Raw genomic sequence first — 56,465 nt, forward strand, 5'->3', positions numbered from 1 at the left:
GGACCCGCTCCGCGTGTCCGCACCCGGGCTTCGCCCGGGTGGGCCCGGCGCTCCGCGCCCGGGCCGGGCCGCTCCGCTTCGCTCCGGCGGCCCGTGAGGCTGATGCACGGTCAACCGGTTGAACAGGGAAAATGGCTGATCTCAAGACAGGCTGACTAGGGGGAGGGGTGTCCTCAGGGGGCGTGCGGGTCGGCTTCACTCTCGCCAGATTGGCCAGTCCAATGATCTGGGCCGACATTTCAGCCCGGGGCGGGAGTAGGATGCGCGCTGCCCCCGGAGGATGAACAACGGTGACCAGTGTATCAGTTGCAACCTGTCAGGAAACCTTGCCGAACGAGGGGTCCGTCTCCGGCACTTCCGGGATTTCCCCGGTTTTTTCTCCGCTGACTTATAGGCTGGCGAAACCGCTCGCACGTTGGTTGTTATTCCCGCCTTTTCTGGCCTCTCGCCCCGGCCGGTGAATGTATCAGAAATGCACCGTCAGAAGTTCTTGTCAGATCCCGGGTCCGTTCCTGGCGGAGGATCAGGAGCCAGAGGAGTTAAGGCGCTGGAGGCGATCATGCGGGGCCTGACGCTTCATTCGGGACAGAGTGCTCCAGCGGGGCTGCGCGTGGCCCGAAAGATAAGTCCTTTCTGTGCTACGTCTCGTCGGCAGGTGCCTCTTCGGGCGAGCTTTCTTCGGGGTTTTGCTTCCGATTTCTGCGCCTACGTATAAGCCCCTTCGTAATTGCCCAAGTCGCGTAGGCTCCGACGGCGGTTGCTCCCATTGCTGCAGCGCCCGCAGCAGCGGCGACTCCGAAAAGGAACACCTTGTCTCCTGAGACGCCCTCAGTCGGTGGAGGAGCGGGAGTCCATTGAGACGAAGGATAGGTGAGACTGTACCCCCACCTCGGGGCTTGGTAGCTCTGTTCTACCTGCCTAATCTGCGCCTGCGATGAACGGGTCTCGGGTTCATCGTCAGGTTTGGCGCCCGAAAGGTTTTTGAGTGCTTCATCGATAGATGCGTGGGAACTCTCCCAGCTCTCTTGCGCACGGGCGTATGCCTCTGCGGCCTTATATTGTGTCTCGGCGAACCTTTCGGGATTTTCTCGTGCTTCGCGTTCCCATGCTGCTCGCAACCTGTCGTTCTTCGGACCGGTAAATACGGGTCCACGAGGGGTTTGGTAGTGGGGCCTACCGGAGTTCCGTATTAGGTAGTAGGTACTGTCTCTAGCTGCGCGGGCTGCCATTTCGGGAGTGTGGTCCCAACTCATATCGAGCTCCAGATACTCTCGACCTGTTGAGAATCATGTCCGGCTGGATCCACCCCGGACGCCAATGGCTCTGTTTCTACGGTACCCCCAGGCAAGTGATCCGGGAGCGCCGCTCAGCCGGTTTCTGACCGCTTAGGTTTGTGCTCATCCCTCGGCCCTCGTCCGAACAGCGTGCGCAGCAGCGTGGCGTTCTTGAGAGTCTGGGCAACCTGGATGTGGTTCTCGGTGGCTGCGGCGATTTGCTGGACGGCTTCGACTTCGGCGGCCTTGGCTTCCTTCTGCTGGCAGAAATGGCAGAGCTTCGTACCGTCGGAGGCGTAGCGGGGGATCTTGTACTTGTCGGCGGTGCGGTGGCATCCGGGGCAGGCGGTGGCGAGGAGTTCGCGTTCCTGGCGGCGGCGTTCGGCGGCGACCTGGTCGGCCTGCTCCTGGGCGCGCTGGGCTGCCCGGTGCTTGGCGTAGGCCGCGGGCCCGTCGTGGTCGTCGAGGGCGGCGTGGAGGGGCTGGAGGGGGCCTTCGCGGCCGGCGCGGCGCCAGATTGGGGAGAGCGGGCCGCGTTCGATCAGCAGCTCCAGGCTGGTGAACAGGATCGGGATCGCTTCGCTGCGGTCGTAGAAGCCGTCGCCGAGGTGCCGGCCCTGCCAGTGGCGGCGGGTCATCTCGGTGAGAGCCTGGACGCGTTGGCGCAGGGCGCGCTCGCCGAGGTGGCCGAGGACGATGGCGATGGGCGGGTAGCCGGGGCGGCCGGTGTCGGCGTAGGTGCGGCGCCAGTGCTGTTCGCGCTGCTCGGGGCGGTTGCCCCACTCCAGGTGGCCGATGCTGCCGCGCGGGTACGGGTTGGGCAGCAGGTGAGTGTGCTCGAAGAAGGCGCGGTAGTCGTCGATCTTCTTGGCGACGATGGGGTTGGACTCGTTGTCGAGGTCGACTTCCACCAGGAGCACCGGGATGCCGTGGTCGGGGGCCTGGAGGACGGCGTCGGCGCGGACCTTGGGTTTGTGCGGGGTGATGTGCTCGATCTCGGTGGCCCACTGCTCGATCCGGCCGAAGCCGGGCCCGACGCCGGGGGCGGTGCGGTCGCCGTTGACCTTGTCCTTCGGGATGCCTGGGCCGGTGCCGCCGACCACGAAGCTGATGATGGTCTCGGAGACGGCCAGGGCGTGGCCGGCGGCGGAGCTCGCGCCGGCCTTGCGGGCGATGCCGCCCATGTCCCGGCCGTCGGGGAACAGCGCCTTCGCCGCGTCGCGGCCGGCCGTGGTCATCCCCCAGATGTCCCGGCCGTCCTCGCCGGTGCCGTGCTTGACGGTGAGCCGCTTCTTCTCCAGGTCGTTCAGCGCGGCGCGGGCGAACTTGTTCTCCTTCGCGTGCGGGCGCAGCAGTCGCCAGAGCTGGTGGGCGGTGACGATCTTGAGTACGGCGATGGCGCGCTGGATGTCGGCGCGGACCTTGTTGTTGGAGCCGCCGGGGTTGGTCTTGGACGCCTTGCGGACGCGTTTGCGCGGCGCGGCGGCCGGGGCCGGGCCGTCCAGTTGGTCGGGTGTGCCCGGGTCTGGCTGACGGCTACTCACGGCGTTCCCCCTGTCTGCGGTGCGGCTGCTGACTGCTCTGCCTACCGCACACCGCTGACAAGTCGATCACCCGGTCCCGGCGGCCACCGCCCGGCCTGCCCGCAGCACCGGCCTACCCGCCCCGCCAGCCCGGCGCCGCGCAGCAACCGGAACGCCTGGCTGCCCGGCCGCGGCGCGAGCCCCGGGCACCGCCCCTGGGGGCCGGGGGACGGCCCGGGGGTTGGGCGAAGGGCCGGAGTGGCCAGAGCGAGACCCCGATGGAGCCGCGCTAGGCGACAGAGGGGTTGTCGGCGTTTCTGGACGGCCTGGACAAGGGGTCTGACCTGCGTTGATGCACCGTCAAGGTGAGAGATGACCGGAAGCGGTATCGGAAGCGCTACTGGAAACGTGCCGCCGGAGTGATCCGGGCCCGGGACAACGGGTCGCGGGGCAATTCTCACCGGTCCCCGGCGGCCGTCCGGGCGGCCCGGGCGGCCCGGGCGGTGCTGGTTGGACAGTACCCGGAGCGGACCATCGGCAAGGTGTGCAACACAACGTTGTGTGCCACCGACACGAGTGTAGGCAGTCGAGGTACCACTTCCTCGTCGCAAAATGGCCTTTTGGCCAACGCCTTGAAGGACAGCAAGGCCTTCGCTGCTAGCCTTGAGGTGTCATAGGTTTTGGTCATCGAAAGGATGGCCTGACCAGTGCTCGGGTGTAGACGTCATACGGCTGAAGCATCAACGGGTACGACGCAAAACAGAAGCGGGGCCGTTGAGAACGGCCCCGCTTCCGGTCACAGCACCACCACCACCACGAGCGGCCGGGGGGCCCATCCCCCGGCCTCTCGCGCGTCTGCGGCTACTCAGTGGAGCTTCGACACCCAGCCAGCGATCTCGGCGATGCCGATGACCAGCTCGATGCCGACGACCACCAGGTGGCCGCCGGTCACCGTGGTGAGCTTGCGCGTCACCCGGGTGAGCTCCTCCGTAGCCGCGACGAGCGAGTCGTCGTGGTGCTCCACCGGCTCCGGCTCATCGCCTTCGCCCTCGATCTGCTCGGGCAGATCATTCACGGTGAAGCCCCCTCTCTCACCTGTGGGCTGCGCCCACGCGGAGCCGGGATGTCCGGACACCTGGCCAACGTGCCCGGCCAAGGGGAGAGGTACTGGGGCTAAGCGTACCGACAGCGGGATGGGTGAATCGGCACTACAGGCTTGCCTAGTTCAGAAATGACTGTGACTCAGTTCACTTTCTGTGGCGAGCGCGTGGTGTCCGCGATCTGTTCTGCGGGCCGTGGTGCGGGCTGCGGAGCGTCCGGGGTCCAGGAGGGCTGCCGGACCCGCCCAGGGCGGTTGCTGGCGGCCGTGAGGACGTTGGGGGCGGGAGGGCACGGGCGGCGCCGGGGCCGAGGGCGCGCCGGGCCGGGGAAGGGTTCGGGGGCGGTTCAACGACGGCGGCCGGACCGGGTCGCGGCCACGCGGCCCAGGTCCGGGCGGCCAGCCTTCGCCGGACGCACCAGGACCAACGGCCCCGCAGGGTGGAACCCGCGCCGTCCGGACCGTCACCCAGAACCGCACCCACCCCACCCAGCAACCAGGGCAGAGGGACAGACAGAGGGGGTTGTCTGATTTTCCGGCGCCCCGAAAACAGGCTCTGAACTGCGGAAACGCTCAACAGCGGCCGGAGGGCACGGGGTACCTGCGGTGGTAGCTGCGGTGCCGTCTGCGGTGGTGCCCTCGGTGGTCCCTACGGTGGTGTCTACGTGGAACCGGGACGGCTGGTTGACGGCCGTCGGCCCGCCCCGCAGGCTGCGGCCGGCTCTGCCGGACGCGAAAAGACCAACAGCCCGCCGCAGGCGCGAACCCCGAACCGACCAACCGACCACACCCACCAAGACCAAAGGAGAAGGGGTTTGTCGGCATTTCCGGACCGCTCAACACTGGCTCTGACCTGCGATAATACCGCGCCAGGGCGAATCGTCAGGTGCCCACAAGACCACCGACAAGGCACCCCACAAGGCACCCCACAAGGCGTCTGACAAGACGCCTCACAAGATGCAGCCGGTCAGTACCTGTTTCTGAACCCAGAACCCGCAGGGCAGTCTGCCGGTGTCCGAAAGACGAGTTCGCGGACGCGTTCGCCAAACGGTCACCGTGACTGTCCGGCGAACGGAACCGCCTGGGCAAGTGGGACGTGCTGGGCCTGTTCTCCATGGAGAACAGGCCATGGGGCCGGCGAGTCGGTCGGCGGACCGACTCCGTCTTGATCGTTCTCAAGGTGATGGCCACCAACTCGGCCCAGAACCCACTTTGGAAACAAGCTTCCGAAGCCGCCGCCTCTGGGCCTACTGAGTGCCGCATCGCCCCGAACCTATGACCGTGCGCCCCAGCCCGGCTCAGCCGACGTACACGGAGGGCGAGAATGCCTTGTAGTAGCCCCCGTCGACCCACAGTTCGATCTGGCCTTGAACGTAGCCGTTGTACGTGTACGTCACCATCGGCCCGTTGCAACGCCGGTTGGAGAAGGGGGTCGACGGGAACCCGCAGTCGGTCCCTTTGCCGTAGTACGTCCCACCGGAGTTGATGAACACGTCGGAGTGGGTGAAGGTGTTGTTGCCGTTGCTCGTCACGTAGGCAAACGCAAAGTAGAAGGCGTTAGCGCCGGGAGCGGTCGAGATGCAGGCCTGCGCATACACGCTGCCCCCCGGGACCACCTGGGTGGTCGGCCCGCAGTAGTAGTCGTCGGCGCTGGCCGGGGTCGCCACCGCGACTCCGCCCAGTAGGAGGCCGGCGGTGAGTGCCAGGGCTGAAAGCTTCTTTCGACCGTTCATGATCTCCCCTTCACGACGGCGGCGTCGTCGGCACCTATCGGCTGGGACGTCTTCGGCGGCGGGCATTGCGACGCCCGCGCCTAGGTGGGACAGCCCTCCGCACTCCGAGGACTTGGACCTATGGTCGTCTATCGGTGCACCAACGAACAGGGCTTTTGCAAAAGCCCGAGTTGCAGGCCACGAAGGCGCGCGAAGCTGAACGGTCACGGTGACCGTTCAGCGAACGTCCAACAGCGGGCTGACCTGAGGCTTCTGGGTTCAGGAACAGGTACTCAGCCGAGTACCGGAGCGGTGTCGCCGTCGATCAGGCCCTCGACCAGGGCCTGGCGCACCGTCAGGGCGGCCAGCTCGGCGGTGCGGGTGACCAGCGGGCGGCTCCGGTCGGCGGGGCCGGCGACGAAGGCGCCTTCGATCACCACGACCCAGCCGTCCGCGCCGCTCAGGCCGTGCTCGATCCAGGCGAGCGCCCGGCCGGCCTTGCGGACGTAGAACAGCCCCGGGGCTCGGGTCCACCCGGCCAGGTCCCAACCCGGCTCGCCCATCAGCGAGCCGATGTTCTGGATGAGGTCGAACCGGCCCAGGCCGCGCAGGTACGGCTCGGGCGGCGGCCGCAGCGGCCCGACGTCCTGCTGGCGCGGCAGCGCCGGCGGTGTCTGCCGGGCCGGTTCGACGTCAGCCAAGGCGGCCGGGACGGCCGGGCCGGGCTGCTCCTGGTCGTCGTGGTCGGCGGCCGCGGTTTCGCCCCGCGAGGCGGAACCGTCGCCGTCCTTGTCGGCCGGGTCGACGCTGTCGTCGCCCCATCGGGCGGCGCGCTCGAGCATGCGGCGGGTGAGCCGCTCGGAGTCGGTGAGGTCGGGCCAGCGGGCCTTGTCCCGGATCTCCTGCGCGGCCATGTAGGCGCGGGTGCTGTAGGAGGGCAGCCGCGCGGCCAGCTCCTGGAAGACGGCGACCGGGTCCGCGCCGGTTTCGATCTCCAGGAGGAAGGAGGTGAGCTTGCGGCGCATCGCGTCGGCCAGGCCGAGTAGGTGTCGGCCGTCTTCTCCCCAGCGGGCGAGATCGTCGTCGACCGGGACGGCGGCCGCGGGTGCAGCAGGTGCAGCGCCGTCCGGTGTAGCAGCGGGGCCGGGTGCAGCAGGTGCAGCGTGGAGCGGTGCAGCAGCAGGGCCGGGTGCAGCGGGCGGTGCAGCGGTCCCGGCTGCTGCTTCGCGGGCCTTGGCCTTGGCTCGGTCGACCTTGCTACGGCAGGAGCGGGAGCAGTACTGCTTCGGCCGCCCGGTCGGGCCCTTCGGGGCCGGGTTGGAGCAGCCAGGGCGGGCGCATTGCGGAACGTGGCCCGCGTCGGCCGGCTGGTCGGTGGCGGCGGTCGGCGGGGCGCTGTCCATGTCGGGGATCGTAGCCATCAAGGTCAGCGACCTGGCGGGAGTTTCGCCTCGCGGGGCGAAACTCTGGACCTTGGAGGCGGGGACAAGGGGTGCTGCAGCACGCTCGGCCAGGTTGTCCCAGGGCAGTGCTGCACTCCGGACGGAGGGTGCAGCAGGATGCAGCACAGCCTGGTGCTGCACCCGCCGTCGGGCGGCCGGGTGGGTGCAGCACGGCCTGGCGGTGCAGCAGCGCCGGCCTTCACCGCGGACCGCTCCGCAAGGCCGGTCCGGCTCGCGCAACGCCCCCGCGCAGGCCCGCAAGGACCGCTTTGAGGTGCGCCGCGTTGCGCATGCGCGCGACGGCGCGGAGCGGAGGCGCATGCGGTGCGGACCGGACGCTCGGCCCGGTTCCCGGGTCCGGTCCTCCGGCCCGGTGGTGCGCAGGCCCGGGTCGGGGTGCGGGCGGTCCCGCACATGCTCTGACCTGCGATGGAAAGTTTGGCGGGGCGAAACTCACCGACCTTGCGGGGCGGAACTAACCGGGTGCGGAGGAGAACTCACCGGCCTTGCGGAGTGCGGTGCGTGGTCGTGCGCAGACGGCGGCCGGCGCCCTGCGCAGGTGCGGGATGCGCGGGGTGCGGTGCGCGATCCGCGTGGGGGCTGGCCTGCGGTGGGGAGTTTGGCGGGGCGAAACTCACCGGCCTTGCGGGGGCGGAACTAACCAGCCGTGCGTGACCTTGCCGGTGCTGGTGAGTTCACCGGTCATGACGAACATGACCTTGGTGGCGGCCGAGTCGGGCGCCGAGGACGAGGACCAGGAGCAGCGGGAGCGCGAGCGGCAGCACGCGGTGAACGAGGTGCTCGCCGAGGCGGCGGAGGCGGGCCGGCAGGCGGCCGGGTGGGTGCGCGAGCTCGCCGAGCGACAGCCGGAGGAGCGGCACCGGAGCGTGCTGGAGCGGGCCGCCGACGCCGTCGAGCGGGCCGCCGGCCGGGAGGTCGTTCCGGGCGGCGAGGGGCAGCTGGACGACGAGCTGGCGTACGGCCTGTCCGCCGGCATCGTCACGGGCAACCCGTACGCCGAGGCGCTCCCCGAGCTGTCCATGGGCGAGCGGATCGCGCTGGTCGCGGTCTGCGCGCTGGCCGCGGCGATGCCCGCCTCGGTACTCGGCGAGCTGGAGCGCGAGCTGCCCGCCCTGGCCGTCACGCTGGACGCCGCCGTGACGGCCGGTCGGACCGCCTGCCCTACAGGTAACACAGCCTGTCCGTGAACCGCTCTCACCTGGGGAAATAGCCGGTCAGTAACACAACCCCTACAGGCCCTACAGGCATGACACAGGCCGACGCCGGGTTCGGGCGGCTGCTCGCGGGCAGGGGGAGGGTATGGGCGAGCGGCGGCACCAGGAGCCGGCCGTCCCGGTCGGCGAGGCCGAGGCGCGGCGGCTGACCGGCGCGCTGCGCGAGTCGGTCGAGCAGGTGCGCACTGCCGTCCTGGTACTGGCCGAGCGGGTGCGCGCCGCGCACCGCGGCCGGGTGTGGACCGCCCTGGGCTACCCGTCGTGGGGCGCGTACGCCGCCGGGGAACTCGAGGTCTCCCGGTCGACGGCGTACCGGCTGCTGGACCTGGCTTCGGCCGCCGAGGCGATCGAGGACGTCGTCGGCCGGGAGGCCGGGCCGCAGCTGTCCCACGCGTGGGACACCGGGCTGGTGCTGCCGGTGCGGGCGGTGGTCGAGATCCGCGGGCGCCTGGCCGAACTCGCGGACCTGGTCGCCGAACGCCTGGCGGAGGCCCGCGCCGACGCCGGCGGTCGGCAGTTGGATCCGGGCCGGATCGGTGCTGCGGTCGCGGCGGCGGTGGCCGAGCTGCGCGGACGGCCGGACGTGCCGGCCGCCGAGCTGGAGAGCGCGCCGGGCCCGGACGGGTACCCAATCGAGGCGTGGCGGGCGCTGGTTGCCCAGGGGCACGGCCTGGCCCAGGAGCGGCTGGTCGCGCACCGCGAGCTCGGGCTGCTGGCCCTTCGGGTGGTCCCCGGCTACGTCGCCGAGCGGGACGCCGAGGAGGTCCTGCACGTCCTGGGCGAGGAGATCGGCAGCAGCGCCGAGGAACTGCTCGCATGCCGCCGGTACGCGCTGACCGGCGACGCGCGAGCAACCGAACGGTTCTGATGCCGCGGCGGGCTGTCTCAGCTCTGTCCTAAGGCCCGACACAGAACGCTCTCACCTGGGGAAATGACCTGGGACCGTCCCAGCAAAACAGACATGCCGGGCATGCTGGGGACAGAGGTGTCTCAGCTCTGTCCCAGCCGGGAAGCCGGGCAGCGCAGCGGCCGGGTCCCGGGGAAGCAGGGGGGTGTTCCGCGGGTCCCGGCCGTGGGAGGCCAGCCGCGCCGGGGTCACGGCGTGGCTGCGCTGGCCGGCGGCCCGGTGGTGCTGTGGTGGGGCCGCCGTGCCGGGAATGCTAGACCTGTGGGTCCACGGTGGCCAGGGCTTTGACCTGCAATCTTTCGGCCGCGAACATGCCATCTGTGGCAGAGCGGGCGCGTCGGTGTACAAGGCGCCACCGGCCGGGGGCCGGCGGCGGGTCGCCCTCTCGGCCGCACGGGTGTGCGACCTACGATGGGCGGGTGTCCGACACCGATTTCCCCGCTGACCTGCTCGAACTCCAGCGCCGCTGGTACACCGCCGAGGCCGACTGGGCCGCCGACCCGACCGAGGAGAAGCGGGCCGCATTCGCCGCGGTCGGCGCCGAGCTGTACTCCCACCCGCACTGGGGCGGCGCCGAGAACCGGCACAAGGCTGAGATGAAGCTCAAGCAGGCCGCCCGCCCGGACACCTCGCGGGAACCGGCAGCCTGACCGCCGGTCGGCCCTCTCCCGTATGCGCTTACTCCCCGGCCGGACGACGGTGAAGTGGGGTCGCACGAACACGGGAGGCACCGGTGGCAGATGACGTCGGGACCGAAGAGCCGGACGAGGCGCACCGCCGGCCGCCCGGGGTGGACGACGCGACCATCGAGGCGCTGGGGATGCTGACGAAGGCGCTGGAGTACACCGAGCGGGCCCGTGGCCACCTGTACGCGGTGCACCACATGACCGGCGGCGCCGACCGGATGCTCGCCGAGGCGGTACGGATGCTGCGCCAGGCCGGGCACGAGGAGCAGGCTGGCCTGGTCGAGCGGGAGCTCCTCGGGCGGGACGTCATCCCGGGCATGTGGACCTACCAGCTAATCGAGGCGTACGACCGCACCTACTACCGCGTGTTCACCGCCGTAGAGGAACAGGTCCGCCAGGACCTCGCCGCTGGCCGCCGACACATCGCCGAAGCCGAGATGCAGCGGGCCGCCCGCTCCCGCCGCAGGCGCACCGCCCCGTAGACCCGCGCCTTCATTGTGGGATTCCATGGATTTCCTCCGGTTAATTTCGCTCGGTCGGTCATAGAAAAAGTCCCGGCCGCCTTTCGGCGGCCGGGACTGGCCTTATTTCGGCGACACGGAGCCATCCGGGGGTGGTTCTACAGCTCGACGTCCATCCACGCGATGTCGTTCAGCTCGACGTCGAGGCCGCCAGCGCGGCGTCCGGTGTCCTTGAAGTAGTGCTCGCGCAGGCCCTCGGCGATGATCCGCTCCTGCTCTTCCTGGCTGGCGCCGGCGTCGCGGGCCGCGTACAGCCGCTGGGCCACCGAGCCGGGCATCTTCTGGGTGATCACACGCTCGCGCGGGTCGTCGGTCGAGCCGCCGGCCGCGCTGTAGCCGAAGGTCGCCTGAATGTGCAGCATGAAGCCGTTCTTCTCGGCGTCGCGGCGCACCCGCTGCTTCACCCGCGGCTGCCAGCTCGCGCGGACCTTCTGCTCGATGGCCTTCGTGGCGGCCGGCTTCGGGGTGCCCTGGCCCTTGAGCCAGCGCTGCACGGTGCGCTGGGAGACACCGAGGTCCTGGGCGAGCTTCCTCGTGGAGCCCTTGGCGCCCTTGAGCAGGAAGCGCATCCGGGCGGGGACGGACTGCGGGATCGGCTTGGTGCGCTCAGCCCGCTCCAGGCCCTCGTCGATCTCCCGGCTCACACTGCTCTCCTTCCCGGCCGCCGACATCGGCGGTCGCTGCTGGTGGTCGTGGTGGGCAGCCCGCCGGACGGGTGCCAGCGGGCCGCAGGGGTACTACTCGTCGGCGGAGACGACGCCGCCGGTCTTGATGTGCCGGGCCGGGTTCGTGTCGTCGGCGATGAGCTCGGCGATCTCCGTCAGCGGCCGGGAGCCCTCGAACTTCACCATCCCCGGGCTGACGCCGAGGCGCAGCGAGGTGGTGAGGGTGCCGTCGGGCCTGGTGAGGATGTCGAGTGCGCCGGGGCCGGGGGCGGCGAAGACGGCGCAGTCGGAGAGCACGGCGAAGGCGTGCAGGCCGGTGTCGGCGGCCATTTTGCGGAGCTTGCGGTGGAGGTTGATGGTGGCGGTGTCGATGACCAGGGCGCGCATCAGTGGGTCCCAGGTCGGACGGTCCAGGGCGGCCCAGCGTTCGCCGGGCTTGTAGCCGTGGCCGCGGGGGCGTTCGCGCATCTTGCCGATGGTGCCCTTGGCGGTCTGCTTGATCGCGGTGAGGACCGCGAGCTCCTCCGGGTCGCCCTGCTTGAGGTTGGCCATGGCTTCCAGGAACGCGACCGGGTCGGTGTCGGCGAGGGTGAGCGGGACGCCGAGGGCGGCCATCGTGTCCAGGTACGCATGGCGCAGGTGCTTGTGCCACGGGTCCAGGTAGGGGCCGTGCTCGTAGCGCAGCCACGCCTCGACGGGCTGCACCTGGGCGCCGAGCTCGACGGCGTAGGCGACCTTCACCGTGGAGTACCAGGCGGGCCCGGTCGGGCGGGAGCCGTCCGCGGTGAACGGCGAGGGGAGCAGCGGGTTCGTGTCGACGCCGGACAGGTCGACCAGCCAGGATCCCGGGGTCTTCGGGTCGAAGACCGGGTTGACCACGTGCACAGGCGGGCCCAACGGCAGGGTGAGACGGCCTGCGGCGGCGAGGAAGGCCATGTTGACGTCCAGTCCGACCCCGTACAGCGCGGTGCGCTTCTCGTCGTCGGTGAGCTCGCGGAACCAGTCCCACGCCTCGGTCACCAGCTGGCCGCCCGGCCCGCGGTCCTGGGCGAGCGGGTGGACGTCCAGGACCTCCGGCGGTGCCGGGTCGAAGGCGTCCTTCGGGCGGGAGCCCTCCACCGGGCCGGACGTCCAGCCGGCGTCGGTGCGCACCGCGCGGGTCGGCGGGCGCAGGGCGGTGACCAGCTCCAGGCCGGAGACGGCGGTGGAGCCGCGCGGGGTGAGAACGCGCTTCGCGTAGGTGCCCAGCAGCCGGGCCAGGTCGGCCGGGCCGAGGCCGTCGGGGATCTGCCAGCCGCCGGAGGCCAGCGCGCCCCAGGCGGGGATGCACAGCTGCACGCACTGGCGCTTGCCGTCCTCGGGGGTGCGGTAGATCCGCGCCCACGGGCCCAGGCCGCGCTGGGTGAACAGCCAGCCGGCCTTCTCCACCTGCTTGACGGCCTTGTGCGTCTTCGGCAGCTGGCCCAGGCGCTGGACGAACTCCTTCTTCTCGTCCCGGCCCATGGCGGGTAGGCCGAGCTCCGCGAGCGCGGCGTCGGTGAGGACGACCAGGGCGTCGCCGTCCTTGCCGTGCCTGTGCAGCCGGGGCGAGCCGAGCTTCACCTCGAGCGCCCACTGGACGACGTCGGCGAGTGTGCGCCCGGACGGCGCGGTCGGCGCGACTGTGCCGTCGGCGAGGTAGGCGACCAGGGACCGGCCGTCCTCGGCGACGTCCAGCACCGCGAGCGGTCCGGCCGGGAAGCGCGCGGCCGCGGCCTGCTCCCAGTCGGTCGGCCCCTCGGCCTTGGCCGCTGGTGCCTTGGCCGGGGCCTTGCGCGTCCGCGACGACGTCCCCGGACGCGACGACGACGCACGGCGCGGCGCCGCCACCGGACCGGCCGCAGGAGCAGTCTGGCGGGGCGCAGCGACCGGAGCGACCGAGGCGGCCGGCTCCGGCGACGCCACGGCGGGGGCAGGCTGCGGGGCGGCCGGGGTGGCGGTGGGGCGGCAGAACCCGCCCAGGTGCATCGGGTGGCCCTGGGCTCGGTAGACCGACGGCTGCCCGCACTGCACACACGGCGCGGGCGCGGCCATCAGCAGCGAGCCGTCCGGGTTCTGGTCCAGCAGCACCGTCTGCGGCGCCATCGGGGCGGGCTGCTCGGCCGCCCCGGCGGAGGAGGCGAACGCCGCCGGTACCGCAGCCGCAGGAGCGGCGGGTGCACGCTCCTGTGACACCGGTGCGGCGGGCAGGAGGCGGGCAGCCATGCCTTCCAGCAGCTTGGCGTAGGCGGCGCGGCCCTCGCCCTGCGGGTCGCGTTGCCCGGATTCCCAGGCGGTGAACGTGCTCGTGCTGATCCCGAGGGCCTTGGCGGTCTCCGCCTTCGTCAGGCCGTACTCGGTGCGCAGCCATGCCCGCTCGGCCGGCTCCGGCAGCGCGACGGCGCGGCGCGGGCCGGCACCGAGCAGGGCGTCGATCGGGTCAGAAGGGCCGACCATGTTCACCGCTCCTTGGTCAGGGACGGGGGCAGGACGCGCTGGAGGAACTCCCGGCGGGCGGCGCGGTCGAGCTTGCCGTCCAGCGACAACGCGGTGCGCAGCGATTCGGCGGTGACCTGCCGAGGGATGTCGAAGCGCCGTTCGGCCTCGCCGACGATCTCGCCGATGATCTGCTGGGCGTGGGTGGGGTGGTGGCGCACCAGCCAGTCCAGCATCTCGGCCACCGGTGTGGTGATGCCGTAGAACGTCGACGGGTCGGTGTCGCCGATCTGCTGGTCAAGCTGCTGCCCGTAGGCGAGCTCGTCGAGGATCGCGTGCCGGACGGTGGCGGCCAGCGGGTAGGGGGGCACGATGTCGTCCAGGTTGACCGCGACGCTCCAGCCGAGTTCGTCGGCGACCTGGCGGACCGCGTCCTCGGTGCGGTGGCGCAGGGCCCAGCGCTTGCGCCGCTCGGGGCGCTGCCACAGGTGGGAGAAGAAGATCTGCGTGAACCGCTCCTGCAGGCCTGCGGCGCCGGTCGACATCGAGGAGCCCTCGCCGGCGGACAACAGGGCGGAGACGCTGTCGGAGGATCGGCGCCGGCGTTCGGCCCAGTCTTGCGCGACCGGCCGGGCCCAGGCGCTGCGCCCGCCCACGATCGCCTGCGGCGGCGGGACCTCGCCCTCGCCGCGGGAGATGTAGGCGCGCAGGGTGGAGGCGGCGATGCCGCCGAGCTCGGCGAGCTCGGTCACGCCGACGAGCTGGTCGCCGGCGAGCTCGGGCGCGGACAGCTTCACCACGCACCTGTCCAGGGGCAGCCCGGCTCCGCGCTTCTTGCGCAGCGCCGCCCAGCGCGCCAGGTCGTCCGGCCACGCCGAGGCGGCCGCCGCCGGCTGCTCGGGGTCGAAGTTGGCGACCTTGAGGACTCGGCCCTTGGCCTGGCGGGCGCTGTCCTCGAGGAGGTCGGCGGCGCTCACGGTCACCGCCGCGCGCACCGGCCGGCGGTCGTACTCCTCGCTGGCCGCGTCCCACACCTGGCTGGGCCGGTACCAGGCGGTGCCGTCCCACCAGTAGCCGCCGCTGCGGAACAGCAGCGGGCCGTTCCACCAGTCCATGTACGCCGCGGAGGCGTCGACGTCCTTGTACAGCAGGACGCTCGTGCCGTGTTCGGGGTGGTGGCGCACCACCCAGGCCAGGTCGTGGTTGAGCGGGTCGGTGGTGAACGCCACCCACGCGCCCCGGGTGCCGCGGTCCCTGTCCCAGCGGCCCCACATCCCGTCGCCGACGTCGCGGCCGATCTTCTCGATCGCCCGGGGGTCCTCCAGCGGGATGTGCGCGTCGTCGACGAACGGCAGGTCAGGGACGGGATGGTCGGTGCGGATCCCGTTCGCTACGGGGCGGAGACCATGCATCAGAGTGCTGTACCTTCCACACTAGAGCGCTGTAGAGAGCTACAGCATAGAGGGCGGGAAGTGGACAGCGCAAGCACGCGCCTGTCAAGTCGCATAATCCGCACGGCCTTTCACGTGATCGCACTTCACGCCCGCACCGGCCCCAAGGACCCCGGCGCCACGGCCGCGAGAGCCACGCCGACACCCGCGCCTGAACGACGACCACACCCACCAGCTCCGCCGGCCGACAGCGCCCCGGCTCATCAGGTCCGGCACTGGGCCGCCGACCACCCCGGCCGCCATCGGGCACCCGTCGGCGCCCATCCCCGCAGGCGACGCCCCGGCGCGGCCGGCGCCGACGGTTCGGGTCCGGCCCGTTTCGCGAATCGAGCCCCGCGCAGGCGGCGGTTCTGGCATGCTCACCCGAATGGCGGAGCGCAACGGGTGTCCGGAGCCTCACACAGAGTCAGACACAGGGCTGGGGTGGGCAGTGCAGATCAGCGCGACGGTGTTCCTCGCGATCGTCATCGTCGCCCGCCTGCGACGCATCACTCAAGCGCGCAGCCGCGTCGACGAGGCGTTCACCGTCTTCACCGCCGTCGTCTTCGGCGTCCTGATCGCCGCCACCAGCTGGGGCCACGCCATCCTCCAGCTCGTCGGCGTCGCCGTCGACGCCACCCACTGACCCGCCAGGCACTCTTCCGGGCAGGCCTACCCTGATCGACGACACAGGGAGGGCCGGGGATGGAGCTGACGGTGCGGGACAAGCGCTGGATAGCCGCGGTGGCGCTGATCGGGGCGACAGTGGCGGCGTGCTACGTCGTATGGGGCGATGAGTCCGACTACCCACTCCCCTACCCGCGGCGGGACGCCTCGGTCCTGCGACGCATCGCGCTCGCCGACCCGTCCACGAAGAACACCACCGTGGCTGCGGACGACCGCACAGTCTCGATGGAAGTCGCCTGGAGCGGCTGCGACTACAAGCCCGACCTGGTGGCCCTGGAGACGGCCAAGCAGGTCACCCTGCTGCTCAGGCGCCGGGACGCCTCGGGCCCGGACATCGGATGCGAGGACGGCGGCATCGCCGAGCTCACGGTCGTCCTGCATCAGCCTCTCGGCACCCGGGCCCTGACCGACACCCTCACCGGCGAACCCGTCCCCCACACCCACGCCTGACAACGGCCCGCCACCGGGGCGGAGCACGCCGCGCGCAGGAGCGGCCCGTTCCGTCAGCAGGGGTAGCCGCACCACGCGGACGGGGGTGGCCGCACCACGCGGACCCCTTAAAGAACAGTTGGAGAGAAGTAGACGCGGGCCTTCCGGACGCCGAAGGCCACTACAGGTGGTTTCGCGCGCGACGCGCGAGCACCGCCGGCCTTCGGGAGCCCGGAGGCCCTGCCGCCGCAGGCCCCTCGAACGCCCCCGCCGAGCGACGGGGATAGCAACACCGGTGACGCCACCCTGGCAGCACCAGTGCTGCCACCCTGGCGGCGTGGGTGCTGCCCTATATCTAGAACCCTGTCCAGATCCCGGTCGCCGCAGGACGGCCGTAGGCCAGGTGACGGGTGGCTGCGCGCGCGTGCGCGCGAGGCGCCGGCCGCTACAGCGGGTCCGGTCCGCAGGTGGCGCAGCGGCGCATCTGATTTCCCTGCCGGCGAAGTTCGTCCGCACTGCGAAGTTCCGGCAGGCTGGTCCAGTCTGCGCGGCCACCAGTGGCTTCGAGGAGCTCCTCGAACTGGGCGAGGCGGTCGTCGACGGTGCCGAGGGTGGGGCAGTTCCAGCGGTGCAGGCGGCGCTCCGTGAGGGCGTAGGTACGACCGGCGGCGAGATCGGCCTTCCATTGCTCGATGTCGCGGTGGGCACGGACGCGGGCGCTACGGATCCACCGGCAGTGCTGGCACAGACCGGGCGCGCCGTCATAGCAAGAGCAGGCCGAGCAGTCGGCGCAGGGCGTGCAGGGGTGGACGGTCGGAAGGGACGACGGTTCGACGGCGAGGTCGGCGTCGACACGCTCGCGGCGCACGATTTCCCGCAGCCGGTCCTCTTCGAACTCGCCTCGGCAGCGCCTGCCGTCGACGCAGTCGGGGACGCCGCAGCCGTGCGGGTGCTGGAAGCGGACAGCCTGCTCGCCAATCCGGGCGATCAACCAGCGGGCGCGGGCTGCGCTCAGTTCGCCGGCCACAACGCGGTCCAGGACCTCGAGGACGGCCGGTACTTCGATCAGGGCGCCCCAGCCCGGCAGATGCTCGCGCTCGGAAGGCCAGTCCTCGTGGAAGTCCCCGCGGCGTAGCCGAATGTTGTTGATCAGATGTCCGTCGATGTCCAGGTGTGCGTGCACTTCGAATCCTTGTCGGACGCGGGTGGTCTGTGGGTGTGCGGCTGGGTCAGCGGCCGATGGTGACCGCTGCGGCGGCCGCGGCCTGTTCGGTGAGGGTGTAGGCGCGGCGGTCTCCGCTGCGGGCTGCCGGGACGGCGGCCAGGTGGATCAGCAGCACTCCGGCCGGGACGGTCTTGGGAGCCGGTCCGGCCCAGCGCAGCCAGATCGCCACGTGTCCGCTGGCTGCGGCGCGGGCGAGCTTGTCGGCGGTGGCGCGGCGGTTGCCGCGTTCGATCTCGATGACCAGCCAGGGCAGTGCCGGGTGTCGGCACAGGAGGTCGTGCGCGCCGTCCTCCGGGCGTTCGGCCGGTGCCTCCCGCTCGGGCGTCCAGCCGTTGCGGGCGGCCCACTGGCTGACGACGCGGGACAGGTACTCCCGGACCCGGTCGGCGGGCAGGCTGCGGAAGTGGACGTGCTCGCGCAGCTCGGCCGCCAGCGCCTCGGCGATCCCCGCCCCGGTCGCTGCTCCCTCGACCGGTCGGGGGCTGGCGCCGGGGCGTGGGGCTGGCTGCTCGGCCCGGGGCCGGGGCGTCGGCAGCCAGCCCTTGGCCTGGAGCCGGGCGGCCGCCTGGTGGTGTGCCTGCTGGAGGCGCTGTCGCTGCTCGTCGACGCCCTGGGTCTGCGTGGCCCGGATGGCGAACGCAGCCGGGCCACGGACCCTGATCTTCCGCAGGTCCGGGTCGACGGCCGTTTCGTCCTCCGGCTCCACGGGGGCGGACAGCTCCCAGAACATGCCGCCCGCGACGGTGTTGACGTTCCGCCGGTCCTGGTCGTAGGGCACGAAGTAGTAGATCGCAATCGGGTAGCCGGGCCCTGGGAGGTACTCGAACCCGGCTTCTCCGAACCCGGCGCCGTCTTCGAGGTGCCTGCGGATCTCCCGCAGCGGGGCGAGGCCCGGAGTCATCTCCCCGTCCGGGGTGACGAGGACGTAGTGCTCGTCGGGGTGAACGGACTCGTGCACGGTGGCTCCGATCGGTCGGAGGGGCCCGGCGGTACCGGGCGTTCGATCAGTTGTCCTGATTCGAGCTCTAGATCGTCTTCTGCGGGGCGATCATGGCCCCGCCCGCCGCCGTGGGCACGGACGGGGCCGTTAGGCGCTCTGAGGGGCGCTCAGGCCTCTTCGCGCGGCTCTACAGTCCGAGGTCAGACGCCATATTCGAGCTGGGGGTCCATCCGCCAGCGTCGGCGTAGGCGTCGTCGGTCGGGCTGGTCTCCATGTCGCGGCTCATGTCGACGATGCGGCTGTAGTGGCCCTGGAACGCGGCGGTGATCACGGCCTGCGGGCCTCCGCGGTGCTTGGCGACGTTGAGCTCGACCTCGCCGGCGCGCGGGGACTCCTTCTCGTGCATGTCCTCGCGGTGGAGCAGGATCACGATGTCGGCGTCCTGCTCGATCGAGCCGGACTCGCGCAGGTCGGAGACCATCGGCCGCTTGTCCTGGCGCTGCTCGGGGCCGCGGTTGAGCTGGGAGAGCGCCACGACCGGGCACTCCAGCTCCTTGGCCATCATCTTGAGGTTGCGGGAGATGTCGCTGATCTCCTCCTGCCGGTTGCCGTAGCGCTTCGTGCCGCCGGACTGCATCAGCTGGAGGTAGTCGACGACGACCAGGGCGAGGCCGTCGTGCTGCTGGGCGATGCGCCGGGCCCGGGAGCGGATCTCCATCAGGGTGAGCTCCTGGGAGTCGTCGATCACCAGCGGCGCGTCCATGATGGTCTGGGTCCGGCGGGCCATCCGCTGGACGTCGTCGTCGGTGACCGTGCCGGCCTTGATGTGGTGCAGCGCCACCTTCGCCTCGGCGGAGAACAGCCGCTGGACGATCTCCGCGCGGCCCATCTCCAGGGAGAAGAACGCGGTCGGCTTCTGCTGGTGAACGGCGCAGGCGCGGGCGAAGTCCAGGGCGAGCGTGGACTTCCCAACGCCCGGCCGGGCGCCGATCACGATGAGCTGGCGAGGCAGCAGGCCGCTGGTGAGCTGGTCCAGCTCGGCGAACCCGGTGGACAGCCCGATCAGCTTCTTGCGGGTCTTGGCCGCGTCCAGGTTGTCGAAGAACAGCTCGACGTCGTCGCGGACCGGCGCGTACGGGGTGCTGACGGTGCGGGCGCTGACCGCCTGGTAGATCTCCGTCTGCGCGGCCTGGGCAATCTCGTCGAGCTCGCCCTCGGCGGCGTAGCCCATCGCGGCGATCCGGGTGCCGGCCTCCACCAGGCGGCGCAGCACGGCGCGCTCGTGAACGATCTCGGCGTAGTACTCGGCGTTCGCGGCGGTCGGCACCGAGTTGACCAGGGTGTGCAGGTACGAGGCGCCGCCGACCCGCTCCAGGTCGCCGCTGCGGGTCAGCTCGCCGGCCACGGTGATCGGGTCGGCGGGCTCGCCCTGGGCGTAGAGGGCGAGGATCGCGCCGTGGATGGTCTCGTGCGCGGGCCGGTAGTAGTCCGCCGGCTGGAGGACCTCGACCACGTCGCCGATCGCGTCCTTGGACAGCATCATGCCGCCCAGCACCGCCTGCTCGGCCGCCAGGTCCTGCGGCGGCACCCGTTCGAACCCGTCACCGGCCGGGGCGTCGTCGCCACGGCGGCCGCGGGTGCGCCCGCCCCAGCGCGGCTCGGGCAGCTGCTCCATGCCCGGTGCGTCGGCGGGCGCCCAGTCGTCCTGCGGCAGGTCGTCCGGCTCGTCGTCGGGCAGGTCCTCGTGCTCCAGGGCCGGGTTGTCGGGCAGTACGCTCATGGTGAATCTCCTGTTCGAGGGATGGTTCGATCCGGCGGCCGGGGGTGCAGACCCCGGCCGCCGCTTGCTGTTCGAGAAGGTCAGGCGTCGGTCTTCGACGGCCACGGCACGCCCTCGGCCGCCAGGATCTCGGCGATCGACAGCCCCTCCTGCTTGCTCCCCCGCCGCTGCTCCGACTCGCGGAAGCAGGTCGGGCAGTCCAGCGGTTGCGCGGGGTGGCGCGGGCACTTGCCCGGGTCCGGCCGCCGGGGCGCAGTGGGCCGGGCGGGAGCGCCGTACCGCTGCGCGGTGGTCGCCTCGCCCAGCCGCCACCAGGACGGCTTGTCCGAGCCCATCCAGAACGCCACCGACACCAGCCACTCCACCGACTCGCCCTTGGCCACCAGCTTGACCGCCGAGTCGGTGAACTCCGCTAGTGCGTTTGCGCCCCGGTGTCGACCGACGCCGATCGAGTCCCGGCCGGCCATCCAGGCCGCCACGATCCGCTGGACCTCCGGCGACACCTCGGCGGCCGGAGCCCCCGACGCGGGTTCCTCCCGGGGAGCCGGTACGGCCGCAGCCGAAGGCGCGGCCTTCGGCGGGGAGGGCTCGTCCTGGTTGTTGATCTCCTTCTTCTTCTTCGCGGACGTGGCACGAGAGGTGGCCGGAGTCCGAGGGTCGGTAGAGGAAGAGGAGTCGTTAGGGGAGTCCTTAGAAGAGGATCCCTGATCCGCCGAATCCGGGTGAGCCGAATCCGGGCGAGCCGTGTCCTGGGAACCCGATTCCTGGAAATCCGTAATCGGCGCGACCTGCGGTTTTGCCTTCGGTCCCGCCTTGGGAAGACGCTTCGGGCCCTTGGGAGCCTGCTTCCGGCCCTCCGGGTCGCGCTTCCGGTCGGCGGGGTTCGAGCGCATCTCGGGCGGGACGGGGGTGCTGTAGACGTTCACCACCCACTCGTGCTGGCCGAGCTCGTTGGCCTCCAGCTCGCGCACGAGGTAGCCCGCCTCCTCCAGCTCGTAGGAGGCGGCGTAGAGGGCGTCACGGCCCTCCAATCGCTGCTTGCCCGCCCACTTCGCCCGCTTGACCATGTCCGGGACGGAATCGATCTCCGCACCCTCGGGGCGGCGCAGCCACCGGGTCAGCAGGCCCAGGGCCCGGCACGACAGGTCATCGTCGATGACCTCGTTGTCCAGGGTCGTCCAGGTCTTGGGCTTGAAGTCCTTACCGCGCTGCCACTTCATCGGTCACCACCCGACGAGCGGGAGGAGCGGGTCTGTGTATGGATGTGGTTCTGCATGCCCATAGAGGCCGGGAACCCGGAGTCCGTGTGACCGGGGGCAGCGTGGTTTTCGTCACGCGACAGCGGTTGGGTTCGGGCGTTGATCACGAACCCAGTGGTCGCAGGGGCGGCCTGTGGACAGGGGTTGGCGGTGGTGCGGGACAACGGGGGCTTGCCTCTCCGCCGCTGCCAGTCCGTTGGCACCAGACAACTTGACTCGGCCGGGTGAGAGATGGTGTCTCTCGCCCCGGACCGGGTATGCCTGGTACCGTCGGACCAACAACGGCTGTGTTGTGGGCGCTCACCTGGGTGTCCCTGGCGAGGGCCGGTTATATCGAGAAGCGCAAGCGGCCCAAGTTTGGCGACTGGGGGCCGCTTTCGCGTTTTTTGGTCTGTGCGCCGCCCGTACGGGCGACCGGATCAGCTTATTCGTCTCCTTGGGTCCTCGGGCCGTTCAGGTTCCGCGTGTCGGCTGGACAGCTCGGCCTCTGCGCGGAGCAGCCCGTCCAGTGCCTGGTCGGCCGACAGCTTGGTGTCCTTGGCGTCGTCCCACCGGCTGAGCGTGGATGCTGCCGCGCGGAGCAGCCCGTCCGGAAGGCCAGCGGCGGCCATCGTGTCCGCCGCCTCCTCCAACTCGGGGCCCCACCGCCACCCTCGGGCAGCGGTCTTGCCGATGTAGTCCGTCTCTGTCAGGTAGGAGCCGGCCCGCTGACCGGCGACATCGAGCAGCGCCTGGTCGACGCCGTGCTCGCGCGCGAGCCCGTAGGACAGCGCGGCCAGCACCCGGGATGCCTTCTGGAACGTGCTGTAGGCGGCCTTCAGCGCGCTGGCCTGCCCGATCTCCTCGCCCAGAATGTGGGTCGACACTGCGGTGCCGGAGAAGAGCCGCTCGACCAGCCTGACCCCGTCCACCGGTCCGGAGAGGTACAGCCGGGGCCGCTTCGTACCGATCGGCGGCGAGCCGACCACTGCGCCGTCGACCACCGCGCGGGCCGTTCCGCCGAGCAACTCCGCGATCCGCGCCGCCCGCTGCGGACTGATCGCGTTCGCTTCTACGTACAGGCCGGTGAAACCGAGCCCGGCCACCTCCCGCGCTACGTCCTCCGCCGCGGCTGGCGGGCACAGGCTGAGCACCACCTCGGCCTGAGCCACCAGCTCGTCCAGAGCTGGAACCGCCGTCAGACCGAACTGCTTCGCCCGGGCCGCGGTTGCCTCGCTGCGCCCCCGCGGGCACCACAAGACCTGGCCGCTGTTCGTGAGGGCGCACGCCGCGACGGCCGCGCCCATGCTGCCGGGATGCAGCACCCCGACCGTGACCTGTCGATCCGTCACCGGGCACCTCCACGGACGTGTTCCAGAGCGTCCAAGACATCCAGCGCGATGTGGTCCGGCTTCGGGCCCCCGGGCCACGGCCGACCGTGGGAGACCCAGACGGTGCGCAGCCCGGCGGCGCGGCCGCCGACCACGTCCAAGGCGGCGTTGTCCCCCACCATCCAACCGCCACCCGTGAGGCGGCGCCCCACGCTCGCGGCAGCCATTTCGAAGATCGCAGGGTCCGGCTTGCGGGTGCCAGCCTCCTCGGAGATGCATATGCCGTCGACCAGGCCGTCGATCCTGCTCGCCTTCAACTTGGCGCGCTGGATCTCGCCGCCGCCGTTGGTGACGACGACAACCTGCCACCCACTGGCCCTGACCGCCTCCAGCGCGTTCGGAACGCCCGGGAAGGGCCGGACCGTTGCCGGGAACTCCGCGCTGTAGCGCGCCCACAGCCGATCAGCGGACTCCGGCAATGACAGCTCAGCACACAGACCCTCGAACGTCTGCAAATCCGCGCGGACCTGCATAGCGCCCAGGATCCGCCGCTCAACATCCGGGCCCAGTCCGTGGGCGGCGCAGTACCCGGAGATCCATGCCGTCACCGCAGCGAGGCGGTCAATCAGAGTGTCGTCGAAGTCCAGCATCAGCAGCTGATCACGTTCGGCGAGCGCCTGGCGGATCCGCTCAGCTGCTTGCTCGGGTGACGCCACGTCCGTGCGGACGACCAGATCGAACCGGAAGCTGGCATGGGCCTCGAGGTCCGCCTGCGTGGCATCCCAGGCGGCCAGACGCGCGGAGGTGTCCGTGTCTCCCCGGCCCGCCGACCGTTCGGCCGTCGACTCCCTCGGGCACCAAAGCAGCACCGTCAGCCAGTCAGCGGGGTAGCTGTCCAGTACCGCCCGCACCCCATCGACCTGCCCTAGGTGCATCACCGGCACCCCGGCCTCGACCGCCGCGTCCAACCCTGCCCGGTCGGTCACATAGGTGCTGTCGTACCTGCTGTTCTCGTAAACCACGGCACCTGCCGTGGCGCGCAACTGCGCCAGCAGTTCCGGCGTTCCCATCCGATAGCCGGTCGACCGGCCCGGCCCCACCTTCACCCTTGAGAACAGTGCGAAGATGGGGTCGAGCGTGGTCAGGGCGCCCGTCACGGTGTCCTTCCCGGAGGCCGGCGGCCCGTACAGGATTACCCCGCGTCGCGGCTGGCTGGTCATACGCGCACCTCCGCGAGAGCGAGCCGGGCCTGATCGGCCAGTGAGATTGCTGCCCCCATGCGATTGTCGACCACTAGGTGCGGCACCACTGGCCGCAGCCCCGTGTCGACGGTGGCGATGTAGTCGTTCCAGTTCGCCAACTTCCACGCGTCCCGGGCGGCCGATCGGAAGCCGATGTACTCGCGCATCGACTCTGCGTCGCAGCGCACCCAGATCGGCGACACGTCGACACCCTGGGCGCGGCAGCGGTTGATGAGCCGAGTCATCCACGCCTCGTCCGCCATCTCGGCGATGAACGGGGCGGTCAGCACAGTGGAGATGCCGCAGGCCACGTTGGCGTAGGCGGCCTGCATAAGGCAGTCATACTCCAACGCCCGCACCTCATTGCGGTACAAGTCCGTGTGTCGGTCGTTGGGATCACCGCCGAGCGAGACGAGCAGACGCTCTACTAGCGGTCGGGTCAGCGGGTCCTTGTCCAACAGCGGCCAGCCAGTCAGCTGAGTCAGGAACCTGGCGAACTCCGTCTTTCCGCTGCCGGCGAACCCGCCGACCAGGACAATCGAGGGCCGGTGCGGATCGCCGCCCGTGTGCCGCCGACGCCAAGCGTCCATAATCCGCTGCTGCAACGACATGTTGTCGGCATCGGCCGTCCCCGGTGCAATCCTGTGCAGCGCCCGCTCGACAGCCAGTACGTGAGTGCCGTTGTTGGTCGAGGACATTGGCGTCAGCGCAAAGGCGGTGTCCTCACCCGGCAGTGGATTCCGGAATCCGAGCTGCGGGTCCGTCGCCCGGTAGAGCGCGCAGTACGCCCGTCGATAGTCCGGGCCAGGGTAGATCTCGCCCTGCTCGTGCTGCCAGATCGTCTGCGGGTGCGCAGCCGGAATGTTCTTCAGTCCGGCCTGCTCCGCCACCAGACGAAGGCGCTCGCCGGCGTCCTCGAGTGTCAGGCCGTGCGCCTCCCGCTGCTGGCGCAGCTTTTCGGGTCGCCATCCCAGCCGCACCTTTGCCATGCTCCCCACCTCCGCTGTCGTCATGCTCGCGAGCCTAGGGGCGGTGCCCCGAAACGCATGTGTACGTGGATGTTGAAAACGCATTGATGAACCCGCGTACGGATCTCCCCATGGAGATGTGATGGTTCATCACGGCCGAGTCGGATTTGATCTGTGCATCAGAAACCGGCCCGAGGGAGTGCCCGTGGATCACGTCTTTTGGAAGACCGCCTGCTCGACCCGCTCAAGGCGGGCGGCCAGGGCGCTGACCTGCTCCCGCAGCTCTTGGAGTTCGGATGTCGCCTCGGGCTCGTCCAGTGGTACCTGCCGCACGAAGCTCCCCTTCCCCTGGTGCGAGTAGATCAGCCCAGACGCTCGGAGCTCGGTGAGTGCCCTCTGTACGGTCCCGTGAGCCACGCCGTAGTGAGTAGCAAGTTCGCGGGTGCTGGGCAGCTTGTCGTCTGGCCGAAGGCGACCTAGACGGATCTGATCGCGCACGTCCTCCACGATCCGCTGGTAGGGCTGGGCGAGTGGATCAGTCATGAGCCACATCGTAGGGCCACCTCCCTGTCATAGATAGCTTCACCGGCTTAGTTGACACAGCAGCGACTGTATCAGCTAAGCTGGCTAAGCCAACACGGGTGTTCTCGTGAAACGGCGAGACCCCGGTGCGCCTGGACAGCATCCACCGGGGTCCCAACGGACCAGCTCGTCAAGGAGAGATCCGCAATGACCAGCATGACCGACCCGCGTAGGAGCGGGAACAGCGACCCCACCCTCGCCAGCCACCGCAGTGCTCCCCTTCAAGAGCAGTACGAGGGCCGCGTGCTCTCGCTCGTCATCCACGACCTCGCCGCGGTCGCCCCGACCGCCAGCGAGAGCATCGTTATGGAGCTCGTCGCCGACGTCTGGCGGCAGGCCGAGGAGCACCTCGCCAAGGCCGGCCGCACCGGCTGGGCGCACATCTCTTGGTTCGTCCAGAACGCCATTGCCCGGTTCGTCGGTGGCCAGCCGCAGATGGCGGGGTGCTGACGATGCCGCAGCCGCTCGACATGGCGAACATCGCCGCCCTGAACGCGATGACCGAGGCCAACATGCGGTCCGCCGCGGAGGCCGCCGCGGCCGTCGACCGGGCCCGTCAGCAGGCCGAGGAGCTCCGTCAGCGGCTGGCGACGCCGCAGCCGCCGGCAGTGCCGCAGGCGGGAGGGCAGCGCTGATGGGTCTCCGTTCCTTCCTGGGCTTCGGCTCCTCCGGCTCCTCCGGGACGTCGACCCGTACGGGCGGGATGTCGACGACCGGCTGGCACCCGCCGTACGACGAGGCGACGGCGCGGCGTCACCACCGCGAGGCGCAGGTCTCGCTCCCGGCGGCCAGCACGGACCGAGACGGCCGACGGGTTGCCTCGCCCGACCCGTACGCGCAGCCCGACCAGTCGCACGTCGTGCGGAACTTCGGCCGCCCGTACCGCCGGGACGGGGGTGCGCGGTGACGATCGCCCACCTGTGCCGCAGCTACGCCGGCGGTGGAACGCCGACCCCCATCCCGCCGACCACCCCGCCCGCCAGCCCGAAGGGAGGCGGCCGGTGACCGCCGAGGAAGCCCAGCGTCAGCAGCAGGACGAGCAGCTCCGGCGCGCTCGTGAGGCCTACGAGAGGGCGCAGGCCGCGAAGGCCGGCGGCTCCGGCCAGTAGCCCCTCTCCTGTCCGCAGTTCGGCATTCCCGCCGCCTGCCACCGGAACCGTCCTGGCATGCCCATGCCGGGACGGGGCCGGGAGTGGTGCGGCGGGCCCCACCCAGGGCCCAGCACCTGACGCACCACCAACAGCACCCGGAAGTCCGGCCCGAGGGGGCCAGGCCAAGGACGTGCCCGTTGCTTCACAACTCCACAGCGCGCCAACACAGAGAACGACACAGAACGGCCCCGGGGCCCGCGAGCGTGACGCCGCCTCCGGGGTGAACGACCCGACTGCTTCCGCAGCACCTTCGGCACGGGGACACCGCCGCCCCGCTCAATCCAGGCGCGATCGACCCGGCACCCGGCCGGGCGGTAAGCGGCCGATCCGCCCTCCCTCGGCATGGGGCCCGGCCGTCACGCACCCCGCACCACCGACTCGCTGCTCCACCCCGGCGCTTCCGCCGGCCAGCCAGGCCGCGAGCGCCCCCGCCGCCATCGGCCCCTGCCGGTGCGCACCCCTGATCCGTGCGCACCGGCCGCCGGGCCCGCGGCCATCCCGAACGAAGCCTTCCGGCGCCTCACCGGCCCGGGAGCCCGTCATCGTCAGGAGACCCCTTCATGGGCACGAACCACCCCGGCAACGGCATCGTCCCCGGCGTCCTCATCCAGACCGGCGGCACCCGCACCGGCCACGGCCCCGTCGTCAACCGCATCAACGGCACGGTGCACGTGACCGGCCTGGTCATCCAGTGCGGCGAGCTGAACACCGTGACCGACGACCAGGGCCCCGCCGACGACACGGCGCCCCGCACCGGCCACGGCCAGCAGGCCCGCTGACCCGTCGCCGCTCCGTACGTCCGGCCGCCGGCCCGCACCCGCGGTGTCGGCGGCCGGACGGCACCCCGCTCGTACCCGTAGCCGCCCTGGACCGCCGACCCCGCGACCCGGCCCTTCGCCGGAGACGCCGGCCGTCCAGGGGAGCCACGGGCACGCCCGAACTCCCCTACTTGTCGCCGTCCGAAAGGCACGCGCACATGACCCCGCTCGACCAGGCCTTCTTCGCGTTCTTCGCCACCTGCACCGTCACCAGCCTCGGCCTGCTGGTGGCGCTGTACGCGGAAGCCCACCTGATCCCGCCCTACCTCGACCGACTGGAGGCCACCGATGCGTAACCCCGCCCCGGACGGCGGACCGGAGGTGACGACGTGACCGTCACACCCGAGGTCCCGCCGCGCCCCGCGTACGACCCCGCCGTCCCGGAGCACCCCGAGCCCGTAGACCTGACCAAGCACCACCCCGGCTACGACGGGGACGGCCTGGCCGAGCTCGCGCAGGAGCTGCGCCAGTCCCGCCTTGACGCCGCCATCCCGCACAAGGCGGACGACGCGGACCACCTGCTCGACTGGGCCCGCGTCAAGCGCGCCGCCGCCGCCCTCAAGCGCGCGGTACAGGCCTGGCCGAACCTGGCGGCCGCCGCCGTCGCGGCCACCGGCCCGGCCTGGCTGTGGCGCGGCGTCGTGGAGGACTGCTCGCACTCCTTCCGCCCCGTCGCCGACATCGCCGACCCGGGCCTCGGCCTCGGCCTGATGACTCTCATCGGCGTTCTGGTCCTGCGCTCCCGGCTGCGCGGCGTCGTGCTGCGCACCGTGCTGCGGGTGACGGCTTGGGCGGTCGTCGTCGGGACCCTCGCCTACGGGCCGGCCCGCGACTGGGTCGGCGCCCTGGTGTCCTCCGTGTTCACCGGGGCCCTGCGGTGAGCGGGCTCGACACCGCCGACCGGATCCCGATGCTGGCCGAGCTCATCGTGCCGTTGACCGACTTCGGCTACACCGGCGCGCTGCTGCTCGGCGCCGGCTGCTTCGTGACGGCCGTGGCGCTCGTGCGGGTGCCCGCCCGGCACGTGGTCGCGCGCAGGCTCCGGGACGCCCTCGCCCAGACCGCCCTCATCTACTCCTGCTGGGCGGCCGTGTCCATCTCACTCGCCTACACCTGGGAGACCGCCCTGTGAGCATGACCAGCATCGAGATCACCCACACCGTCACCCTTGCCGGATCTGCGGCCGGGTTCGCGGCCTTTGCCGGCACCTGGGGCTACCTCTTCTTCAAGCACAAGCGGAAGTTCGCCGCGCTGAGGAAGAAGAAGTACCTGGTGCCGTACTTCTTCGCCCTGGCCGTCATGGTTCTGGCCTCCGCCTGCCAGGGCGGTCTTCTCGGTCTCGTGTCCGGGTTCAGCACCGGCGCGGGCAACCAGGCCGGCACCCTGGCGAGCCGCGGCATGGTCGGCGGCACCGGCGCGGTCGCCGTCGCGCAGGAAGGCCAGCTCACCTTCTCCGGCTCCTGGATCGCGCTGATCGTGTTCGCCTTCGCCTGCGCGTTCTGCTGGTTCGCCAAGAACATGGGCGAGCGCGTCCTGATGATCTCCGGCGCGTTCTCCGGCGCGACCTGGGGCCTGTCCATCTCCCTCGGCGGCCTCGCCGCCTACACCGGCGTCCCGCTGTCCAACTGGCTCGGCGCCCTGATCATCGGCTGACTCCGGCCCGTGATGGGCGCCCCGGACCCGCCCGCCCGAACCACTGGGCGAACGGCGCCGGGGCGTCCACCCCAGACCGGACCACCCAACCCAACAACCCCGTCCGTGGAGCCTGGAGGCCCCGTTGACCACCGAGACCCACCCCGGCCCGGCGCCCGCCGCAACCGCCCCGCTGACCACCGCTCCCGTCCAGCTGACCAAGACCCCCGGGCCCGCCGCCGACACCGACCCGCAGACCGCCGCAACCGCCGGTAAGGACGACGCCGACAGCGGGGAAGCCGAGGCCAAGCCGAACCCGATCGCCGCCTTCGCGGCCGGCACCACCAGGCGCACCGGCGAGGGCGCCCGACTGATCGGACAGTGGCTGGCCCACTGGGCCTCCACCGCCGACCAGTCCGGCGACGAAATCCGCCGCCGCCTGGTCGCCGCCCAGCTCGAGGCCTACACCGAACGCCGCACCGAGGTCGAGGACGCGCTCGGCAAGGAACACAAGAAGATCGTGCGCCTGGAGGAGGAAGCCAGCGACGGCGGCCTCACCCAGGCGCAGCGCCAGCAGCTCGTCCTCGGCCGTGAGGCCGCGCGCCGCCTGGAGAAGACCCTCAAGGACATGACCAAGGCGAAGTTCAGCCCGGTGCAGCCGACCGAGCGTCAGATCGCCCGCGCCCGCTCCTTCGGCCGACTGCGCCGGGGCGGCGCGCTGATCGGCGCGGCCGGCGGCGCGGCGGCCGGGGCGGTGAACGCCCCGCCGGCCGGGATCCTCGCCCTGCTCGCCGCGACCGGCCTGGCCTGGTGGACCGCAGCTCACCCGCCGCGCCTGACCCACCGCCCTGTCCCGCCGGAGCTGCTGCTGCCCGAGCTCGACCCGCCCGCCAAGTCGGTCACCGTCGAAGCCCAGGCCGAGGCCCCGGGGGAGGAACCGCAGCCCCTGTTCCCGGGCGACACCGGCAAGCCGTTCCCGATCCGGGACGCCGACGACGACCCCCGCCTGGCCGCCGCGTGCATCCTGCGGGCCCTGGTCGACGAGGGCCTGGCGGTCGGCTCCGTCACCGACGTCACCCGGGAGAAGTGGGGCTGGAAGGCCACCGCCCACCTCACCAAGGGCAAGCCGTCCGCCCTGGTCCTGCGCCTGCCGGAACTCGACGTCGCGCTCGGCGTCCGCACCGGCGGCGTCATGGCCCAGCCCCAGACCGCCGCCGCCGGATCCGTCGTCCTGCGCGTGCTCCTGGCCGACCCGTTCGACCCGATGCCGCCCCACCCGGTCCACGCCCCCCGCTCCAACAGCATCCTGCGCCCGGTCAACCTCGGCCCATCCCTGGACGGCACGCCCACCCAAGTCACCCTGGCCGGACAGAACATCATGGTCATCGCCGTCTCCGGCGGCGGAAAGTCCCAGATCGTCCGCAACCTCGTCGACTACATCACCAGCTGCACCGACGCGATCGCCCTGGACATCGACCCCACCGGCCGCGGGTTCGGTCCGCTGCGCCGCCTGGCCGCGATGCGGGCCTACGACGAGGAGCGGATCGACGAGGTCCTGGACTGGGCGATCCGCGAGGCGGAGATCCGCACCGAGCAGATGGGCGACGACGTCGACAACTGGCAGATCACCGACGCCTCGCCGGCGGTGTTCGCGATCGTCGACGAGCACCCCCAGCTGACGAAGGAGCAGAAGGCCAAGGTGATCCAGCTGAGCCGGATCGGCCGCAAGGCCCGCGTCACGGTGGTGCTGCTGTCCCAGGACGCCACCAGCGACGTCGTCGGCGACGCCATCGCCGACACCTTCGGCATCCGGATCATGCTGCCCTCCCGCAAGGCCGACGTCCCGCTCGTCGTCGGCTCCGACACCGCGATCTCCGAGGGCTGGATGCCGCACCGGCTCACTCCCAGCCCCGGCGACTGGGACCCCGCCGACGCCGGCTGCTTCTACATCATCGCCCCCGGCCTGCGCGATCCGATCCTGCGCAAGGCCACCCACCTCGACGCCCCGACCGCCACTCTCCGTACACAGGAGCGGCTCGCCGCCGGGGTCGTCACCCTCACCCCCGAGCCCGTCGAGGACGGCGGGGCCGAGAATCTCCCGCCGATCCTGCTGGCGCTGCGGGAGGCGTTCGAGAAGCACGGCGACCCGGACTTCCTCCTCACCGACCACGTTCTGGAGTACCTCGCCACGACCGGCTCCCAGTGGTGCCAGTGGGACGCCAAGGAGCCTGCCGACCGTCGCCGGGAAGCGGTCAAGGAGATCGCCCGGGAGCTCAAGAAAGCCGGCATCGAGAACCTCAAGACGGTCCGCCGCACGGACCTGGACAAGAAGAATCCGCCCTCCGGCTACCGCCTCGCGGATATCGAAGCCGCCTTCCCGGCCGTCCAGGACTGACACGCAGAGTCACCAGTCCGTCTGCCGCTTGATCTGTCCGCCGATCCGTCATCGATCTGTCGCCGGTCCGTCCTGATCCATCTTCGGGACAGATCAGCGACGGATCGGCGACAGATCACCAAACAGATCATGACCTGCGGAAACGAATCAGACGGATCAAATTCGAGCACCCCCGGAAACGGCCCCGGAGCGCCCGCTCGGGGCTGTTTCCGCGCCTTGCGCCACCCATTGGCGCCGCGACCGATCCCGGCCGCCCCAGCCAACACGAACAGTCACCACGAGAGACAGGAGTCTCCCGCCATGACCCCGGCCCGCACTACGAGCCGACGCACCCGAACCCCCAACAAGAAGACCCCCGCCAAGGCGTCCGCGGCCCGCCCGGCCGGCCCGGCCAGCACCCAGCCGGATGCCCCGGCCGAGGTCCCCGCGACCTTCACCGTCCGGCCGGCCGCCGACCCGGTCCTGGCCGACGCCGCCGACCGCGCGGCCGACGTCCTGGCCCTCGCCGAGGACCAGGCGCTCGCCGTCCTGGAGCGCGCGACCGTCACCGCCGGCCGCGACCTGGCGACCGCCGAGCAGTGGGCGGCCGAGGCCGAGCAGCTGCGCGCGGACGCCGCCGCCGAAGCCGAGGCAGTCACGCAGCGTGCCGAACTGGCGGTCCGGCAGATCCTCGACCTTGCCAACGATCAGGCCGACCTGATCCTCCAGTACGCCCAGGAGCAGCGCGAGGAGGCCGACGCCGACGCCCACGCGGCGGCCGACCGGTTGCTGGAGGAGGCCACCGAGCGGGCCGGGGCGCTGCTGGCCGAGGGCGAGCAGCGCGCCGCCGCCGTCCGCGCCCGGGCCGAGCAGGACACCGAGCGGATCATCGCCGACGCCGAGGAGCAGGCCCGCCTGCTCGCGGTCGGCATCACCGCCGGTGCCGAGGAGCAGGCCGCCAAGCTGCTCGGCGAGGCCGATCAGCGCGCCCACGCGATCCTCGCCGACGCGCAGGCGCAGGCCGCCACCCTGCTCGCCGACACCGAACAGGCCGCAGCCGCCCTCACCCGGGCCGCCGAGGAACAGGCCGAGGCGGTGCGCAGCGAGGCGGCCGAGCAGGCCCGCGAACGCGGCGCCCAGGCCGAGCAGCGGCTCGCCGACGCCGAGGAGGAGGCCGGCGCCCTCACCCGCGCCGGCGAGGAAGCGGCCGAGCGGATCCGGGCCCAGGCGCAGCGTGACGCCACCGAGCTGCGTGCCCAGGCGGAGCGGCACGCGGCCAAGGTCCGCGAGGACGCCACCTCACAGGCCGGCACCGTGCTCGCCGAGGCCCGCACCCGAGCCGAGGGGCTGCTCGCCGAGGCCCGCGAGCAGGCGGAGGAGCTGCGCCGCGGCGCGCAGTCCGATGCCGACCGGGTGCGCGGTGAGGTGCGCCGGCTGCGGGAGGACGCGGACCGGGAGGTCGACCAGGCCACCGACGCGGCCCGGGAGGTGCGGGCCAGGGCGGCGGCCGAGTCCGACCAGGTGCGCGCCCAGGCCGGGAAGGAGGCGCAGCAGCAGCGCGCCCAGGCCGTCGCCGAGGCGGCGCGGCTGCGGGGCGAGGCCGAGCAGGAGGCCGGCCGGATCCGCCGGGAGGCGGAGAAAGCGGCGGCCGCCGAGAAGGCCGAGGCCGCCAAGGCGCTGCAGAGCGCGCGGGAGCTGGAGGCCAAGGCGCAGGAGGCCAAGGACCGGGCCGACCTCGCCCACTTCTCCGCACAGCGGACCTTGCAGCAGGCCACCAGCCGCACGGCCCGGAAGCTGGAGCGTCGCCGTCTCAAGCGGGAGGCCCGGGCGGCCGAGAAGGCCGGGCGAGTGACCGTCACCAGCCGGCTCAAGGCCTTCGTGCGGGCCAACAGCGAACGGCTGCTGGTCGTCGTGCCGATCACCGCGCCGATGGCGGTCGCCTGGACCGGCCAGGCCGGCTTCGCCCACGACATCCTCGGGTGGGTCGCGCCGTTCACGATCCTGTTCGCCGCCGCGTGGGAGCTGTCCACCACGTTCACGGCGTGGATGTACCACCAGGCCCGCAAGAGCGGCGATGCCGGGACGCTGTACCGGGTCAGCACCTGGGCGTTCGCGGCGGGAGCGGCGCTGATGAACTTCTGGCACGCCTCCGGCGAGGTCGTCGGCCGCACGCTCGATCCGGCGTCCGGCCGGTGGGTGGACCAGGTGACCTACTGGCACACCACGCCGAAGGCCGTGAGCTTCGCGGCCATGTCGATCGTCGGCATCGTGTTGTGGGAGCTGTACGCCAGCCTGATCCACCGCAAGGCGCTGCGCGACGAGGGCCTGGTCGCCCGGGTGCGGCCGAGGATCGGCGCGATCCGCTGGCTGCGCTACCCCGCGCACTCCTTCACGGCGTGGTCGCTGGCGATCACGGACGAGTCGCTGTCCACGGTCGAGCTCGCCTGGACGGCCGCGGCCGAACACCGCGAACTGGTTCGCCGAACCGGCCTCGGCCCGGTTCGCCGGTTCGTCGCTGCCGCGATCGGCGTGGGCGACTGGGTGCCGGTTCGCGGACTGCCCCGCGTCCCGAACTCCAGCCTCGCCGTCGCCCTGACCGGTTCGCCGAACCCGGCCGCGATCCCGCAGTTCGTGGTTCGCCTCACCCGCGCCGGTTCGCCGAACCACCACCCGAACCGCCCCGGCGGTTCGCCGAACCACGCCCTGCCCGCAGCGCGAACCGGCGAACCGGCCGCGCGCCGCGAACTGGAAGCCGCGAACCGTCCGGCGCCGACCGGCGAACCGGCTCCGGCGGACCCCGAGCCGCGAACCGGTTCCGACCAGCCGCGAAGCCTCGCCGCCGGGTCTGGTTCGAACCGGCGCAGCACCGCCCAGCTCCTCGCCGAACAGCAGGTCGGGCAGGTTCTCGAACTGATCGAGGCCCACGGCTACGACACGGTCGACCTCGACTTCGTCATGACGAACCTCGGCATGAAGAAGACCACGGCGCACCACCGCCTCGCGGACGCCCGCCGTGAGTTCGCGAACCGCGTCACGGCCTGAGCGCGAACCACGAACCAGGTTCGGCGAACTGCGAACCACTCCACCGCCCGAACCGCGAACCACACCAGACGGCTCCGGGATGAACGAACCATCCCGGAGCCGGTTCAGGCCACCAAGGCCCGGCGGGCCGGTCTCGTCCCCGGCTCGCCCCCATCCTTCCGCACCGCGAACCACCCACCGACCCGTTCCCGAAAGGAACCAGCCCCTTGGTCGCCATAAACCGCGACGACAAGATCGCCGCTCTGCGCAAGGCCCGCCGCCCCCTCAGCGAGGAACTCGCCAACCTGCCCGCGGGCTCCGCCTCCCACGCCCAGCTGCTCAGCGAGTGCGAGGCCATCACCGCCGAGATCGAACACCTCAAGAGCTGCGTCAACATCCCGTCGAACGCGCTGCTCACCCTCCTCGCGCTCGCGGCCGTCGCCGTCCTCGCCCTCGTCAGCTGACGCCCGGCCGACCGGCCTCGCCCCCGGCCCGCGCCGCCCGCCCGGCACCCAGCCGCGCGGGCGGCGCGCACCCCGGGGACAGGGACCGGCCGCCCGGCCGACACCGCCACCTCGCCGAGGAGAACACGCATGACCCAGGCCGATCTCGTCTACGCCGCCACCCTGAACCTGCTCGGCTCCGACCCCGTTCTGCCGCCCGCCCTCGAAGCGTCCGTCACGGTCCTGCGCGAGCGCGCCGCCGCCTCCCACACCCCGCCCAAGCCCGCCCGCCGCTCCCTCGCCCGCCAGCTGCGCACCCGTCTGGCCAGGCTGCCCCGCCGCCTGCGGATCGGCCGCTGGGAGGTCATGGCCGGCCCGTACGACCTGTTCATCGACCACCACCCCAAGCCCGGCTGCACCACCTGCCAGGACCACCGCGGCTGGTACCGCGAAGACGGCTGGGACGCCTGCGACTGCATGACCGGCTTCTCGTCCTGGCGCCTGCCCTGGCGCCCCACCCCGGCCCGCTTCTACAGCGACGAACCGCCCTTTTAACCAGCCACCGAAAGGGGCCACCCGATGACCACCACCCAGACCACCTGGCCCGACGACGTCCTCGCCCGCTACCTCACCGCCGGCCACGCCACCGTCGACATCACCACCGACACCACCATCAGCGGCCGCTGCGAAACCGGCAGCTGCACCCGACCCTGGGACGCCCTCGACGGCCACCCCACCTTCGAGATCACCCTTCGCGCCTCCTGCACCGGCACCGGCTGCGCCGACCCCTACGGCCCCACCGACAACCTCGACACCTGCACCCAGCGCAAGGCCGCCGACCTCGCCCTCTTCGGCATCCCGCGCCGGCTGCGCGCCTGGGCCCAGGACCACGCCCAGCACTGCCGCGCGATGCCGCACCCCGCCACCTGACCACCCGGCCGACCGGACCCGCCCCCGAACCGCGCCGCCCGCCCGGCACCCAGCCCCGCGGGCGGCGCGCAGCGCGGGCAGGGACCGGCCGCCCGGCCGACACCCGCCACCACCAGGAGCCCCATGAACTTCACCTACGACCCCGGGACCGTCGTCGTCCTCGTCGGCCTGTCCGGCGCCGGCAAGTCCACCTTCGCGCAGCGCCGCTGGCCCGCCACCTGGCGGCTCAACCTCGACTCCTACCGCGCCATGGCCACCGACTCTGAGGCCGACCAGTCCGCGACCCCGGTCGCCGCCCAGATCCAGGACCTTCTCCTGGACGCCCGCCTCTCCCGCAACCTCACCACCATCGTCGACTCCACCGGACTCCTCGCCCACGTACGAGCCCACCTGCTCGCCCGTGCCCGCTACTGGCAGCGCCCCGCCACCGCAGTTCTGTTCGACGTGCCACTCGACCTGTGCCGTCGCCAGAACACGGGCCGCACCCGCGTCGTACCGGACCACGTCCTGGCCGAACAGCACCGCCACCTGCCCACCGCCGACCAGCTCCTCGCCGAGGGCTTCCACTTCGTCGACCGCGTCACCAGCGCCTCCCCCGCGTACCTCGAACCGGCCCACGCCCGCTGACCACCGGCCGCACCTTCCGGTCTCCTGGGCTGTCCTCTCACCTCGCCCGCACCACCCGGGTCAGCGCCTCGGCCGGCTGTCACCCGGACCGGTCGAAAGTCATCAATCTCCCGGACCGGGCGCCGTACCACTGCCGAAAATCACCTGCACCACTCACGAAGGGAACCCGATGCACCACTTCGTCACCCTGTCCGGCGTCGCCGCCGTCCTCCTGGCCCTGTGGGCCGTCCAGCTGACCATGCTGGCCCTCCACGTCCGCTACACCATCCGCAACGGAGTCGGCGACGGCATCACCGAAGACTCCGAGATCGCCCTGCTGTTCGGCGTCGGCATCGCCACGGTGCTCAGCGCGGCCGGCGGAGGCGGCGCCATCGGCAGCGGCCTCCACGCCATCGCCTGGGGATGGGCCGACGCGGTCCTCGCTCTCGGCACTACGGCCTCCTACCTGCTCCTGACCTACGCCACCGACTGGGACGCGGAGGAGTGGTGGAACAAGCGCAGGTCGCGCAAGGCCGGCCCCGCCGCTGAAGGCGCCGAAACGGCCTGACAGCCCTCACCCGGGCCCCCGCTCCACCTGGAGCAGGGGCCCTTTCCCTGCCCGCACCGGCCGAAGGCCTGTGCACGGAGCGGACCGCCGCCGCCGGCCCCGGACCCCGACCGTACCCAGCGGCCGGCACCGCCGGAACCGGCGCGGCTGCCCGGTCAACCCCGACCCCGCAGACCCGATCGAACGGGAGAACCACCCATGACCGACAACCTGGCCCGCCTCACCGCCGCCCCCGACCTCGCCCTGGTCACCGTGGACGGCGTCATCACCGAGACGAACGGCCGCTACCCCCGCCAGCTCGTCCTCACCGACGACACCGGCAGCATCGATGTCACCGTCCCCGGCTTCTGCGTCGGTGGAACCGCCGTCAACAACGCCGAGGGGCTGGTCGGCACCTACGCCGTCGTCGCCGGCCGCCGCGAGGACACCGGCCACGTCCTGGCCGCCGTCGTCCAGCTCGCCGAACGCACCGCCGCCCGCGACCTGCTCATCCCCGCCACGCTCTCCGGCCTGTCCGACAACGTCGTCCAGCTCCTCGCCACCACCATCACCACCACGCCCCGCGCCCTGCCGCCCGGCCCCCGCACCGCCAACTGACCGAACCGACAGCCCCCGCCGCCACCCGCCGCCCGACCACCGGGCCGCGGGTGGCGCCGCACCCAGCCCCTTCCCACACCACTTCGAAAGGCACCGGCCCCCAATGCAGATCAACGACACCCGGATCCTGGCCACCGCCGACACCATCGCCAAGCTGCTCACCGACCTCACCCCCGACCCCTTCGACAACCTGCTGCGCCGCGACGACGCCTACACCGTCCTCCTGGCCGCGCTCGGCCACCTCGAGGCGTCCGGCCGGCGCCGCACCAGCGTCGGCGAGCTGTACGCGGTGACGCGTCTGGTCCCCAGCGGCCAGGTCCTCGGCAGCCACGACCGCCTGATGGTCCTTCTGGAGCAGGCCGCCGACCACGGCCGGATCCGCCTGGACCACGGCCAGGTCCACATCGGCGACGTTCCGACCGGCGGAGGCTCCGGCCACGTCTGGATGCGCCAGCTCACCAAGGGCGGAGCGGTGGTCGAGCTGATCGGCGACCAGCCCTGGCCGGTCGGCACCCACATCCACGACGAGACCAAGGCTTGGTGGTACTGCACCGGCTGCCGCCACGGCCTCGGACAGGCCGGTGCGATGTACGTCTACGCGGTGCGCCAGCAGGTCAGCGACCACGCCGACCAGTGCCCGTTCCTGCCGCCGCTGCCCGAGGTGTTCCCGGCGCCGGTGCGCGCGCTCGACTGACCCGGCAGCGGTCCCGGGCACCGGCGATCCGGTGCCCGGGACCCGCACCGCCCCCTGACCGCCACCAGCCCCGTGAGGAGCCCGCCGCCGTGAACGAAGCCGATCGCCACGGACTCCAGGCCCGCGACCCGGACCCGGAGATCGACCGCGAGTTCCAGGCCCACGCCCTGGACGCCTCCCAGCTCGCCGACGCCGCCCGCCACTATGCCGCCCGCCTCATCTACGGCGTGCGGCCCGAGGACGCCGACCACCTGGCCGCGCTCGCCGCGCGCCTGTCCCGCCAGGCCCACCGCATCGACGGCATGCGCGCCATCGCCCGCCGCCCCAAGCCACCCACCACCTGAACCCGATCCGGAAGGAAGCACACCCATGGCCACCATCGCCGCCCACCAGCTCGCCGAGGCCCTCACCCAGGTCATGCCGCACATGGCCGCCCCGACCAGCACGACGCCGATCCTGGCCGGCGTCCACCTCGCCAACGACGGCACCCACCTGCACGCCATCGCCACCGACCGCCACACCCTCGCCGTCGCCCGCCGCCAGGTGCGCGACTGCGAGGACGAGTGGAACGCCACTGTCGGCGCCGTGCACATCGCCTACCTGCACGCCTGGGCCGAAGCCCACCCCACCCACCGCGACACCGTCGACCTGGACCTCGAGGCCGGCCTGCTGACCGCGAGCAGCACCGTCGGGCGCATCGCCGTGCCGACCATGGACGGCGTCCCCGCCCCCTGGCAGGCCCTGCTCGCCAAGCACCTCGACCACCTCGCCGAGCCGGTCGACGTCTCCATGCTGGACACGCAGTACCTGGCCCGCTGGGCGCAGGCCGGCCGCCACCTGCAGATCACCCAGGCCTCACCCGAGGCTCCGTACATCCTGGCCGGGCCCGACTTCATCGGCCTGCAGATGCCCGTCCGCCCGATCCTCCAGGACGCCCCGACCCGGACCGCGCTCGCCGCAGACTGGGCCCCCTCGATCGCCGGCGCAGCCGGGACGGACGTCGACCTGCCGTTGCCGGCCGACGGCGACGCGGCCCCCGCCATGACCGAGGACCTCCTCAAGCAGGTCCTCATCTCCGCCCAGGACCTATACCACGTCGTCGGCGGCCAGGACCCCGCGGCGATCGCCGCCCACGCCCGCGCCGGAGCGTACGCCTGGACGGCGCACCGCCTGCTCCAGGTCCTGCGGGTGATCGACCCGCGCACCACCGAACTCGCCCTCGCCGACATCAACGGCGAACTCGAGGCTGGCGACTTCCCGGAACTCGCCTTCGACGACGCCGAGACCCTCGGCCACCAGCCGCAGACGTGGGTCGACTCCTACCTCAGCGCCCGCGACACCAAGCGCGCCACCCACACCCCGGCTCCGGCGACGGTCTGACCCCACGCTTTGGCCAGCCGGCCCCGGCCGCCCCGGCCGGGGCCGGCTCGTTCGGCCTCACCACCCACCGCCACAGTGCCCACCATCCGCCCCTACACCTAGGAGATTCCCTGTTGACCGTCGTCCCGCTCAACCCCGACTCCCCCGCCAGCCACGCCGTCGGCCTGGACTTCGACCTCACACTCGTCCAGCACGATCAGGGCTGGCAGGACGGTCGGATCTACGGCGAGCCGATCCCCGGTGCCCTCGAAGCCCTGCGCACCCTCCAGGCCCGACGATCCGTTTTCGTCGTGACCGCTCGTCACCGAAGCCACCACCCTGCCGTCGCGGCCTGGCTGGCCCGCCACGGCATCGACGCCATCGTCGACGACGACCCCGACCGCGCCTACTGGCGGGGCCATCAGGTCCTCGTCACCAACAAGAAACTCGGCGCCGCCCTCTACATCGACGACCGCGCCCTCGCCTTCACCGGCGACTGGGACACAGCCCTCCACGAAGCACTGCGTCGCATCGGCGAGTTGCCCGGACTGGCGGCGCAGCCCGCCGCCGTCCCCGCGCTGACGATCCGCCAGCCCTGGCTGGCCGCGATCCTCACCGGCGACAAGGCGATCGAGAACCGGTCCTGGCCGACCCGCCACCGCGGCCCGGTCGTCCCGCACGCCGCCCGCACCCTCGCCCGCGACGGCCAGGCCGACCCGCTCGTCCGCGCCGTCCTCGCCCGCCCCGGCGCCCCCGCGCTGACGACCGGCGCCCTCGTCGCCACCGCCTACATCACCGACTGCCACCGCGACACCGGCTGCTGCCGCCCCTGGGGCCTGCCCGGCCAATGGCACTGGACCCTCACCGACGTCCAGGCCCTCGCCGACCCCATCCCCGCCGCCGGCCGCCTCGGCCTCTGGCGCCTCGACCCCGGCCAGCACGCCCTGCTCCACCGCCGCCAGGCCGCCGTCCTGCCCACCCTCGCACACCGCTGACCCCACCGGCCCCGGCCGCGCACCCGCCCGGCCGACGCCGGGCGGGTGCTCCCTACCTGGCACCACCACACCGTACGAAGAGAGGGAGAACCGAACCGTGATTGTCACCATCGCCGTCCAGAACCTGAAACGAGGCGGCCTGTTCGACGCAGACGGCGGCCGCGAAGACCGATGGCCGCAGCTCGCCAAGCGCATCACCGCCGTCGACCCGGACCTGACCCTGCTCCAAGAAGCAGAGGGGTGGGCCGACGCCGGCCACCGCCAGCTCGTCCGCGCCGAGCACGACCTCGGCATGGACGGACTCCTCGCCCCCTCCCGCTCCGGCCGCGGAACCGCCCTGCTCTACCGGCGCGAAACCCTCGGCCGACGCATCGCCTGGAACACCGACTACACCGACACCGAGACGCACCACGGCTTCGGCGTAGCCGGGTTCGACGTCGGCCTGCCCGCCCCGCTCGCCGTCGCCAGCGTCCACCTCACCCCGTACAGCGCCGACAAGGCCCTCGCCGAGGCCGACTTCGCGGCCAGCCGCGCCTACCGGCACGGCCCCTACTGCATCCTCGGCGGCGACATCAACTACGCCCCTCCCGCCGGACCCGACCCGGCCTGGGACCGCATGCGCCCATACAACCGCGGCGCCCGCACTATCCTCACCGACCCGGCACTCCGCCAGCAGAACGCCCCGGTGCCGGACCGCCGAGTCGCCTGGAAGCTGTCAGCCAACGGCCTCATCGACACCGCCTGGCACCTGTACCAGCAGACCGCCGACGACACCCTGCTGCGCCGCACCGGCAACGACGACCGGATCGACCAGCTCTGGGTCTCCGCCCCGCTCGCTCCGGCCGTCGTCTCCTACACCCTGCTCGACACCCCCGACGACGCGAGCGACCACCACGGCCTGGCCGTCGTCCTTGACACCGACCTGATCGACACCGGCCAGCACTGGACCTACCGCTGACCAGCCTGCTGCACTGACCGTTCACTCCGACCCCTCCAACGGCGAAGGCCCACACCCCAGTCTTGGGGTGTGGGCCTTCGCTATTACCGGGTAATAGCCGTGGGCCGTCTGGTCAGGCGCTCCGCCGACATCACGGGGGCGGACCCGCCGCCAGCTATTACCCGGTAATAGCTGCCTCGGCGATCAGGCGCTCAGTCGCGCAGGTTTTCGATGAGGGCTTCCGTCAGGGCGTAGGCCTGACGCTTGTCGAGGACCTGGGTGATCGCGGCCGCGAACGCAGTGACGTCATGCCAGTCGACGTCGAGCGGGTTCGATTCGGCAAGAGGCTCTCGGGGTTCGGGGACAGCAGTAACGACGGTGGTGGATGCCGGAGAGAGGCTCTGTTCCATGTTGGCGGCCGTTCGACCGGCATCATCCATTACCGGGTAATGGGTTCCGGCTGATGACGGCAACTCCTTGTCACGGAGCTGGGAACCGGCCGAGGGCGCTGGTGCCGTGCTCCGTAGCTGCGGCTTCGAAGGCTTGGGTTCGGTTACTTCCCTCTGCTGCGCCCCGCTCACTGCGCTGGAGGTTGCGTTCAGGCTGGCCTCGTACGCCGCCATCTGCTCGTCCCGCGGCAGTCCCACAAAGGTCCGTGCTGCCTTCAAGCCCAGCTCGCCCGACGCGACCTTCAAGCGCAGCCCAGGGGTCAGGTTCAGCAGGGCGATCCGCTGCGACACGAACCCCTGGGTCTTCCCGATGCCCTTGGCGACCTTGGTCTGGGCCATGCCGCGGCCATTTGGCGGCGGGTCGGTGAGGACGCGCAGCGCCTCGGCCTCCTGAATGGGATCGAGGCCGACCCGAAGAAGGTTCTCGGCGACAGCCCACACCAGGGGGTCAGGCGCGGCCTCGTCGTTGACGTAGGCCGGGACCTCGCTCAGCCCGGCGTGCACTGCCGCAGCAAGGCGGCGATGTCCGGCGACTACAACGTAGAGCCGATCGCCGACCTGGGGTGCGTATACGGGATTGTGCTGGAGGAACGCTGACGCCGTGCACAGTGTGAGCGGCGTGATGACGCCTACGGTCTCGATGCTGCCCGCGAGGTCGAGGAACTCCTGGTCGGCTTCGTCGATCTCACCGCGAGGGTTGCCCGGGTTGGGAGCGATCTGACTGATGTCGACGAGCGGTGGGCGCGGTGCACCGTGGGTGGGCTCATCGAGCGGCTCGCCGTCGAGCATGTCGGCGAGGTTGACACGGCGGCTCATCGTGCGGATCCGTTCAGGTTGAGCTCCAGGGCCAGTTTGAAGAAGTCCTCGCGAGCTTCGAAAGAAGCCCGGTTGGGCTTGTACTGGGTGACGACCAGTCCCTCGGCGGCCGCACGAGCGTGGATCTTGTAATGCCGCACGACGGTCTTCGCGAGCGGGAAACCGTTCTTCTCTACGAACTCCTGGGTCTGCTTCAGATCGACGTCCCCGTCGCGCGGGTCCCAGTTATTGATGACAACGGTGTAAGGCAGGCCACGGGGCTCGACGATCTGGCGGACCGTACGAACGGTGGGCTTGAACCCAAGCGGCTCCGGTTCGATCGGCAGGATCACGCTGTCGGCGTTGTCCAGCACGGCTCGGAGGATGTCTGCTGCCTTGCCGTCGCCGAGCGGGTCCGCGGTGTTGTCGTCGTCGGACAGGTCGAGCCACCCCGGTGTGTCGACGAAGATGTGCCGCACCGACTTGACGGCACGCAGCTTGCGAAGCGACCCGAGGTCGTTGTGCGCCTGGGCGAAAAGGAAGGGAAGTTCATCGCCGACCCGGTTGGACCACCATGCGGTTGACCCCTGAGGGTCGACGGAGACCGCGAGAACCGGGGGTTGCTCACCGGTCTTACGGCCGATCACATCGGCGGTGACTGCAGCGAGGTTGACGGTCAGCGTCGACTTGCCGACGCCGCCCTTTTGGTTCAGAAGAACATGCACGTGTGCCATGGAAGCTCCGTGTGATTCCCATTGCTGGTACTTCGGACTGTTACAGAATGTCAGAAGATCCAGATCAGAGCACATATGGGTGGCCTCCGGGCGCGCCATCCTCCGTATACGCCTTACATGCATCGATGCTCATCGGGTTCAACTGGGTCCGGTCGACCGGCTAGCCGGGATAGCTTGGAAGGAGAGCGAATCCACGGCGAGTCGAAGGAGCATCCCCGATGTCGTGGAGAGACGCTGTCCGGCCGGCTCTGAGGATGCTGCTCCAGCGGGACGACCACGTAGACCCGCACCTGGAGCTGCTGCGCCTCGGCGCGGAGGATCCGGACGTCGCGGCGGAGGACATCACCATCACCCTGGTCCTCGATGGCGCGCTCGTGACGGGGACCGTGGTCTCCACTGAGACCTGGGAGCGTCTCCACCTCGGCCAGCTCGGAGGCCAGGACTACGACCTGCACCGCGTCGTCCGGGAAGCGCTCGCCCACCTCGATGACGCGGCCGAGAAGGGCCGGCGCCGTCGCGAGATCGACCGACGCTTCCTCCATCTGCGGGACGTCACCTACCGGGCCGCCCGGACCACTCACACCCTGCCGACCTGGCGTGGTCCGGTCGCGGCGGTCAGCGGCTGGAGCCTGGGCGGGCCGGACGAGCGCTGAGGGCCCGCCGGCCGTCCGTCGACAGGGCAGGGCCCGTACGGAGCACTGCCGGGTGCAGGCCGTCAGCTGCGGTGGCCGGAGCCCGGTGGCGCCTCGGCCGCCTGGTGGCCGGGCAGGTGGACAGTGGGCGGGTATGCCGGCCGGGGCGGGATCTGTGGCGGCCGAACCGGAGGATCAGCGGGGTCGGGTGGGGCGAGGAGGTAGACGGAGTCCCCCGTCGGCTGGTCGTAGGGGCCCTCGGTAGGCGGCGGCACCGCCACGGACTGACCTGTGCCGATGCTGGGAGAGCCGAGGGGGCCGGTCTGCTCTGGGGACCGGGATGGGGCGGGAGGCTGGTCCGTGTGCGATTCCGGCCGGGCTGGCGGTCCCGGGACGCGCTCGGGAGCCGGTGCCGTCACGGAGACGGCCGGGCCGGGGAGGGGCTGGTCGTCGGGTTTGCCCGGGTGGCGTTTCGGGTGACCCTGTTGTGGTGGTGACGTCCTGTCGGTCGGGGACTGGGTGAGCGCCGTCAGAGTCGGTTCCGCAGGGGGCATGAGTGTGTCGGCGGGAGGCACGCTGGTGGGCACCGCCGGAGGCGGGGGCAGTGGTTGCTGGTGGCGCGTGCGGTAGACCGCGTACGCCTCGCGATTGCGCCAGCCGTGCCGCTTGCCCTGCGCGACGTAGAGGCCGGACATGATCCGGTGGGCGGTCTCGGGCTGGAAGACGGCCCGGGTACGGGTGAGCGAGGACAACGCGACGGGAGCCAGCCCCCAGCAGTCGGCGTCGGGCGCTGGCCGGGGCTGGCTGATCCGCCAGTCGTCGCGGGGGTCGCTGCGCCAGCGCGGCCAGTCTGTCCAATCCTGGCCGGGCCGCTCCGGGTGGCGGAAGTAGTGGACGCCGTACGGGAGAAGGACCAGCTGGCCGTCCAGCCAGTAGACGTGGCCGCCGGCGGCCACGATCGCCTCCTGCTGCCCGGTCGGGGCCACGGTGACGTGGGAGTCGGCCTTGCCGTCGAGCCACACCCCGATGGTGCCGACCTTGCCGAACTGGGCAGGGTCCTTCTTGAGGAACCAGACGTGCGCGGCGCCGGGGTGGCGTTCGCGGACGGCTTCGATTCGTCGGCGCAGCACGTCCGGCCCCGGGAGCCGGACGGGGGGTCGCTCGATGGCGACGGTGGTGCCGGAGAAGCAGGCGATGATGACCGGTCCAAGGCCGGTCGGCGCCCCGGTCCGGGTGTCAGGGAGTTCGATCGTCGCGGTGACACCGGGGACGGCGCAGATGGTGTCGCGGAACTTGATGACGACCTCGGTGAGGGCGTCGATCTGTGCCTCGCGGTCGGGGGCGGAGCAACGCGCGTTTCCCTGGTGGGCGAAGTGCGGCGAGGGAGAGGACGCCGAGGTCGGGACGAGTGCCTTGAGTATCAGAGGTTCCCCGCACGCCTGGCACTCGTACCGGTTGTCGGCCAGACCGCCTTCCAGGCCTTCCACACCGTCGTCGAGCCACACCACGCGCTCGGTGGCGACGTCCCACGCGCTTCTCCCCATGCCGTGATCATGCCGGTACGGGGAGTGGTCGGACAATGGCTTGACCCGGGAACAGGATGCGGGAAGTTCGGCACCGGGCTCCGACAGCGGTCGGCCCGCTGCTGGTGAGGCGAGGGGTCCCGTCGATGTCGGCGGCCTCCTCGCCGGTGAGCCGTTCGGAGACGCCGCCCGGCCGTGTCCCAGAGCCCCTTCGCCACCGACGGCTACTGCCATCCCGCCCAGGCCCGGCGCCCGCCTCCGAGGCGCTGCGATGATGTCGGTGCCGCCGCATCCGCCGAAGCCGATTGAGGAGCACGTGTCACCGCACCGACCCGGACCCGCCACCGTCCCTGCTGCCGACCCTTCATGGTGGCACGTCGGCAACGCCGTTCACGCCTCGCGGCGCAGCTTGCGGATGTCGCAGGCGGAGCTGGCCGACGCGGCAGGCATCTCCCGCCGCACGATGAACAACTACGAGATGGGCCGCGTATCCGGCCCCGGGATTCCACCTGGTCTGGTCCGCGTCGTGGCGCACCTCGGCTGGCCGGAAGGGCGACTCGAACAGCTGCTGGGGGCTGCGCCGGAACGCACACCTGCGGACGACTACCGAACCGTGACGGACTTCGCGGAGGCCTGCGTCGCTGCCGGAGCGGACTCCCGGGTGCGGGACATCTTCCTGCAGACGGCCCAGCTGCTCCTGGAACAGGCCGGCGTTCAGGTACCCGTGACCGAGGCTAGGGGCGTGGCTGACCACCCCGACGGCCCCGGTCCCCAGCCCGCCATCCCATAGGGCCCTGGGTTACACCGGGCGGGGCTCTTCGACCATGGCCCGGGCCTGGTCGGGTGTGATGTAGCGGACCTGGACATCGTGGACCTCGCCGTCCAGCGCCACCTTGGCCCAGCCAGGCTGGTACGGGGTGCGGGTGCGGCTGCCGGGGCCGGTGTAGACGATCGGCAGGCGCTGGCGTCGTCGGGGCGGGCGGGGCAGCCAGGTGCTGGGGGTGTTCACGGCCATCGGTTCCAGGACCACTGGGATGAAAGTGTCGAAGATCAGCGGGATGGCCACGGCGCTGGTGGGGCGGACGGAGGCGACCAGGTGCACGTTCATTGCCCGGCCCATCCGCAGGATGTCCTGTGTGTGCCGGACGGCCGCCGAGGCGGCCGGATCGCCCTTGTCGGCGGCGTCCTGCACCAGGTCCAGGTCGTCCACGACGACGACGCGAAGGTCCGCGATGGTCGTCTGGACCTGCGGGCGGTCCTCGTCGAAGGCGCGCTCGTACCGGGATCCCATCTCGCGCCAGGCGGTGGTGATGCCGTCGATGCTCTGCGCGAGGCCTCGATGCAGGGTGAGGTGGTGCAGGCCCGCGAGGTGGTCCAGGCCGGATCCCTTGGCCGAGCACACCACCGCGGTGGCACCGCCGGCGATGCTGTTCGCGGCGGTGAGCGAGAGCGCGGAGGTGCGTCCGCTGCCCGGCTCGCCGACGACCAGGAGGTGGCCGATCCGCTGGAGGTCGAGGCTGACGCCCCGCCCGGTCGAACGGTGTGTCAGCAGCGGCAGGAACTGCGCGTTGGCGCGCCTGGTGAAGATGTCCGGCGTGGTCATCGCCCCTCCTGATGTCCGGCCCGGCCAGGGCCACTAGTGATGGTGGTGCGTCGTACGGCGCGCTGCCCGGCGGCGCTCGTGCGGCCCCGGACCGTGGTGGCGGGTTCGCGGTTCACCGGTCGGGGTGCTGGCGTGCGGTGACCAGGGCGCGCCAGCGGGCGCGAACGGCCTGGTCGCCGTCGAGCCAGCGGGCGGAGGAGGGGAATTGGAGGTCGCGGCCGGCCATGAACGCCGCGATGTCGGTGTAGTAGGCGTAGTCACGGTCGCGGACGGCCTGGTCGAGGTCGCGGATCGCGGTGTCCAGGCCGTTGTCGTCGTCGAGGACGGCGTGGTGGAAGCAGCGGGCGAGGGCGAGGGTGGTGTGGGCTGCGCGGACGCCGGAGGCGCGGATCTCGGTCTCGAGGACGGCGGCGCGGTCGAGGTACTCCTGGCCGCCGGTGCCGGCGTCGCGGACCAGGGCGGCGATGTGGGTGGTGAGGGTGGTGGCGCGCAGGTCGAGGCCGGCCAGGAGCTGGGCGGCGAGGTCGAGGTCGTCGTCGGCCGTCGCGGGGTCGGTGAAGGCGCGGACGAAGGCGAGCTGGGCCTGGGAGGTGGCGCGTTCGCCGGCGACGGCGTGCTGTTCGGCGTCGGCGCGGGCGGCCTCGTATGCGGCGGCGGCCTGGTCCATCTCGGCGTGCACCCACCACAGGTCGCCCAGGACGCGGTGCTGGCGGCCGGCCCAGCCCAGGGTCTGGGCGGCGGGGGCGAGGCGGGTGGTGCCGGCGGCGACCTGCTGCATGCCCTGGCGCGAGGCCGTGCCGCGGCCGAGGTCGCGGTGGGCTTTGGCCCGGTAGTAGAGGGCCATGTCGGTCAGGTCTGCGGGGAGCAGGGTGCTGTCGATGACGCGGGTGAGGCGGTCGGCGGTGCGGGTGCGGTGCTCGCGCTGGCGGGCGGCGAGCGCGGCGAGGGTCTCCACCAGGGCGTCCGCCGGGGTCTCCAGCACGGCGACGGTGCTGTCCGGCCCGCCCGCGGTGGCCGACCCGGCCTGTCCGGTGGGGTTGTCGGGGGCGGGCGGGGCGAGGGGTTCCCAGATCGAGTCGGCGACGTAGGCCCAGGCGGCGTCGGCGAGCCAGCCGAGGTCGAGGCGGTGGTCGCGGGCCAGGCGCAGCCCTTGGCGCAGGCAGCCGACCAGCAGCGCGCGGCCGCCGGTGGCGGCGGTGGTCCACTGGGTGCCGAGGGCGGTGTGGGCGCGGTTGGCGGCGCGCCGCCAGTCCTGGTCGGACCAGCGGTCGTCGGTGCGGTCGTCGGCGCCGCGCAGGGTGGAGCGAACCAGGGCGTGCAGGTGGTACGGCCACAGCGCGGCCGGCTCCTCGTGCACGAGGGGCCGCTCGATCAGCCGCAGCGCGGGGGCGTCGCGGTCCATGCCGGCCGCGGCCGTGGCGAGCGGCACGTCGAACGCGTCCAGCAGAGAGGTAGCCCGAAGGACGTGGCGCTCGTCGGCGGTGAGGTCCTGGAGGGTGCGGGCGACGAGGGCCGGGAAGTCGGCCTCGAAGTCGTCGTCGGCCGGGGTGCGGGTGCGGCGGATCTCCAGGAAGCGCAGGGCGGCGAGGTCGAGGTAGAGCGGTAGGCCGTGGGAGCGGCGGGCGATGACGGCGCGGATGCCGGCGGGGATGAGGGGCTGGCCGTCTGCGGTGGTGAGGCGGTGGGCGAGGTAGTCCTCGCAGTCCTCCGGCGAGAAGTCGCCGATCAGCAGCTGGCGCGCACCGGCCTGCGAGGTCGTGCCGGCCGGGCCGGGGGTGCGGGCTGCGGGCAGCAGCGCCGGGGCGGAGGCGGTGGCGAGGTCGGGCCAGGCGGCGGGGCCGGTGTAGTCGAGCTGGCCCTGCAGCGCGGGGTCGGCCCACTGCAGCCGGCTGCGGCCGGTGACGATGAAGAACGCGCCCGGCATCAGCCACACCACCCGCTGGATGAGGCGTTCCAGGTCGCGGTGGGTGCGGTCGCCGATGTCCTCGAAGCCGTCCAGCAGCACCACCGGCACCGCCGCCTTCTTGGGGGGAAGCCGGGCGATCTCCCACGCCAGCAGGTGCGCGTAGTAGGCGAAGGACTCCAGGTCGGGTTCGGCCTCCAGCAGGTCCGCCAGGCGCATGCAGCCGGCGAGCGCCCGGGCCTTCTCATGGCGCTCGCGCAGGGCCGTGACCAGGGCGGCGGCGACCTGCCCCGCGGCGGAGCCGACCACGCCGGGCAGCGCGAGCTGCTGGGCGGCCTCGCCTACGGCGCCCTTGATCTGGCCGGGCAGCGCATCGCCCGCCATCGCGGCCAGCCCGCGGCGGCGCAGGTATTCCTCCAGGGGCTCGCCCGGGTGCGCGGCGTCCCAGTAGCGGCGCAGCGCGATGTCGAAGGCGGGCAGGGCGCGGCCGACGTGGCGGGCCAGCGCCAGGCGCAGGGTGAGGACGAGCTGCTCGAAGTCGGTGCCGGCGGCCCTGGCCAGGTCGATGCGTACCGGCAGCAGGCGCGGGCTGTCGGGCCAGGAGGGGGCGCCCCACTGGGCGGGGCGCCGGCTGGCGTCGGCGAGGGCGGCCTCCACCTTGCGGGAGAGCGTGGTCTTGCCGATGCCGCCGACCCCGTGGATGACGAGCACGTTGTGCCGTGGGGCTTCCAGGTCCTGGACGTCGAAGCCGGGAGCGGTGACGCGGGCCAGGTGTTCGCCGAGCGCGCTGGCGACCGCGGCCCACTGCCTTTCCCGGTTGGTGAACGTCTCCCCGGTGCCCAGGCTCCGGTCGTTCGAGCCGAACAGCGCCCGCAGATCCCGCCCCGCCATCGACGACTCCCCCTTCCGCACGGTCTGACCAGGCATCAACCTACGCCCTCGCGGGCCGCGGGCGGCCCGGTCCCGGCGGATGCGACCAGCGGCCGTAGGCTCCGAGCTGTCAGAACCCTGGCCTGCGCAGACTCGAGAACGAGGCGGCTTCCCGTGCACGACCCCGAGCGTCCCGACCAGTACGTCCCGGCCGGCACCGGTCCCGGCGCACCGGACAGCAGCGGCGACGACGACACCCGCGCCCGGATCGTGGAGAAGATCGAGCAGGTCGCCGCCTGGTACGCCGAGCGGATCCGTGGCGAACGCCGGCGCCCGGGAACCGATCCGGGCCGCGTCGCGCGTCTGCTGGCCGAGCGCGCCCTCTGCGTCGACGCGCTGCGCGACCTGCCGGAGATGACCAGGGAGGAGCTAGAGCGGCTCGAGGCCGACTACGACGCCAGGCTCAGTGAGATCACCGGCGCGTAGCGAGGGGCCGGGAGGGCCGCGGGCGGGGCGAAGGCGATCCGGCCGGGCTGGAGTGCGGTGGGTAGCAGCGGCCAGGCGAGGCGGGTGATCGCGTCGACCTCCCGCCGGTACTGCGGCAACGCCGCGCGCAGCTCGCGCTGGCGGGCGAGAAACTGGCGGGCCTCCTGCTCACCGTAGGGCCGCACCTGCCCGGCCCGGACGGCGAGCGTCGCACCGGCCGGCCCGTCCCACTGGCCGTCGGGCCCGAGGGTGTTGCGGAAGACGGCGGTGCCGTCGCGCCGCACCACGCTGAGGTGGTCCACCAGGTGCTGCTCCTCGACGGCCTGCACGCACTCCAGCACCGCTGCCAGGCACCGGTCGTGACCGGCGGCGGTGGTGAAGCGGCCCGGGCGGGTGCCGCCGCGGCTGACCTCGGCGTAGCGCAGGGCGGTGCCCTGACGGCTGTCGGCCGCGCGGACGTCCAGCACCAGCAGCTCGACCCGGTACCCGGCCTGCCGCCACGCCCCGGCGTCGGCGAGGAAGGCCCGGGCGCTGCCGGGGGCGACCTCGATCACGGCGTCCGCGCGCCGCTGGCGCACCAACTTCTCGGCCCGGGCCTGCCACGCCTTGTAGTCCGCCCGGATCCGGGCGGAGGCGGTGCGCGGGTGCTCGCGCAGCAGCCGGAAGTAGTCCGGGTGGGCCGCCTTGAACAGCTCGCCCGTGATCCATACCGGCCTCCGCTGCCGCAGCGCCCGGCGCACCATCATCGTGGCCGAGGTCTTGCCTGCCCCGGGCGCCCCCATCACGTAGACGACGACGGGCCGATCCTGCGCCACCATCTCCCCCAGGTCCGGGAGGATCAGGTTCAGATACGTCCACTCGTGCTCGTCGGCGGACAGCCGGTGGTAGTCGACGCCGGGCGGCCCGGGGACCGGCTGGGCGGTGCGCCGCACCGGCTCGGCCAGCGCCGCGCACCGTTCCGTGTCCCGTACGACGGCCAGGACCCGGTCGGCCGGGAGCCGGGCCTCCGCCCGTACCAGGGCCCGCTCGGTGCGGGCCAGGGACCGGCGGAAGGACGCGGTCTCCACCGCGTCCCACCAGCGGGCCTGTTCGGCCTCCACGGCATTGACCGCTCCGGGGCGCCGCACCCACGACCCGTCGACGAGTTCGTTGCTGTACAGGACCTCCAGGCCACGCCGCACGACCGTGACACGGTCCACCAGGCGCTCCTCTTCCAGGACGCCCAGGACCCGGGCCAGCTCGCGGGCGCACTCGTCGTGGTTGGCCCACGACACCCACCGCCCGGCACCCTCCCCGTCACCGAGGTAGCGCTCCAGCACCCCCAGCTGGCTGACCGCCGCCGCGCACGCCAGCGCCACCACCTCCACCCGGTACCCGGCCGCCCGGTACGCCAGCGCCTGGGCCCTGGCCTCGCCCGAGTCCGCGAGGGCGGTCTCCACCACCGCGTCCAGCCGGTGGGCACGCACGCACGCCTCCACCTCGGCCTGCCACCGCCGGGTGTCCGCCCGCACCCCGACACCGGCGATCCGCACGTCCTCGGCCAAGAACGTCCCGTACTGGGGGTGCGCGGCTTTGTACAGGTCGGATCCCACCCGCACCGCCCCGCCCCGCATGTCCAGGACGGCGTGCAGCTGGTTCCCCAGGGTGGTCTTGCCACTGCCCGGTGGCCCCGCAACCAGCAGCACCACCGGCCGCTCCTGCGCCACGGCGCCGCGCAGCACGGCGGGCAGGATCTCCTCGGTGAGGATGCGCGCACCCTCACCCGCTTCGAGTTCCTCCCCTAACGCACCCGGCAGCGGCACCTACGGCTCCAGACGGGGGTCGTCGATGTCGACGGTGGAGACCCCGGGCGGATACAGCTCCGGACGGGCCGTCAGGATCAGGTGCTGCAACGGCCGCGCCGGGGTCGGCAGGCTCGTCGCGATGGTGTGGGCCAGGTCCGGACCGCCGTAGCCGTCGCGCACCATGGTCGCCACCACCACCGCCGTGCTCGCGTCCAGCGGCTCGAACTCGAGCGCGGGCAACGCCATGACCGCGTGCGCCGCGCCCTCGTCCTTGACCTCGGCCTCGACCACGCACAGCACCGGCACCAGCAGATGCTGGAACGGACTGCCCAGGGCAGCGTCGACGATCCGGTGCAGACGCGGGTGACCTGCGGCCAGCGCGGACAGGGCACTGGAATCCAGAATGATCACGCGCTGCGCCTCGGGGCGACCTTGGCGCGCGCGTCGGCCGCGGCGATGTCGTAGACCCGCTGCAGCAGGTCCGGGCCATCGTCCAGCTCCGTGTCGGTGAGGGTCATCCCGAAGTGCTCCCTCAGCAGCCGGCGGCCTTCGGTGACGCGCTCAGCGATCTGCTCCTCGGTGGGCAGCGCCTGTACCAGGAGGGCCACCTGGGCGCCGATCGTGGTCTTGCGGGCCGCCGCGAGGGCGGCCAGCCGGTCACGCGTATCAGGGGAAACCTTGATCGTCGCATCAGCCATACCGCGATCGTACACCGCTGGTACACCAGCGGTGTACCGATGTGCGGAGGCCTGGAACGGCTGGCACCCGCCCCCACGGCAAACCGGCCGACCGCAGCGTGGGACACCTCACCCCACCGCGGCGCCCCGCGGGCCCCGCTGCGCCGTACGGTCGATGGGGATCAGGACCACGAGCACGAACGGGACGGCCCGGTGGAACAGCGCGGCGAAGATGCCCAGATGATGACCTGCGCGCGGTGCAGGACCGTGACCGAGCGCACCCCCTACCGATCCGGTGCCTGTCCCGGCTGGCCCTGCCACGCCCGTCACCGGCCCGAGGCCGCCGCCCGCCTCGAAGCGCTCCTCGAGCCCGGCTCCGACCCTGCACCGCCCGGCACCCGGCAGTCGGTACGACCCGCCAGGCCTGCCGAACTCGCCCCAGCCCGACCTCCCCGGCCGCGGCGCCTTGCCCGGCTGCGCCCGCGCCGCCGCCACACCGCTCGGCTGCCCGCTCAGGCTGTGGCCGCCGTCCTGGTACCTCCGGCGGCGTCACGTCGTTGAACCCGTGAGTGGGCCGACGCGGGTCCTACCGGCGGGCCGAGGAGATCTTCGAGGAGACCACCCGGCTGCTGGCCAACCCGCTGGCCCGCCCCGAGCAATGGGAGGAACTGCAGGGCTGGACACTGCACCCTGACCCACGACGCGGAGAACGGCACCAGCACCCCGATACTGCTGGCCCCGCTCCCGGCACGCCTCCCGGCGTGGACGCGGTCGCCGGGCACGTCGCTGCCCTGGACCCTGCTGCCCGCGGCCGCGGCTGAGCACCCGCGCGGGCAGGCCGTCGGGTCAGACCGTGGTGGTGCAGACGAAGCCGAGGTCGGTCAGTCCTTCTCGCCCCGGCCGCGCTGCGCCCGGTCATGAGCCGACTGGCGCGCACCCGGCTGCTCCAGGGGTCCGGGGTCGACGCGGTTTCTGGCGGTCCGGCTTGACGTCGGCTCGGCTCGGTCCCGGCGGGTCACGTTGGTGTGCGGAGTAGGAGGAGGTCGAGCGCCGGTTGGTCCGGTCCGGGGTGGTAGGGGCCGACGTACCGGTATCCGAAGCGGTCGTAGAGGCGTCGGGCGGGTCGGTCGCCGGGCATGGCGAGCAGGGACGCCCACTCGGCGTGCAGTGCTTCCAGCAGTGCGGCGTGGAGATGGGTGCCGATGCCTTGGCCCTGCTGGTGGGTGCGGACGGCGAGTTCGCAGATCCCGGCGAGGGCGGCGGTGGTGCGGGCCTCGGGGGGGATGGCGAGCAGGAGTTGCGCGCCGAACCAGTAGGCGGGGGAGCAGCGGAAGCCGTAGGCGAAGCCGATGTCGTGGCCGGCGAGCGAGGCCACGATCAGGGTGAACCGCTCGTGGCGGGTGTGTGCGGTGATCTGGCGCCGCAGGGTGTCGGGGGTGAATCCGGCGAGGGCGACGTCGTGGTTGCCGCTGTGGGCGTCGGCCCAGATGTCGGTGAGGGTGTCGAGGAGTGCGGCGGTGTCGGCGGCGCCGTGGCGCCGCAGGGACACCGGCGAGGTGCCGGAGGTGTCCGTGGTGTCCATCAGGCGGCCACGGCGGCGCGGTGGGCGTCGAGGTACTCGGCCACCCGCGGCACCTTCCGGTGGGGCCCCAGCGAGGTGGCGATGTTGTGGACGGCGCGGGCGAGCCGCTCGGAGTGCACATCCTTGAGGTAGGCGAGGGTGCGGTGGCCGGCGTCGACGGCGGCGTCGAGGTCGGGCCGTTCCCGGCGGGCCTGGTGCAGGGCGATGTCGGCGGTGTAGAGCGCGGCGTTGCGGGCGTGGCCGCCGGAGAACAGCATGACGGCCTGCTCGGCGCCTGCGCAGGCGCGGTCGAACTGGCCGAGGTCGGCGCGGCAGAGTGACTCCAGCCCGGCGAGTTCGGCGGGGACGAAGAACTCCAGCCAGTCCGGGTCGGCCTCCCGCGGGCCCTTGGCGTACAGGTCGTAGGCCCGTACGAGGGCCTGTTCGGTGAGCGGGCGCTCGCCTTGCAGCGCCCAGCCGCGGGCCTCCCGCATCGCCAGGAGCGCCAACCAGCGCGGGGAGCCGAGTCCGGCGGCCGCGCGCTGTGCGACCTGGGCGGTGCCGACGGCTTCGCGGGGACGGCCGGTGGCGTGGGCGAGGAGCGAGAGGCAGGCGAAGGCGTGGGCTTCCAGGCCGGGGTCGTCGGCGTGACGGGCGCTGGCCAGGGCCTCGGTGTAGAGGGAGCGTGCGTCCTTGGTGCGCCCGGCATCGAGTGCGAGCCAGCCGGCGGCGACGGAGAGCATGCCGGTCGCGGTGTGGAGCTCGCGACCGAGGCCTTCGTTGTAGCGGCCGTGCGCCAGCCAGGTCTGGGCGGTGCTCAGCGCGGTGGCGGCCTGCTCGGCGAGGTCGGCGGAGCCGCGGTCGCGATCCATCTCGTACAGCGCCTGCTCGGCCTCCCTCAGCGCCTGGAGGTGGTCGCGCCCCAGAGCTGGCCCCGCGCCCGACAGCGGTGCGGCACTCGCACCGCTCGGGGCCGCGGTGGTCAGCACCGCGGCCCCCAGGCCGAGGATCAGGCTGCGTCGGTGCATGTCCTCGTCATCGCCCTTCGTCGTCTCTGCCGTGCCGGGCGGGGCCGACCGGCCGCGGTAGCCCGGCTCCGTGAAGCCCAGTTCGATGGCGCTACGGCCGGTCACCCGGTGAAGCAGGCGGCGGTACTTGGCCAGCGGCCACTTGCTCTTGCCGTCCTCCCAGTTCGCGATCGTGCGGGGCACCAGGAAGACCGGCTCGCCCGCCTCGATCGACTGCTTCACCAGGAACGCGGCGGCGTCGACGCGGGAGAGCTCCCACTCGACCTCGCGCACGCGCCGAATCGTGTCGTTCGCCCTGCCCATGAGACCCCCGGGATGCGCCACTGCCGCCCCTTACCCCTCAGACGGTAGCGAAGCGGCCACGCTGCGCGACAGTGCCGAGCCCGTGGAAATTCCAAGGACGGACCCATCTTTCATCGCAATTTCACCGTCTTCTGACATCGCGTCAGCGCCGCGATGCGCGGTTCCCTGAGTCCACACCGGGCACCGACGCCTGGCCACCGCCGGGCCGGCAGCCAACCGGCCGAGTGCGGGCACCCCATGGCGACATCGGGGCGGCGCGGTGTGCCGCCCCTCCGAGAGGGGGAACACATCGGTGGACCGATATCCGTCCCGCCGCAAGCGTCTGCTGACGTCGTCCCGGCCCACGCCGGACTGGGAGGTCGTCGGCGCGAGCGGTGCCTGGCTCCACCGCGCCGACGGCACCCCGGTGCTCGACGGCTCGTCCGGGCTGCTGTGCACCAACGTCGGCCAGAGCAGCCCGAGGGTCCTGGCCCGCATCGAGGCGCAGTTCGCCCGGTACACCTACGGCGGCGCCGCCGTGGTACGACCGCACATCCAGCTGGAGCTGGCGGAGCGCCTGTGCGCGGCGGTCGGCCGCCCCGAGGACTCCGTCGCGCTGGTCACCTGCGGCACCCTCGGTGTCG

The 56,465-nt window shown here is 72.0% G+C and carries 57 protein-coding genes (1 of these 57 running past the window's edge); 32 read left to right on the forward strand and 25 right to left on the reverse strand.

All coding sequences use genetic code 11. From position 1 onward, the window contains the following. Nucleotides 1-1,366 precede the first annotated feature (1,366 nt). From AB0F71_RS30955 to AB0F71_RS30970, 4 genes are all read right to left on the reverse strand, one after another. Nucleotides 1,367-2,818, reverse strand: a complete 1,452-nt coding sequence (locus AB0F71_RS30955) for a replication-relaxation family protein (protein WP_360241254.1) — start codon at nt 2,816-2,818, stop codon at nt 1,367-1,369. Nucleotides 2,819-3,662: 844 nt separating this feature from the next. Next, the gene (locus AB0F71_RS30960; protein ID WP_360241257.1) at nt 3,663-3,872 is read right to left on the reverse strand and encodes a hypothetical protein; all 210 of its coding nucleotides are present in this window, start codon (nt 3,870-3,872) and stop codon (nt 3,663-3,665) included. Between the two features lie 1,322 nt (nt 3,873-5,194). After that, complete coding sequence (locus tag AB0F71_RS30965) at nt 5,195-5,629, reverse strand: hypothetical protein (RefSeq protein WP_360241260.1); 435 nt, start codon at nt 5,627-5,629, stop codon at nt 5,195-5,197. A 272-nt stretch (nt 5,630-5,901) separates the two neighbouring features. Continuing rightward, complete coding sequence (locus AB0F71_RS30970; protein WP_360241263.1) at nt 5,902-7,011, reverse strand: hypothetical protein; 1,110 nt, start codon at nt 7,009-7,011, stop codon at nt 5,902-5,904. Nucleotides 7,012-7,754: 743 nt separating this feature from the next. On the opposite strand from AB0F71_RS30970, the gene AB0F71_RS30975 reads away from it, so the two are divergent. The 4 genes from AB0F71_RS30975 (at nt 7,755) to AB0F71_RS30990 (ending at nt 10,360) form a co-directional block, all read left to right on the forward strand. Beyond that, nucleotides 7,755-8,258, forward strand: coding sequence for a hypothetical protein (locus AB0F71_RS30975; RefSeq protein ID WP_360241266.1), 504 nt, complete (start codon nt 7,755-7,757; stop codon nt 8,256-8,258). 112 nt (nt 8,259-8,370) lie between these two features. Next, on the forward strand, nt 8,371-9,153 hold the full coding sequence (locus tag AB0F71_RS30980) for a hypothetical protein (protein ID WP_360241269.1): 783 nt from the start codon (nt 8,371-8,373) through the stop codon (nt 9,151-9,153). 458 nt (nt 9,154-9,611) lie between these two features. Next, nucleotides 9,612-9,842, forward strand: a complete 231-nt coding sequence (locus tag AB0F71_RS30985) for a hypothetical protein (RefSeq protein ID WP_360241272.1) — start codon at nt 9,612-9,614, stop codon at nt 9,840-9,842. A gap of 83 nt (nt 9,843-9,925) precedes the next feature. Then, entirely contained in the window at nt 9,926-10,360 is a 435-nt protein-coding gene (locus AB0F71_RS30990; RefSeq protein WP_360241275.1) for a hypothetical protein, read from the forward strand. Between the two features lie 137 nt (nt 10,361-10,497). Here AB0F71_RS30990 and AB0F71_RS30995 read toward each other — a convergent pair whose 3' ends face one another. From AB0F71_RS30995 to AB0F71_RS31005, 3 genes are all read right to left on the reverse strand, one after another. Beyond that, complete coding sequence (locus AB0F71_RS30995; protein WP_360241278.1) at nt 10,498-11,043, reverse strand: helix-turn-helix transcriptional regulator; 546 nt, start codon at nt 11,041-11,043, stop codon at nt 10,498-10,500. Between the two features lie 93 nt (nt 11,044-11,136). Further along, the gene (locus AB0F71_RS31000; protein WP_360241281.1) at nt 11,137-13,539 is read right to left on the reverse strand and encodes a helix-turn-helix transcriptional regulator; all 2,403 of its coding nucleotides are present in this window, start codon (nt 13,537-13,539) and stop codon (nt 11,137-11,139) included. A 2-nt stretch (nt 13,540-13,541) separates the two neighbouring features. Continuing rightward, on the reverse strand, nt 13,542-14,930 hold the full coding sequence (locus tag AB0F71_RS31005) for a hypothetical protein (protein ID WP_360241284.1): 1,389 nt from the start codon (nt 14,928-14,930) through the stop codon (nt 13,542-13,544). 469 nt (nt 14,931-15,399) lie between these two features. Here AB0F71_RS31005 and AB0F71_RS31010 point away from each other — a divergent pair, with 469 nt between their 5' ends. Next, complete coding sequence (locus AB0F71_RS31010; protein ID WP_360241287.1) at nt 15,400-15,594, forward strand: hypothetical protein; 195 nt, start codon at nt 15,400-15,402, stop codon at nt 15,592-15,594. A gap of 59 nt (nt 15,595-15,653) precedes the next feature. After that, the gene (locus AB0F71_RS31015; RefSeq protein ID WP_360241290.1) at nt 15,654-16,085 is read left to right on the forward strand and encodes a hypothetical protein; all 432 of its coding nucleotides are present in this window, start codon (nt 15,654-15,656) and stop codon (nt 16,083-16,085) included. Between the two features lie 424 nt (nt 16,086-16,509). Here the strand turns inward: AB0F71_RS31015 and AB0F71_RS31020 are convergent, their stop codons facing one another. From AB0F71_RS31020 to AB0F71_RS31055, 8 genes are all read right to left on the reverse strand, one after another. Next, nucleotides 16,510-17,247 (reverse strand): hypothetical protein, encoded by a 738-nt coding sequence (locus AB0F71_RS31020; protein ID WP_360241293.1) that lies wholly within the window; start codon nt 17,245-17,247, stop codon nt 16,510-16,512. A gap of 46 nt (nt 17,248-17,293) precedes the next feature. Beyond that, on the reverse strand, nt 17,294-18,247 hold the full coding sequence (locus tag AB0F71_RS31025; RefSeq protein ID WP_360241296.1) for a hypothetical protein: 954 nt from the start codon (nt 18,245-18,247) through the stop codon (nt 17,294-17,296). Between the two features lie 169 nt (nt 18,248-18,416). Further along, nucleotides 18,417-20,009: a replicative DNA helicase gene (gene dnaB / locus AB0F71_RS31030; RefSeq protein WP_360241299.1), complete on the reverse strand. Its 1,593-nt coding sequence runs from the start codon at nt 20,007-20,009 to the stop codon at nt 18,417-18,419. A gap of 80 nt (nt 20,010-20,089) precedes the next feature. Then, nucleotides 20,090-21,229: a hypothetical protein gene (locus AB0F71_RS31035; protein WP_360241302.1), complete on the reverse strand. Its 1,140-nt coding sequence runs from the start codon at nt 21,227-21,229 to the stop codon at nt 20,090-20,092. Between the two features lie 458 nt (nt 21,230-21,687). Continuing rightward, on the reverse strand, nt 21,688-22,599 hold the full coding sequence (locus tag AB0F71_RS31040; protein WP_360241305.1) for a DUF1932 domain-containing protein: 912 nt from the start codon (nt 22,597-22,599) through the stop codon (nt 21,688-21,690). Continuing rightward, nucleotides 22,596-23,798, reverse strand: coding sequence for an HAD-IA family hydrolase (locus AB0F71_RS31045; protein WP_360241308.1), 1,203 nt, complete (start codon nt 23,796-23,798; stop codon nt 22,596-22,598). The genes AB0F71_RS31040 and AB0F71_RS31045 overlap by 4 nt, the downstream gene beginning before the upstream one ends. Next, the gene (locus AB0F71_RS31050; protein WP_360241310.1) at nt 23,795-24,832 is read right to left on the reverse strand and encodes an AAA family ATPase; all 1,038 of its coding nucleotides are present in this window, start codon (nt 24,830-24,832) and stop codon (nt 23,795-23,797) included. Before AB0F71_RS31050 ends, AB0F71_RS31045 begins: the two co-directional genes overlap by 4 nt. A 165-nt stretch (nt 24,833-24,997) precedes the next feature. Continuing rightward, nucleotides 24,998-25,330: a winged helix-turn-helix domain-containing protein gene (locus AB0F71_RS31055; protein WP_360241313.1), complete on the reverse strand. Its 333-nt coding sequence runs from the start codon at nt 25,328-25,330 to the stop codon at nt 24,998-25,000. A 186-nt stretch (nt 25,331-25,516) separates the two neighbouring features. On the opposite strand from AB0F71_RS31055, the gene AB0F71_RS31060 reads away from it, so the two are divergent. From AB0F71_RS31060 to AB0F71_RS31160, 21 genes are all read left to right on the forward strand, one after another. Then, nucleotides 25,517-25,819: a hypothetical protein gene (locus AB0F71_RS31060; RefSeq protein ID WP_360241316.1), complete on the forward strand. Its 303-nt coding sequence runs from the start codon at nt 25,517-25,519 to the stop codon at nt 25,817-25,819. Nucleotides 25,820-25,821: 2 nt separating this feature from the next. Then, nucleotides 25,822-26,004, forward strand: coding sequence for a hypothetical protein (locus AB0F71_RS31065; RefSeq protein WP_360241319.1), 183 nt, complete (start codon nt 25,822-25,824; stop codon nt 26,002-26,004). Continuing rightward, a complete protein-coding gene (locus tag AB0F71_RS31070) occupies nt 26,004-26,276 on the forward strand; it encodes a hypothetical protein (RefSeq protein WP_360241322.1) in 273 nt (90 codons plus the stop codon). The genes AB0F71_RS31065 and AB0F71_RS31070 overlap by 1 nt, the downstream gene beginning before the upstream one ends. Before the next feature lie 804 nt (nt 26,277-27,080). After that, a complete protein-coding gene (locus tag AB0F71_RS31075) occupies nt 27,081-27,299 on the forward strand; it encodes a hypothetical protein (protein ID WP_360241325.1) in 219 nt (72 codons plus the stop codon). 197 nt (nt 27,300-27,496) lie between these two features. After that, complete coding sequence (locus tag AB0F71_RS31080; protein WP_360241328.1) at nt 27,497-27,634, forward strand: hypothetical protein; 138 nt, start codon at nt 27,497-27,499, stop codon at nt 27,632-27,634. Nucleotides 27,635-27,667: 33 nt separating this feature from the next. Next, nucleotides 27,668-28,219 (forward strand): hypothetical protein, encoded by a 552-nt coding sequence (locus tag AB0F71_RS31085; protein ID WP_360241331.1) that lies wholly within the window; start codon nt 27,668-27,670, stop codon nt 28,217-28,219. After that, complete coding sequence (locus AB0F71_RS31090) at nt 28,216-28,470, forward strand: hypothetical protein (protein ID WP_360241334.1); 255 nt, start codon at nt 28,216-28,218, stop codon at nt 28,468-28,470. Before AB0F71_RS31085 ends, AB0F71_RS31090 begins: the two co-directional genes overlap by 4 nt. 2 nt (nt 28,471-28,472) lie before the next feature. Continuing rightward, a complete protein-coding gene (locus AB0F71_RS31095; protein ID WP_360241337.1) occupies nt 28,473-28,991 on the forward strand; it encodes a hypothetical protein in 519 nt (172 codons plus the stop codon). 124 nt (nt 28,992-29,115) lie between these two features. Continuing rightward, nucleotides 29,116-31,365, forward strand: coding sequence for a hypothetical protein (locus AB0F71_RS31100; RefSeq protein ID WP_360241340.1), 2,250 nt, complete (start codon nt 29,116-29,118; stop codon nt 31,363-31,365). A 300-nt stretch (nt 31,366-31,665) separates the two neighbouring features. Beyond that, entirely contained in the window at nt 31,666-34,386 is a 2,721-nt protein-coding gene (locus AB0F71_RS31105; protein ID WP_360241343.1) for a hypothetical protein, read from the forward strand. Between the two features lie 206 nt (nt 34,387-34,592). Next, a complete protein-coding gene (locus AB0F71_RS31110; protein WP_360241346.1) occupies nt 34,593-34,829 on the forward strand; it encodes a hypothetical protein in 237 nt (78 codons plus the stop codon). A 129-nt stretch (nt 34,830-34,958) separates the two neighbouring features. Beyond that, nucleotides 34,959-35,363, forward strand: a complete 405-nt coding sequence (locus AB0F71_RS31115) for a hypothetical protein (RefSeq protein WP_360241349.1) — start codon at nt 34,959-34,961, stop codon at nt 35,361-35,363. Between the two features lie 24 nt (nt 35,364-35,387). Beyond that, nucleotides 35,388-35,738, forward strand: a complete 351-nt coding sequence (locus AB0F71_RS31120; protein WP_360241352.1) for a hypothetical protein — start codon at nt 35,388-35,390, stop codon at nt 35,736-35,738. 123 nt (nt 35,739-35,861) lie between these two features. Beyond that, complete coding sequence (locus tag AB0F71_RS31125) at nt 35,862-36,365, forward strand: AAA family ATPase (protein WP_360241354.1); 504 nt, start codon at nt 35,862-35,864, stop codon at nt 36,363-36,365. A gap of 169 nt (nt 36,366-36,534) precedes the next feature. Continuing rightward, on the forward strand, nt 36,535-36,912 hold the full coding sequence (locus AB0F71_RS31130) for a hypothetical protein (protein ID WP_360241357.1): 378 nt from the start codon (nt 36,535-36,537) through the stop codon (nt 36,910-36,912). A 198-nt stretch (nt 36,913-37,110) separates the two neighbouring features. Then, nucleotides 37,111-37,509 (forward strand): hypothetical protein, encoded by a 399-nt coding sequence (locus AB0F71_RS31135; protein ID WP_360241360.1) that lies wholly within the window; start codon nt 37,111-37,113, stop codon nt 37,507-37,509. A 103-nt stretch (nt 37,510-37,612) separates the two neighbouring features. Beyond that, nucleotides 37,613-38,203, forward strand: a complete 591-nt coding sequence (locus tag AB0F71_RS31140; protein ID WP_360241363.1) for a hypothetical protein — start codon at nt 37,613-37,615, stop codon at nt 38,201-38,203. Between the two features lie 89 nt (nt 38,204-38,292). Next, the gene (locus AB0F71_RS31145; protein ID WP_360241366.1) at nt 38,293-38,547 is read left to right on the forward strand and encodes a hypothetical protein; all 255 of its coding nucleotides are present in this window, start codon (nt 38,293-38,295) and stop codon (nt 38,545-38,547) included. Nucleotides 38,548-38,572: 25 nt separating this feature from the next. Next, nucleotides 38,573-39,583: a hypothetical protein gene (locus tag AB0F71_RS31150; RefSeq protein WP_360241369.1), complete on the forward strand. Its 1,011-nt coding sequence runs from the start codon at nt 38,573-38,575 to the stop codon at nt 39,581-39,583. Between the two features lie 113 nt (nt 39,584-39,696). Then, on the forward strand, nt 39,697-40,557 hold the full coding sequence (locus AB0F71_RS31155; RefSeq protein ID WP_360241372.1) for a hypothetical protein: 861 nt from the start codon (nt 39,697-39,699) through the stop codon (nt 40,555-40,557). A gap of 97 nt (nt 40,558-40,654) precedes the next feature. Next, on the forward strand, nt 40,655-41,515 hold the full coding sequence (locus AB0F71_RS31160) for an endonuclease/exonuclease/phosphatase family protein (protein WP_360241375.1): 861 nt from the start codon (nt 40,655-40,657) through the stop codon (nt 41,513-41,515). A gap of 191 nt (nt 41,516-41,706) precedes the next feature. Here the strand turns inward: AB0F71_RS31160 and AB0F71_RS31165 are convergent, their stop codons facing one another. Together AB0F71_RS31165 and AB0F71_RS31170 are read right to left on the reverse strand one after the other, a co-directional pair. Then, a complete protein-coding gene (locus AB0F71_RS31165) occupies nt 41,707-42,759 on the reverse strand; it encodes a ParB/RepB/Spo0J family partition protein (RefSeq protein ID WP_360241378.1) in 1,053 nt (350 codons plus the stop codon). After that, entirely contained in the window at nt 42,756-43,472 is a 717-nt protein-coding gene (locus AB0F71_RS31170) for a ParA family protein (protein ID WP_360241381.1), read from the reverse strand. Before AB0F71_RS31170 ends, AB0F71_RS31165 begins: the two co-directional genes overlap by 4 nt. Before the next feature lie 218 nt (nt 43,473-43,690). Between AB0F71_RS31170 and AB0F71_RS31175 the strand changes: the two genes are divergently transcribed. Further along, on the forward strand, nt 43,691-44,125 hold the full coding sequence (locus AB0F71_RS31175) for a hypothetical protein (protein WP_360241384.1): 435 nt from the start codon (nt 43,691-43,693) through the stop codon (nt 44,123-44,125). A gap of 62 nt (nt 44,126-44,187) precedes the next feature. Here AB0F71_RS31175 and AB0F71_RS31180 read toward each other — a convergent pair whose 3' ends face one another. Further along, nucleotides 44,188-45,648, reverse strand: a complete 1,461-nt coding sequence (locus AB0F71_RS31180; protein ID WP_360241387.1) for a hypothetical protein — start codon at nt 45,646-45,648, stop codon at nt 44,188-44,190. Between the two features lie 250 nt (nt 45,649-45,898). Between AB0F71_RS31180 and AB0F71_RS31185 the strand changes: the two genes are divergently transcribed. Continuing rightward, nucleotides 45,899-46,417, forward strand: coding sequence for a helix-turn-helix transcriptional regulator (locus tag AB0F71_RS31185; RefSeq protein ID WP_360241390.1), 519 nt, complete (start codon nt 45,899-45,901; stop codon nt 46,415-46,417). Between the two features lie 9 nt (nt 46,418-46,426). Here AB0F71_RS31185 and AB0F71_RS31190 read toward each other — a convergent pair whose 3' ends face one another. Beyond that, entirely contained in the window at nt 46,427-47,230 is an 804-nt protein-coding gene (locus AB0F71_RS31190) for a hypothetical protein (protein WP_360241393.1), read from the reverse strand. Between the two features lie 112 nt (nt 47,231-47,342). Then, complete coding sequence (locus AB0F71_RS31195) at nt 47,343-50,024, reverse strand: ATP/GTP-binding protein (RefSeq protein WP_360241396.1); 2,682 nt, start codon at nt 50,022-50,024, stop codon at nt 47,343-47,345. Nucleotides 50,025-50,177: 153 nt separating this feature from the next. Between AB0F71_RS31195 and AB0F71_RS31200 the strand changes: the two genes are divergently transcribed. After that, nucleotides 50,178-50,489 (forward strand): hypothetical protein, encoded by a 312-nt coding sequence (locus AB0F71_RS31200; protein ID WP_360241399.1) that lies wholly within the window; start codon nt 50,178-50,180, stop codon nt 50,487-50,489. Here the strand turns inward: AB0F71_RS31200 and AB0F71_RS31205 are convergent. The 3 genes from AB0F71_RS31205 to AB0F71_RS31215 are packed head-to-tail and all read right to left on the reverse strand — an operon-like array spanning nt 50,453 to nt 52,971. Further along, nucleotides 50,453-52,291 carry a zeta toxin family protein gene (locus AB0F71_RS31205; protein ID WP_360241402.1) on the reverse strand — a complete coding sequence of 613 codons (1,839 nt, stop codon included), beginning with the start codon at nt 52,289-52,291 and terminating at the stop codon, nt 50,453-50,455. The genes AB0F71_RS31200 and AB0F71_RS31205 overlap by 37 nt on opposite strands. Next, nucleotides 52,292-52,684 carry a hypothetical protein gene (locus tag AB0F71_RS31210; protein WP_360241405.1) on the reverse strand — a complete coding sequence of 131 codons (393 nt, stop codon included), beginning with the start codon at nt 52,682-52,684 and terminating at the stop codon, nt 52,292-52,294. Then, on the reverse strand, nt 52,681-52,971 hold the full coding sequence (locus AB0F71_RS31215; protein WP_360241408.1) for a hypothetical protein: 291 nt from the start codon (nt 52,969-52,971) through the stop codon (nt 52,681-52,683). The genes AB0F71_RS31210 and AB0F71_RS31215 overlap by 4 nt, the downstream gene beginning before the upstream one ends. Nucleotides 52,972-53,519: 548 nt before the next feature. Here AB0F71_RS31215 and AB0F71_RS31220 point away from each other — a divergent pair. After that, entirely contained in the window at nt 53,520-53,771 is a 252-nt protein-coding gene (locus AB0F71_RS31220) for a hypothetical protein (protein WP_360241411.1), read from the forward strand. 194 nt (nt 53,772-53,965) lie between these two features. On the opposite strand, the gene AB0F71_RS31225 is transcribed toward AB0F71_RS31220, so the two are convergent. Together AB0F71_RS31225 and AB0F71_RS31230 are read right to left on the reverse strand one after the other, a co-directional pair. Then, on the reverse strand, nt 53,966-54,532 hold the full coding sequence (locus tag AB0F71_RS31225; RefSeq protein WP_360241414.1) for a GNAT family N-acetyltransferase: 567 nt from the start codon (nt 54,530-54,532) through the stop codon (nt 53,966-53,968). Continuing rightward, the gene (locus AB0F71_RS31230) at nt 54,532-55,812 is read right to left on the reverse strand and encodes a hypothetical protein (RefSeq protein ID WP_360241417.1); all 1,281 of its coding nucleotides are present in this window, start codon (nt 55,810-55,812) and stop codon (nt 54,532-54,534) included. The genes AB0F71_RS31225 and AB0F71_RS31230 overlap by 1 nt, the downstream gene beginning before the upstream one ends. Nucleotides 55,813-56,134: 322 nt before the next feature. Here AB0F71_RS31230 and AB0F71_RS31235 point away from each other — a divergent pair, with 322 nt between their 5' ends. Then, nucleotides 56,135-56,465: the 5' portion of an aspartate aminotransferase family protein gene (locus AB0F71_RS31235; RefSeq protein WP_360241420.1), read on the forward strand. 965 nt of this gene lie beyond the right edge of the window; only the first 331 of its 1,296 coding nucleotides appear in the window; it begins with the start codon at nt 56,135-56,137; its stop codon lies beyond the right edge, outside the window.

It is taken from the genome of Kitasatospora sp. NPDC028055 (genome assembly GCF_040637885.1).
Lineage (GTDB): Bacteria > Actinomycetota > Actinomycetes > Streptomycetales > Streptomycetaceae > Kitasatospora.

Excerpts from the sequence above, each read along its gene's own strand:
- AB0F71_RS30965 (WP_360241260.1), bottom strand. The coding sequence starts at position 5,629 with ATGAACGGTCGAAAGAAGCTTTCAGCCCTGGCACTCACCGCCGGCCTC.
- AB0F71_RS30970 (WP_360241263.1), bottom strand. The coding sequence starts at position 7,011 with ATGGACAGCGCCCCGCCGACCGCCGCCACCGACCAGCCGGCCGACGCG.
- AB0F71_RS30975 (WP_360241266.1), top strand. The coding sequence starts at position 7,755 with ATGACGAACATGACCTTGGTGGCGGCCGAGTCGGGCGCCGAGGACGAG.
- AB0F71_RS30980 (WP_360241269.1), top strand. The coding sequence starts at position 8,371 with ATGGGCGAGCGGCGGCACCAGGAGCCGGCCGTCCCGGTCGGCGAGGCC.
- AB0F71_RS31000 (WP_360241281.1), bottom strand. The coding sequence starts at position 13,539 with ATGGTCGGCCCTTCTGACCCGATCGACGCCCTGCTCGGTGCCGGCCCG.
- AB0F71_RS31005 (WP_360241284.1), bottom strand. The coding sequence starts at position 14,930 with ATGCATGGTCTCCGCCCCGTAGCGAACGGGATCCGCACCGACCATCCC.
- AB0F71_RS31015 (WP_360241290.1), top strand. The coding sequence starts at position 15,654 with ATGGAGCTGACGGTGCGGGACAAGCGCTGGATAGCCGCGGTGGCGCTG.
- dnaB (WP_360241299.1), bottom strand. The coding sequence starts at position 20,009 with ATGAGCGTACTGCCCGACAACCCGGCCCTGGAGCACGAGGACCTGCCC.
- AB0F71_RS31035 (WP_360241302.1), bottom strand. The coding sequence starts at position 21,229 with ATGAAGTGGCAGCGCGGTAAGGACTTCAAGCCCAAGACCTGGACGACC.
- AB0F71_RS31045 (WP_360241308.1), bottom strand. The coding sequence starts at position 23,798 with ATGACCAGCCAGCCGCGACGCGGGGTAATCCTGTACGGGCCGCCGGCC.
- AB0F71_RS31050 (WP_360241310.1), bottom strand. The coding sequence starts at position 24,832 with ATGACGACAGCGGAGGTGGGGAGCATGGCAAAGGTGCGGCTGGGATGG.
- AB0F71_RS31055 (WP_360241313.1), bottom strand. The coding sequence starts at position 25,330 with ATGACTGATCCACTCGCCCAGCCCTACCAGCGGATCGTGGAGGACGTG.
- AB0F71_RS31060 (WP_360241316.1), top strand. The coding sequence starts at position 25,517 with ATGACCAGCATGACCGACCCGCGTAGGAGCGGGAACAGCGACCCCACC.
- AB0F71_RS31065 (WP_360241319.1), top strand. The coding sequence starts at position 25,822 with ATGCCGCAGCCGCTCGACATGGCGAACATCGCCGCCCTGAACGCGATG.
- AB0F71_RS31070 (WP_360241322.1), top strand. The coding sequence starts at position 26,004 with ATGGGTCTCCGTTCCTTCCTGGGCTTCGGCTCCTCCGGCTCCTCCGGG.
- AB0F71_RS31075 (WP_360241325.1), top strand. The coding sequence starts at position 27,081 with ATGGGCACGAACCACCCCGGCAACGGCATCGTCCCCGGCGTCCTCATC.
- AB0F71_RS31080 (WP_360241328.1), top strand. The coding sequence starts at position 27,497 with ATGACCCCGCTCGACCAGGCCTTCTTCGCGTTCTTCGCCACCTGCACC.
- AB0F71_RS31095 (WP_360241337.1), top strand. The coding sequence starts at position 28,473 with ATGACCAGCATCGAGATCACCCACACCGTCACCCTTGCCGGATCTGCG.
- AB0F71_RS31105 (WP_360241343.1), top strand. The coding sequence starts at position 31,666 with ATGACCCCGGCCCGCACTACGAGCCGACGCACCCGAACCCCCAACAAG.
- AB0F71_RS31115 (WP_360241349.1), top strand. The coding sequence starts at position 34,959 with ATGACCCAGGCCGATCTCGTCTACGCCGCCACCCTGAACCTGCTCGGC.
- AB0F71_RS31120 (WP_360241352.1), top strand. The coding sequence starts at position 35,388 with ATGACCACCACCCAGACCACCTGGCCCGACGACGTCCTCGCCCGCTAC.
- AB0F71_RS31125 (WP_360241354.1), top strand. The coding sequence starts at position 35,862 with ATGAACTTCACCTACGACCCCGGGACCGTCGTCGTCCTCGTCGGCCTG.
- AB0F71_RS31130 (WP_360241357.1), top strand. The coding sequence starts at position 36,535 with ATGCACCACTTCGTCACCCTGTCCGGCGTCGCCGCCGTCCTCCTGGCC.
- AB0F71_RS31135 (WP_360241360.1), top strand. The coding sequence starts at position 37,111 with ATGACCGACAACCTGGCCCGCCTCACCGCCGCCCCCGACCTCGCCCTG.
- AB0F71_RS31140 (WP_360241363.1), top strand. The coding sequence starts at position 37,613 with ATGCAGATCAACGACACCCGGATCCTGGCCACCGCCGACACCATCGCC.
- AB0F71_RS31150 (WP_360241369.1), top strand. The coding sequence starts at position 38,573 with ATGGCCACCATCGCCGCCCACCAGCTCGCCGAGGCCCTCACCCAGGTC.
- AB0F71_RS31165 (WP_360241378.1), bottom strand. The coding sequence starts at position 42,759 with ATGAGCCGCCGTGTCAACCTCGCCGACATGCTCGACGGCGAGCCGCTC.
- AB0F71_RS31170 (WP_360241381.1), bottom strand. The coding sequence starts at position 43,472 with ATGGCACACGTGCATGTTCTTCTGAACCAAAAGGGCGGCGTCGGCAAG.
- AB0F71_RS31175 (WP_360241384.1), top strand. The coding sequence starts at position 43,691 with ATGTCGTGGAGAGACGCTGTCCGGCCGGCTCTGAGGATGCTGCTCCAG.
- AB0F71_RS31180 (WP_360241387.1), bottom strand. The coding sequence starts at position 45,648 with ATGGGGAGAAGCGCGTGGGACGTCGCCACCGAGCGCGTGGTGTGGCTC.
- AB0F71_RS31185 (WP_360241390.1), top strand. The coding sequence starts at position 45,899 with ATGATGTCGGTGCCGCCGCATCCGCCGAAGCCGATTGAGGAGCACGTG.
- AB0F71_RS31190 (WP_360241393.1), bottom strand. The coding sequence starts at position 47,230 with ATGACCACGCCGGACATCTTCACCAGGCGCGCCAACGCGCAGTTCCTG.
- AB0F71_RS31195 (WP_360241396.1), bottom strand. The coding sequence starts at position 50,024 with ATGGCGGGGCGGGATCTGCGGGCGCTGTTCGGCTCGAACGACCGGAGC.
- AB0F71_RS31215 (WP_360241408.1), bottom strand. The coding sequence starts at position 52,971 with ATGGCTGATGCGACGATCAAGGTTTCCCCTGATACGCGTGACCGGCTG.
- AB0F71_RS31225 (WP_360241414.1), bottom strand. The coding sequence starts at position 54,532 with ATGGACACCACGGACACCTCCGGCACCTCGCCGGTGTCCCTGCGGCGC.